This is a genomic window from Siculibacillus lacustris, from assembly GCF_004328075.1.
Taxonomy (GTDB): domain Bacteria; phylum Pseudomonadota; class Alphaproteobacteria; order Rhizobiales; family Ancalomicrobiaceae; genus Siculibacillus; species Siculibacillus lacustris.
Genome location: NZ_SJFN01000029.1, coordinates 1 through 56,468 on the forward strand (window position 1 = coordinate 1; position 56,468 = coordinate 56,468).

50 protein-coding genes and 1 riboswitch (1 of these 51 running past the window's edge) are annotated in these 56,468 nt (G+C 71.0%); of the genes, 23 read left to right on the top strand and 27 right to left on the bottom strand.

The annotated features are described in order from the left end of the window. The 3 genes from EYW49_RS16905 to EYW49_RS16915 all read right to left on the bottom strand — a co-directional run. Positions 1 to 2,067, bottom strand: a 2,067-nt coding sequence (locus tag EYW49_RS16905) for an AAA family ATPase (protein WP_165498307.1), incomplete at its 3' end; no start/stop codon positions are given. A gap of 72 nt (positions 2,068 to 2,139) precedes the next feature. Continuing rightward, complete coding sequence (locus EYW49_RS16910) at positions 2,140 to 2,772, bottom strand: DsbA family protein (protein WP_131310853.1); 633 nt, start codon at positions 2,770 to 2,772, stop codon at positions 2,140 to 2,142. Between the two features lie 188 nt (positions 2,773 to 2,960). Beyond that, a complete protein-coding gene (locus EYW49_RS16915) occupies positions 2,961 to 3,503 on the bottom strand; it encodes a DUF721 domain-containing protein (RefSeq protein WP_165498308.1) in 543 nt (180 codons plus the stop codon). Positions 3,504 to 3,868: 365 nt separating this feature from the next. On the opposite strand from EYW49_RS16915, the gene mutY reads away from it, so the two are divergent. Further along, positions 3,869 to 4,969, top strand: a complete 1,101-nt coding sequence (mutY, locus tag EYW49_RS16920) for an A/G-specific adenine glycosylase (protein ID WP_131310808.1) — start codon at positions 3,869 to 3,871, stop codon at positions 4,967 to 4,969. Positions 4,970 to 5,005: 36 nt separating this feature from the next. On the opposite strand, the gene EYW49_RS16925 is transcribed toward mutY, so the two are convergent. After that, positions 5,006 to 6,160, bottom strand: a complete 1,155-nt coding sequence (locus EYW49_RS16925; RefSeq protein WP_131310809.1) for a site-specific DNA-methyltransferase — start codon at positions 6,158 to 6,160, stop codon at positions 5,006 to 5,008. Between the two features lie 167 nt (positions 6,161 to 6,327). Between EYW49_RS16925 and EYW49_RS16930 the strand changes: the two genes are divergently transcribed. From EYW49_RS16930 to EYW49_RS16940, 3 genes are read left to right on the top strand one after another with little or no spacing between them, the layout of a single operon-like run. Beyond that, the gene (locus tag EYW49_RS16930; RefSeq protein WP_131310810.1) at positions 6,328 to 6,996 is read left to right on the top strand and encodes an HAD family hydrolase; all 669 of its coding nucleotides are present in this window, start codon (positions 6,328 to 6,330) and stop codon (positions 6,994 to 6,996) included. Positions 6,997 to 7,022: 26 nt separating this feature from the next. After that, positions 7,023 to 8,501 (top strand): AMP nucleosidase, encoded by a 1,479-nt coding sequence (locus EYW49_RS16935; RefSeq protein WP_131310811.1) that lies wholly within the window; start codon positions 7,023 to 7,025, stop codon positions 8,499 to 8,501. 44 nt (positions 8,502 to 8,545) lie between these two features. Continuing rightward, complete coding sequence (locus EYW49_RS16940; RefSeq protein WP_131310812.1) at positions 8,546 to 9,292, top strand: pentapeptide repeat-containing protein; 747 nt, start codon at positions 8,546 to 8,548, stop codon at positions 9,290 to 9,292. A 91-nt stretch (positions 9,293 to 9,383) separates the two neighbouring features. Here the strand turns inward: EYW49_RS16940 and EYW49_RS16945 are convergent, their stop codons facing one another. The 6 genes from EYW49_RS16945 to EYW49_RS16970 all read right to left on the bottom strand — a co-directional run bounded on the left by EYW49_RS16945 (position 9,384) and on the right by EYW49_RS16970 (position 16,930). After that, positions 9,384 to 10,700: an MFS transporter gene (locus EYW49_RS16945; RefSeq protein ID WP_131310813.1), complete on the bottom strand. Its 1,317-nt coding sequence runs from the start codon at positions 10,698 to 10,700 to the stop codon at positions 9,384 to 9,386. 314 nt (positions 10,701 to 11,014) lie between these two features. Then, positions 11,015 to 12,583 carry an aminomethyl-transferring glycine dehydrogenase subunit GcvPB gene (gene gcvPB / locus EYW49_RS16950; RefSeq protein WP_131310814.1) on the bottom strand — a complete coding sequence of 523 codons (1,569 nt, stop codon included), beginning with the start codon at positions 12,581 to 12,583 and terminating at the stop codon, positions 11,015 to 11,017. A 16-nt stretch (positions 12,584 to 12,599) separates the two neighbouring features. Beyond that, entirely contained in the window at positions 12,600 to 13,940 is a 1,341-nt protein-coding gene (gene gcvPA, locus EYW49_RS16955; protein ID WP_131310815.1) for an aminomethyl-transferring glycine dehydrogenase subunit GcvPA, read from the bottom strand. A gap of 387 nt (positions 13,941 to 14,327) precedes the next feature. Further along, positions 14,328 to 14,696, bottom strand: coding sequence for a glycine cleavage system protein GcvH (gene gcvH, locus EYW49_RS16960; protein WP_131310816.1), 369 nt, complete (start codon positions 14,694 to 14,696; stop codon positions 14,328 to 14,330). Between the two features lie 47 nt (positions 14,697 to 14,743). Beyond that, positions 14,744 to 15,871, bottom strand: coding sequence for a glycine cleavage system aminomethyltransferase GcvT (gene gcvT / locus EYW49_RS16965; RefSeq protein WP_131310817.1), 1,128 nt, complete (start codon positions 15,869 to 15,871; stop codon positions 14,744 to 14,746). A gap of 53 nt (positions 15,872 to 15,924) precedes the next feature. Continuing rightward, positions 15,925 to 16,038, bottom strand: a riboswitch (glycine riboswitch). Between the two features lie 244 nt (positions 16,039 to 16,282). Then, on the bottom strand, positions 16,283 to 16,930 hold the full coding sequence (locus EYW49_RS16970) for a hypothetical protein (protein ID WP_131310818.1): 648 nt from the start codon (positions 16,928 to 16,930) through the stop codon (positions 16,283 to 16,285). Between the two features lie 214 nt (positions 16,931 to 17,144). On the opposite strand from EYW49_RS16970, the gene ispH reads away from it, so the two are divergent. Genes ispH through EYW49_RS16990 form a run of 4 tightly spaced genes read left to right on the top strand, consistent with a single transcriptional unit; the run spans position 17,145 to position 20,506 of the window. Beyond that, positions 17,145 to 18,110: a 4-hydroxy-3-methylbut-2-enyl diphosphate reductase gene (gene ispH, locus EYW49_RS16975; protein WP_131310819.1), complete on the top strand. Its 966-nt coding sequence runs from the start codon at positions 17,145 to 17,147 to the stop codon at positions 18,108 to 18,110. Positions 18,111 to 18,114: 4 nt separating this feature from the next. After that, positions 18,115 to 19,080: a homoserine kinase gene (locus EYW49_RS16980; protein ID WP_131310820.1), complete on the top strand. Its 966-nt coding sequence runs from the start codon at positions 18,115 to 18,117 to the stop codon at positions 19,078 to 19,080. Next, complete coding sequence (gene rnhA, locus EYW49_RS16985; protein WP_131310821.1) at positions 19,077 to 19,568, top strand: ribonuclease HI; 492 nt, start codon at positions 19,077 to 19,079, stop codon at positions 19,566 to 19,568. Before EYW49_RS16980 ends, rnhA begins: the two co-directional genes overlap by 4 nt. Continuing rightward, entirely contained in the window at positions 19,565 to 20,506 is a 942-nt protein-coding gene (locus EYW49_RS16990) for a diacylglycerol/lipid kinase family protein (RefSeq protein ID WP_131310822.1), read from the top strand. Before rnhA ends, EYW49_RS16990 begins: the two co-directional genes overlap by 4 nt. On the opposite strand, the gene EYW49_RS16995 is transcribed toward EYW49_RS16990, so the two are convergent. Both EYW49_RS16995 and EYW49_RS17000 read right to left on the bottom strand, forming a co-directional pair. After that, positions 20,497 to 20,982, bottom strand: coding sequence for a peroxiredoxin (locus EYW49_RS16995; protein WP_131310823.1), 486 nt, complete (start codon positions 20,980 to 20,982; stop codon positions 20,497 to 20,499). The genes EYW49_RS16990 and EYW49_RS16995 overlap by 10 nt on opposite strands. A gap of 58 nt (positions 20,983 to 21,040) precedes the next feature. After that, positions 21,041 to 21,928, bottom strand: coding sequence for a protein-disulfide reductase DsbD domain-containing protein (locus tag EYW49_RS17000; RefSeq protein ID WP_131310824.1), 888 nt, complete (start codon positions 21,926 to 21,928; stop codon positions 21,041 to 21,043). 214 nt (positions 21,929 to 22,142) lie between these two features. Here EYW49_RS17000 and EYW49_RS17005 point away from each other — a divergent pair, with 214 nt between their 5' ends. From EYW49_RS17005 to EYW49_RS17025, 5 genes are all read left to right on the top strand, one after another. Continuing rightward, complete coding sequence (locus EYW49_RS17005) at positions 22,143 to 22,748, top strand: YqgE/AlgH family protein (protein WP_131310825.1); 606 nt, start codon at positions 22,143 to 22,145, stop codon at positions 22,746 to 22,748. 107 nt (positions 22,749 to 22,855) lie between these two features. After that, positions 22,856 to 24,256, top strand: a complete 1,401-nt coding sequence (thrC, locus tag EYW49_RS17010) for a threonine synthase (RefSeq protein ID WP_131310826.1) — start codon at positions 22,856 to 22,858, stop codon at positions 24,254 to 24,256. Positions 24,257 to 24,297: 41 nt separating this feature from the next. Then, entirely contained in the window at positions 24,298 to 25,566 is a 1,269-nt protein-coding gene (locus EYW49_RS17015) for a M16 family metallopeptidase (RefSeq protein WP_131310827.1), read from the top strand. Between the two features lie 13 nt (positions 25,567 to 25,579). Beyond that, entirely contained in the window at positions 25,580 to 26,200 is a 621-nt protein-coding gene (locus EYW49_RS17020; protein ID WP_131310828.1) for a GNAT family N-acetyltransferase, read from the top strand. 99 nt (positions 26,201 to 26,299) lie between these two features. After that, on the top strand, positions 26,300 to 29,179 hold the full coding sequence (locus EYW49_RS17025) for an EAL domain-containing protein (RefSeq protein WP_407695482.1): 2,880 nt from the start codon (positions 26,300 to 26,302) through the stop codon (positions 29,177 to 29,179). A gap of 234 nt (positions 29,180 to 29,413) precedes the next feature. On the opposite strand, the gene EYW49_RS17030 is transcribed toward EYW49_RS17025, so the two are convergent. The 8 genes from EYW49_RS17030 to coxB form a co-directional block, all read right to left on the bottom strand. Further along, positions 29,414 to 30,157 carry an SURF1 family protein gene (locus tag EYW49_RS17030; protein ID WP_131310829.1) on the bottom strand — a complete coding sequence of 248 codons (744 nt, stop codon included), beginning with the start codon at positions 30,155 to 30,157 and terminating at the stop codon, positions 29,414 to 29,416. After that, a complete protein-coding gene (locus EYW49_RS17035) occupies positions 30,154 to 30,570 on the bottom strand; it encodes a DUF983 domain-containing protein (RefSeq protein ID WP_165498306.1) in 417 nt (138 codons plus the stop codon). Before EYW49_RS17035 ends, EYW49_RS17030 begins: the two co-directional genes overlap by 4 nt. A gap of 76 nt (positions 30,571 to 30,646) precedes the next feature. Further along, a complete protein-coding gene (locus EYW49_RS17040) occupies positions 30,647 to 31,516 on the bottom strand; it encodes a cytochrome c oxidase subunit 3 (RefSeq protein ID WP_131310831.1) in 870 nt (289 codons plus the stop codon). A 23-nt stretch (positions 31,517 to 31,539) separates the two neighbouring features. Beyond that, positions 31,540 to 32,163, bottom strand: a complete 624-nt coding sequence (locus tag EYW49_RS17045) for a cytochrome c oxidase assembly protein (RefSeq protein ID WP_131310832.1) — start codon at positions 32,161 to 32,163, stop codon at positions 31,540 to 31,542. Continuing rightward, positions 32,163 to 32,330: a hypothetical protein gene (locus EYW49_RS23050; RefSeq protein ID WP_165498309.1), complete on the bottom strand. Its 168-nt coding sequence runs from the start codon at positions 32,328 to 32,330 to the stop codon at positions 32,163 to 32,165. Before EYW49_RS23050 ends, EYW49_RS17045 begins: the two co-directional genes overlap by 1 nt. 11 nt (positions 32,331 to 32,341) lie before the next feature. Continuing rightward, a complete protein-coding gene (locus EYW49_RS17050; protein WP_131310833.1) occupies positions 32,342 to 33,259 on the bottom strand; it encodes a heme o synthase in 918 nt (305 codons plus the stop codon). A gap of 247 nt (positions 33,260 to 33,506) precedes the next feature. Next, positions 33,507 to 35,153 carry a cytochrome c oxidase subunit I gene (ctaD, locus tag EYW49_RS17055; RefSeq protein WP_131310834.1) on the bottom strand — a complete coding sequence of 549 codons (1,647 nt, stop codon included), beginning with the start codon at positions 35,151 to 35,153 and terminating at the stop codon, positions 33,507 to 33,509. A 44-nt stretch (positions 35,154 to 35,197) separates the two neighbouring features. Then, on the bottom strand, positions 35,198 to 36,103 hold the full coding sequence (coxB, locus tag EYW49_RS17060; protein WP_228259656.1) for a cytochrome c oxidase subunit II: 906 nt from the start codon (positions 36,101 to 36,103) through the stop codon (positions 35,198 to 35,200). Positions 36,104 to 36,553: 450 nt separating this feature from the next. Here coxB and EYW49_RS17065 point away from each other — a divergent pair, with 450 nt between their 5' ends. The 6 genes from EYW49_RS17065 (at position 36,554) to EYW49_RS17090 (ending at position 46,091) form a co-directional block, all read left to right on the top strand. Then, positions 36,554 to 37,081 carry an invasion associated locus B family protein gene (locus EYW49_RS17065; RefSeq protein ID WP_228259657.1) on the top strand — a complete coding sequence of 176 codons (528 nt, stop codon included), beginning with the start codon at positions 36,554 to 36,556 and terminating at the stop codon, positions 37,079 to 37,081. A 94-nt stretch (positions 37,082 to 37,175) separates the two neighbouring features. Beyond that, the gene (gene tldD, locus EYW49_RS17070; RefSeq protein ID WP_131310835.1) at positions 37,176 to 38,606 is read left to right on the top strand and encodes a metalloprotease TldD; all 1,431 of its coding nucleotides are present in this window, start codon (positions 37,176 to 37,178) and stop codon (positions 38,604 to 38,606) included. Between the two features lie 294 nt (positions 38,607 to 38,900). Next, positions 38,901 to 40,115 carry an efflux RND transporter periplasmic adaptor subunit gene (locus EYW49_RS17075; RefSeq protein ID WP_131310836.1) on the top strand — a complete coding sequence of 405 codons (1,215 nt, stop codon included), beginning with the start codon at positions 38,901 to 38,903 and terminating at the stop codon, positions 40,113 to 40,115. A 5-nt stretch (positions 40,116 to 40,120) separates the two neighbouring features. Continuing rightward, entirely contained in the window at positions 40,121 to 43,249 is a 3,129-nt protein-coding gene (locus EYW49_RS17080) for an efflux RND transporter permease subunit (RefSeq protein WP_131310837.1), read from the top strand. A 277-nt stretch (positions 43,250 to 43,526) separates the two neighbouring features. Further along, on the top strand, positions 43,527 to 45,452 hold the full coding sequence (locus EYW49_RS17085) for a monovalent cation:proton antiporter-2 (CPA2) family protein (RefSeq protein WP_131310838.1): 1,926 nt from the start codon (positions 43,527 to 43,529) through the stop codon (positions 45,450 to 45,452). Between the two features lie 417 nt (positions 45,453 to 45,869). After that, entirely contained in the window at positions 45,870 to 46,091 is a 222-nt protein-coding gene (locus EYW49_RS17090; RefSeq protein ID WP_131310839.1) for a DUF2093 domain-containing protein, read from the top strand. 30 nt (positions 46,092 to 46,121) lie between these two features. Here the strand turns inward: EYW49_RS17090 and lpxK are convergent, their stop codons facing one another. The 6 genes from lpxK to EYW49_RS17120 form a co-directional block, all read right to left on the bottom strand. Beyond that, positions 46,122 to 47,150: a tetraacyldisaccharide 4'-kinase gene (gene lpxK, locus EYW49_RS17095; protein ID WP_131310840.1), complete on the bottom strand. Its 1,029-nt coding sequence runs from the start codon at positions 47,148 to 47,150 to the stop codon at positions 46,122 to 46,124. Beyond that, a complete protein-coding gene (locus tag EYW49_RS23620) occupies positions 47,147 to 48,445 on the bottom strand; it encodes a 3-deoxy-D-manno-octulosonic acid transferase (RefSeq protein WP_131310841.1) in 1,299 nt (432 codons plus the stop codon). Before EYW49_RS23620 ends, lpxK begins: the two co-directional genes overlap by 4 nt. Next, positions 48,438 to 49,142, bottom strand: coding sequence for a lysophospholipid acyltransferase family protein (locus tag EYW49_RS17105; RefSeq protein ID WP_131310842.1), 705 nt, complete (start codon positions 49,140 to 49,142; stop codon positions 48,438 to 48,440). The genes EYW49_RS23620 and EYW49_RS17105 overlap by 8 nt, the downstream gene beginning before the upstream one ends. Positions 49,143 to 49,346: 204 nt before the next feature. Continuing rightward, positions 49,347 to 49,577, bottom strand: a complete 231-nt coding sequence (locus EYW49_RS17110) for a DUF4170 domain-containing protein (RefSeq protein ID WP_131310843.1) — start codon at positions 49,575 to 49,577, stop codon at positions 49,347 to 49,349. A gap of 49 nt (positions 49,578 to 49,626) precedes the next feature. After that, the gene (locus tag EYW49_RS17115; protein WP_131310844.1) at positions 49,627 to 50,448 is read right to left on the bottom strand and encodes a 3'(2'),5'-bisphosphate nucleotidase CysQ; all 822 of its coding nucleotides are present in this window, start codon (positions 50,446 to 50,448) and stop codon (positions 49,627 to 49,629) included. After that, the gene (locus EYW49_RS17120; RefSeq protein WP_131310845.1) at positions 50,435 to 51,778 is read right to left on the bottom strand and encodes a TldD/PmbA family protein; all 1,344 of its coding nucleotides are present in this window, start codon (positions 51,776 to 51,778) and stop codon (positions 50,435 to 50,437) included. The genes EYW49_RS17115 and EYW49_RS17120 overlap by 14 nt, the downstream gene beginning before the upstream one ends. A 266-nt stretch (positions 51,779 to 52,044) precedes the next feature. Between EYW49_RS17120 and EYW49_RS17125 the strand changes: the two genes are divergently transcribed. Continuing rightward, positions 52,045 to 52,659, top strand: coding sequence for a DUF6101 family protein (locus EYW49_RS17125; RefSeq protein WP_131310846.1), 615 nt, complete (start codon positions 52,045 to 52,047; stop codon positions 52,657 to 52,659). Positions 52,660 to 52,741: 82 nt separating this feature from the next. On the opposite strand, the gene ubiA is transcribed toward EYW49_RS17125, so the two are convergent. Next, positions 52,742 to 53,692, bottom strand: a complete 951-nt coding sequence (gene ubiA, locus EYW49_RS17130; protein WP_131310847.1) for a 4-hydroxybenzoate octaprenyltransferase — start codon at positions 53,690 to 53,692, stop codon at positions 52,742 to 52,744. Positions 53,693 to 53,856: 164 nt separating this feature from the next. Between ubiA and purD the strand changes: the two genes are divergently transcribed. From purD to EYW49_RS17145, 3 genes are all read left to right on the top strand, one after another. Further along, a complete protein-coding gene (purD, locus tag EYW49_RS17135; RefSeq protein WP_131310848.1) occupies positions 53,857 to 55,164 on the top strand; it encodes a phosphoribosylamine--glycine ligase in 1,308 nt (435 codons plus the stop codon). Positions 55,165 to 55,215: 51 nt separating this feature from the next. Then, on the top strand, positions 55,216 to 56,139 hold the full coding sequence (locus EYW49_RS17140; protein ID WP_131310849.1) for an alpha/beta fold hydrolase: 924 nt from the start codon (positions 55,216 to 55,218) through the stop codon (positions 56,137 to 56,139). A gap of 65 nt (positions 56,140 to 56,204) precedes the next feature. Next, positions 56,205 to 56,468, top strand: the start of a protein-coding gene (locus EYW49_RS17145; RefSeq protein WP_131310850.1) for a patatin-like phospholipase family protein. The gene runs 639 nt beyond the window's last position; 264 of the gene's 903 nt are visible here — the first part of the coding sequence; its start codon is at positions 56,205 to 56,207; its stop codon lies beyond the right edge, outside the window.

Below are 56,468 nucleotides of genomic sequence, written 5' to 3' on the forward strand. Positions count from 1 at the left end.
GGCCTCGCTCTCGGCGCGGGCGGCGGCGCGGACCGCGTCGCGGGCGCCGCGCAGACCTTCCGCCGCGGCCTCGCGGCGGCGGCGGGCGGCGTCGAGATCGCCGCGGCGGTCGGCGACGGCATGGCGGGCGGTGTCGATCTGGCCTTCGAGCTCGGCGAGGCGGTTGCGGCTCGACAGGCGGCGGGCGGCGGCGGTCGGGGCGTCCGCGGCGGCGGTCAGCCCGTCCCAGCGCCACAGGTCGCCGGCGGTCGAGACCAGCCGCTGGCCGGGGAGCAGACGGCGGCGCAGGCGGGCGCCGTCGGCGCGGGTGACCACGCCGATCTGGGCGAGGCGGCGGGCGAGCAGCGGCGGCGCGGCGACATGGGCAGCGAGCGTCTCGACGCCCTCGGGCAGCGCCGGATCGGCGAGGGCCGGGCCGGGATCTTCCCAATGGACCGGGGCGGCCAAGGCGTCGGAGACGTCGAGGTCATCGCCGAGCGCCGCGCCGAGCGCGGCTTCCCAGCCGGCGTCGACGACGATGCGGTCGAGGATCGGCGGCCACAGCACCCCGGCGGCGACGTCGAGGATCTTGGCCAGCGTCTTGGCCTCGGCCTCGAGCCGCGAGAGGTCGCGCTCGCGCTCGGCCAGGGCGGCGCGCGCCGCATCCTCTTCCGCCCGCGCCGCGGCCTCGACCTCCTCGGCGGTTGCGACCGAAAACTCCGCTTCGGCGGCGATCGCCGCGGCCTCCTCGACCTCGGCACGGAGGTCGTCGGGGGTGGCGCCGGCGGCGATCTCGGCGGCGAGCGCGGCGCGTTCGCGGGCGACGTCGGCGGATTCGCCCGCGAGCCGGGCGCGGCGGGCGTCGGCGTCGGTGCGGTCGCGGTCGAGCGCCCGGCGGCGGGCGGTGACGTCGGCGAGGGCGGCGAGATGGCCGGCGAGTTCGGATTCGGCGGCGGCGAGATCGTCCTGCGCGGCGGCGAGCCGATCCTCGGCCTCGGCGACGGCGGCGCCGACGTCGCGGTCCGCGGCGGTGAGTTCGTCCTCCTCCTCGGCGAGGCGGGCGAGCGCCGCATCCATGTCGGCGCCGAGAGTCTCCTCGCGGGCGAGGTCGGCGGCGATCTGGACGAGGCGGCGGTCGAGTTCTTCGAGGCGGGCTCGGATCCGGCGCTCCTCGGCGTCGACCTCGCCCATCGCCAACCGCAGGCGCTGCAGCGCGGCGGCGGCGGCGGCTTCGGCTTCGCGCAGCGCCGGCAGGGTCTGGGCGGCGGTGGCCTGATCGACGGCGGTGCGGGCCTGCTCGACGGCGCGTTCGCCGGCCTTTCGGTCGGCTTCGGCGCGCTCCCGTTCGGCCTCGTCGACGCGGTCGCGGGCATCGATCCAGCGCAGCAGCGACAGCGTCGCCTCGGCGCGGCGGATCTCGGCGGAGAGGTTGCGATAGCGCGCCGCCTGGCGGGCCTGGCGCTTCAGGGCCTCCAGCTGGATCTCGAATTCGGCCAGCACGTCCTCGACCCGGTCGAGGTTCTGGGCGGCGGCCTTGAGGCGGATCTCGGCCTCGTTGCGCCGCGAATGCAGGCCGGAGATGCCCGAGGCCTCCTCCAGCACGGCGCGCCGGGCGATCGGCTTGGCGGCGATCAGTTCGCCGATCTGGCCCTGGCGGACCATCGCCGGCGAGCGCGAGCCGGTCGAGGCGTCGGCGAACAGCAGTTGCACGTCGCGGGCGCGCACCTCGCGGCCGTTGATGCGATAGGCGGATCCCGATTCGCGCTCGATCCGCCGGGTCACTTCGAGCAGGTCGGCATCGGCGAAGGCGGCGCCGGCGCGCGGGCCGACGTCGGCGAGCGTCAGGGTCACCTCGGCCGAGTTGCGCCCGGGCCGGCGGCCGGAGCCGGAGAAGATGACGTCGTCCATGCCGGAGGCGCGCATGCTCTTGTAGGAGCTCTCGCCCATCACCCAGCGCATCGCCTCGACGAGATTCGACTTGCCGCAGCCGTTGGGGCCGACCACCCCGGTCAGCCCCGGCTCGATGCGGAACTCGGTCGGCTCGACGAAGGTCTTGAACCCGAGCAACCTGAGCTTGGTGAACTTCACCACCGGCAGTCTCCTCGGCTCGGGCCGGGCCGGGCCGAGACGCGGCGCGCGGGTCGCGCGCCGCCGCAGGCCTCACTTCAGGACGGGGGCCAGAGCCTTGTCGAGCTCCTCGACCGTCGAGATGCCGACGATCTTGCGGCCGTTGACGAAGAAGGTCGGGGTGCCGTCGATGCCGAACACGTCGGCGCCGCGGGTGCGGGTCTGGTTGAGGCCGTCGAGGGTCTTCTGATCGCCGAGACAGGCGCGGAAGGTCGAATCGGTGAAGCCGAACTGCTTGGAGAAGCGCGAGAGCGCGTCGACCGGCGCCTTGGGATCGATCCATTCGCGCTGCTTGGCGAAATAGACGTCGAGCACGTCGAAGAACTTGTCCGGCGGCGAGCAGCGCACCAGCATCGACACCGCCGCGGCGATCGGGTCGAGGGGGAACTCGCGGAACACGAAGCGGACCTTGCCGGTGTCGATGTATTTCGACTTCAGGGTCGGGAACACCGTCTCGGCGAAATGGGCGCAATGGCCGCAGGTCATCGAGGCATATTCGACGACGGTGACCGGCGCATCGGCGCTGCCGAGCACCATTTCGGGCAGCGGGCCGGCCTTGAGCAACTCGGCGGTGTCATAGGCCCCTTGCGCGGCGGCGGGCGAGGCGGCGAGGGTCGCGGCGCCGAGTACGGCGGCGGAGGTCCCGAGGAAGTGGCGGCGAGACATCGTCACGAGGCGAGATCCTTGTTGCAGAGGCGCGAGGCGGCGGGACCCGCGCGGATCACCGGTGGGGCCGTCCACCCGGACGTGCCTCATCCATAGCCCGAACGGCGCCGGACGTCGCCCCCTCGGCGACGCCTCGCGGGAACGTTATCGCCGGATTCGGGGGAAAACCGGGCGGCGAGCGGGCGTAGTCATTTGCGTTCCGGGGCGGCGACCACGGCGCGGCCGAGGCGGGCGAGTGCCTCGCGCAGGCCGTCGTCGGCGATCGGCGCGGTGAGGGCGGCGATGCGCGCTTCTTCGGCCGCCGACAGGGCGCGCAGGCGCGGCGGGCGCGGGCGTTCGCGGGTCTCGATCGGGCGCTGGACGATGCGGATGCGGCCGACCGCGGGGAAGCCGAACACCGCGTTGATCCGCTCGAGGATCTGCGGCACCTCGTGCTGGAAGAACAGGGCGCGGCCGCCCTGGCAGCGCACCGTCAGGGTCGCCGGTTCGAAACCGTCCTCGCCGCCGTCCTCGATGCGGCGCGGCCACGACAGACGTTCCGGCCGGGTGCCGGCGGCGTGCGCCGCGCCGACGATCTCCGGCCAGCGGGTGAACAGGTCGACGCCCGCGAAACCGCGTTTGCGCGCCGCGGGCTTCAGCAGTTCGACGAGATATTCGGAGACCGCCGTGGCGCCGCGGCGACCACGCGGGGCGGCACACGGGGTCGCGGACGAAGCAGCGGGCGTCTTCATGTCGTCAGTGTGGGGGTGTTCGTGGGCGGAAACAAGACGATCGGCCGCCGGGTCCGGCGCCGAACGATGCCGATCGCGTGAATCGAGCCGCCAGGGTTCTTCGAAGCCCACACACCCCGGTTCGCCGCATCCCGCACCGACCGTCGTCCCCGGCGAGCCCGCAGGGCGCGGGAAGGGGACCCAGAGGCAACACGGGAAACGCGAAGGCCTTCCAACGTACCCCATGGATCCCCTTCCCCTCCGCCGGCTGACGCCGGTTCCAGCCGGGGATGACGGCCGAGGGCGGGTGAGGCTCCCAGGCGATTGCCGTGTTCTCCCCGCCGGCGGCCCTTCCCCGACGCGGCGCGGCGCGCTAGGTCGGGGGGATGACCTCACCCTCCCCTACCCCGCCGCCCGCCGCTCTTCCCCCCGCCTCGGCCGCCGACCTCATCGCCTGGTACGACCGCCACCACCGCCGCCTGCCGTGGCGGGTCGGGCCGGCCGAACAGGCGGCGGGGCGGCGCGCCGATCCCTATCGGGTATGGCTGTCGGAAGTGATGCTGCAGCAGACCACGGTGGCGGCGGTGAAGGCCTATTTCGAGGCCTTCACGGCGCGCTGGCCGCGGGTCGAGGACCTGGCGGCGGCGCCCGACGAGGAGGTGATGAAGGCCTGGGCGGGGCTCGGCTACTATTCCCGCGCCCGCAACCTCAAGGCCTGCGCCGAACGGATCGTCGCGGTCCACGGCGGCCGCTTCCCCGAGACCGCCGCGGAACTCGCGGATCTGCCGGGCATCGGCCCCTATACCGCGGCGGCGATCGCGGCGATCGCCTTCGACGAGGCGGCGACGGTGGTCGACGGCAACGTCGAACGGGTGGTGGCGCGGCTGTTCGCGATCGAAGAGCCGATGCCGGCGGCCAAGCCGGCGATCCGCAAGGCGGCGGCGACGCTGACGCCGGCGACGCGGCCCGGCGACTTCGCCCAGGCGACGATGGACCTCGGGGCGACGATCTGCACGCCGCGCAAGCCCGCCTGTGCGCTGTGCCCGTGGGCGTCGGCCTGCCGGGCCCGGGCCCAGGGAATTGCAGAGACCCTGCCGCGGCGGGCGGCGAAGGCGGCACGGCCGATCCGCACCGGCACCTGTTTCGTGGCGATCCGCGCCGACGGGTCGATTCTCCTGCGCCGCCGGCCGCCCAAGGGCCTGCTCGGGGGGATGAGCGAGCCGCCGGGCACGGTGTGGCGGGTGGTCGGATCGGGGGCGGCGGAGGACGCGGCGACGCCGCCGCTCGCCGGGCGCTGGCGGCGGCTGATCGGCACCGTCGCCCACACCTTCACCCATTTCCATCTCGAGTTGACGGTGATGCGCGGCGAGATCGCCGCCGGCGTGGCGGCGCCGGAGGGCCACTGGTGGTCGGCCGCGAGTGCGGTCGACGGCGAGGCCCTGCCGAGCCTGTTCCGCAAGGCGATCGCGGCGGCGCGCGGCGACTGACGGTCGCAGGCGTCGGCCTCCGACCGTCGTCGCGGTTCAGGCGCTGGTGCCGAGGGAGGCGCGCATGCGTTGGCGCAACTCGTCGATGACGACGATGCGGCCGTCGCGGGAGGCGTGCCAATAGGTCCAGCCGTTGCAGGCTTCCGCCCCCTGGAGGACGGCGCCGACCCGGTGGATCGAGCCGGTGACGCCGCCCGATTCGAGCGAGCCGTCGATGCGGACCCGGGCCAGGACGGCACCGCGGGCATCGGTGAGGATCTCGCCGGCGGCGATCAGGCCGGCCTCGATCAGGGTGCCGAAGGGGATGCGGGTCTCGGCGCGCTTGCCGCGCATCAGCTCCAGCGCCTCGGCGTCGAGCGGCCGGGCGGCGTCGATGCGGGCGCGGGCGGCCTCGGCGTAGGTCGCGTCGCGCTCGATGCCGACGAAGCGGCGACCGAGCTTCTTGGCGACCGCGCCGGTGGTGCCGGTGCCGAAGAACGGATCGAGGATCACGTCGCCGGGGTTCGACGAGGCGAGCAGCACGCGGTGGAGCAGGCCTTCGGGCTTCTGGGTGGGATGGACCTTGTCGCCCTCGGCGTCCTTCAGCCGCTCGCCGCCCGAGCAGATCGGGATCAGCCAGTCGGAGCGCATCTGAGTGTCTTCGTTGAAGGCCTTCAGGGCATCGTAGTTGAAGGTATAGGTCTTGGCGCCTTCGTCGCGGCCGGCCCAGATCAGCGTCTCGTGGGCGTTCTGGAAGCGGCGGCCCTTGAAGTTGGGCATCGGGTTGGTCTTGCGCCACACCACGTCGTTGAGGATCCAGAAGCCGAGGTCCTGGAGGATGGTGCCGACGCGGAAGATGTTGTGGTAGCTGCCGATCACCCAGATCGTGCCGTTGGGCTTCAGGACCCGGCGCACCGCCATCAGCCAGGCGCGGGTGAAGGCGTCGTAGGCGGCGAAACTGTCGAACTGGTCCCAGGCGTCGTCGACCGCGTCGACCAGGCTCTGGTCGGGACGATGCAGAGCACCGGCCAGTTGGAGGTTGTAGGGCGGATCGGCGAAGACCAGATCGACCGACTTCGGCGGGAGCTTCTCGAGCTCGGCGATACTGTCGCCGATCAACACCGTGTCGAGGTAGGGGCTGAGGGCGTCGGTCGTTGAGACCGCTGCGGAAGTCTGGCCGGACGGGGCCGACCGGATACGCGACTGAGACATGGACGCCACTCGACTGATACGCGGATACTCACCAGCCCACATGGTCAACGATCGCGGTAAAGGCCGGGTAAAGGCCTCTCGTCGCGGAAATCGGTCGGCGGGGTCTTTCCGGCGCCTCGATCCCCCCCTACAAAAGGACGGTCCTTCCAACCGAGCCCGGGGAATCCATGCTCGTCATCTTCGATTGCGACGGCGTCCTCGTCGATTCCGAAATTCTCGCCGCCCGTGCCGAAGCCGAGGCGATCTCGGCGCTCGGCCTGGCGATCTCGACCCAGGAGGTGTGCCGGCGCTTCGCCGGAATGACCACCCGCGAGGTCTGGGAGACCCTGGAGCGGGAACTCGGCCGGCCGCTGCCGCCGGGCTTCCTCGAGGCGCACACGGTCCAGGTGCGCGAATTGTTCGCCCGCGAGTTGCAGCCGATCGCCGGGGTGCGGGCGGCGGTGTCGTCGCTCGAGCATCCCTATTGCGTGGCGTCCTCGACCCAGATGCCGTCGCTGGTCACCAATCTCGGGACCGCCGGTCTGGTCGATCTGTTCGCGCCGTTCATCTTCTCGGCGAGCCAGGTCAAGCGGCCGAAGCCGGCGCCGGACGTGTTCCTGTTCGCCGCCTCGCAGATGGGCGTCGATCCGGCCGACTGTCTGGTGGTCGAGGATTCGCCTACCGGGGTCGCGGCGGCGCGACGGGCCGGGATGCGGGTGGTCGGGTTCACCGGCGGCGCTCACGTCACCGCCGGTCAGGGCGAACGGCTGCGGGCGGCGGGGGCCTCGGCGCTGTTCTCGACGATGCGCGACCTCGCCGATGTGGTCGGCCGGCACGCGCCGGCCAAGGTGGCGTGAGGCGAACGGGCGGAGGCGGGGTGGGCATGTATCCGGTGGCGATCGACACTCCGGAGGCGGTGGCCTTCGAGACCTTCGACGATGCGGGGGCGGCGGTCGCCCGCCTGATCGACCTCTACGACCGCTCGATCGCCTTCCTCAACCAGCGCCTCGGGGCGCTGGTGGCGAGCGCAGCGCCGGAAGGCCGCGTCCGCGCCTTCTATCCCGAGATCCGGATCACCATCGACACCCACGCCCGGCTCGATTCGCGCCTCGCCTTCGGCTACGTCCAGGCGCCGGGCACCTATTCGACGACGGTGACGCGGCCCGATCTGTTCTCCCGCTATCTCGGCGTGCAGATCGAGCAACTGCTGAAGAACCACGGCGTCGGCGTCGAGATCGGCCTGTCGGACCTGCCGATCCCGCTGCATTTCGCCCTGCTCAGCGACACGCCGCTGTCCTTCGAAGTGGCCGAGCGGCTGGGACGGCCGTTGCGCGACATCTTCGACGTGCCGGATCTGCACGTCACCGACGACGCGATCGTCAACGGCACCTTCGCCAATCGCGGCGGGGTCGGGCCGCTCGCCCCCTTCACCGCGCCGCGGGTCGACTATTCGCTGCACCGGCTGGCGCACTACACCGCGACCCGGCCGGAGCATTTCCAGAACTACGTGCTGTTCACCAACTACCAGTTCTACATCGACGAATTCATCGCCTTCGCCCGCGCCGCGATCGAAGATCCGGCGAGCGATTACGAGAGTTTCGTCGAGCCGGGCAACGTGGTGTGGCGGCGCGGGGTCGCCGGTCCGGTCGAGGGCACGGCGCCGGTGCGGCTGCCGCAGATGCCGGCCTATCACCTGACCCGGCGCGGCCATTCCGGCATCACCATGGTCAACATCGGCATCGGCCCGTCCAACGCCAAGACCATCACCGATCACGTCGCGGTGCTGCGTCCCCACGCCTGGGTGATGCTCGGCCACTGCGCCGGGCTGCGCAACACCCAGAAGCTCGGCGACTACGTGCTCGCCCACGGTTACGTCCGCGACGACCACGTGCTCGACGCCGATCTGCCGCTGTGGGCGCCGATCCCGGCGCTGGCCGAGATCCAGGTGGCGCTCGAGCAGGCGGTGGCGGAAGTCACCGGGCTGACCGGCTGGGAACTCAAGACGGTGATGCGCACCGGCACGGTCGCGACCATCGACAACCGCAACTGGGAACTGCGCGACCAGCAGGAGCTGATCGAACGTTTCTCGCAGTCGCGGGCGATCGCGCTCGACATGGAATCGGCGACCATCGCCGCCAACGGTTTCCGCTTCCGGGTGCCCTACGGCACGCTGTTGTGCGTCTCCGACAAGCCGCTGCACGGCGAGTTGAAGCTCCCCGGCATGGCGAGCGAGTTCTATTCGCGCCAGGTCGGCCAGCACCTCAGGATCGGCATCCGGGCGATGGAGAAACTGCGCGCCCAGCCCGCCGAGAAGATCCACTCGAGGAAGCTCCGCAGCTTCGAGGAAGTGGCGTTCCAGTAACCGGCGGCGCGGCGAAGCCTCGCCCTTTGGTAAGGTCCTCGCGGATGCCCGGCGCCGTCCCGTCGCCCTTTTCGATCGCCGTGGCCGGTGAGGCGCGTGTCGACGATCTGAGCTTCCGCCAGGAGGACATTCTCGGCGTCGAGATCCGCGATCGGCGGTTCACCGCCTGCACCTTCCAGGACTGTGACTTCGAAGGCAGCCGTTTCGTCGCCTGCGAATTCCTCGACTGTCGCTTCGCCAGCAGCAAATTTCGCGAGGCGAAGTTCATCGGCTGCAAATTCGGCAGCGGCGGCGATTCGCGGCCGATCAGCTGGCGGTTCTGCGACCTGTCGCAGGCGCTGTTCGAGGACTGCGGCCTGTCGAACAACCTGATCGACAAGGGCAAGGCCTTCGAAACGAGCTTCGTCCGCTGCGCCTGCCTCGGCCTGAAGTTCGATGCCGAGGTCCATCGTCACATCGGCAAGCAACTCTTGGTCGGCAGCGTTCGGTTCCGCGACTGCCGGATGCAGTTCGCGGCCTTCGCCCAGGCGAACTACGAAGCCAGCGTCTTCGAGAGCTGCGATCTGCGCGACGTCGATTTTTCGCGCGGCAACTACACCCGGGTGAGCTTCCGCGGCTCGGTGCTGCACAACGCCGACTTCACCGGTGCGACGCTGGACGAAGCCGATCTCAGCGGCGCCACCTTCGACAGCTTCCCGCTGGCCGAGGTGTTCTCCTTCCACGGCCTGGTGGTCGGCCGCGACCAGCAGGCGGCGATGCTGGCGTCGATCGGGATCCGGGTGGCGGGGTGAGAGGCCACGCCGACGCTCGTCCGCGAGGGTGAAAGACGAGAGCGCCCGCCGATCGCTCGACGGGCGCTCCGATGTCGAAACAGGCGGGTTTTCACTCCGCCGCTTCCGGCACCGCGTCGCCGATCACCGGGTCGTGGCCGCGCTCCAGCATCAAGAGCGCGACGAGGGTCAGCGCCGAGGCCGCGGCGAGGTACCAGCCGACGGCCTGCAGGCCCCAACCGAGCGCCAGGGTGGTGGCGAAGTAGGGGGCGAGCGAGGCGCCGAAGATGCCGGCGAGGTTGAAGGCCAGCGACGCGCCGGTGTAGCGCACCGCCACGGGGAAGGGCTCGGCCAGCGCCGTGCCGAGGGGGCCGTAGGTGAAGCCCATCAGCGAGAAGCCGAGGATCAGGAAGGCCAGCACGCCGAGGGTCGAGCCGGAGCCGAAGATCGGGCCGAGGGCGAAGCCGAAGGCGATCATCGCCACCGTCGTTCCGATCAGCGTCCGGGCATAGCCGAAGCGATCGGCGACCAGCGCCGAGACCGGGATCATCAGGCCGAAGAAGCACACACCGATCAACTGCAGCGGCAGGAAGGTCGACTTGGTGTAGTGCAGCGCCGTGGTGCCCCAGTTCAGGGCGAAAACGGTCATGATGTAGAACAGCACGAAGGTGGCGATCGCCCCGACGGTGCCCCACAGCAGCAGCAGCTTGTGCTCGGCGAAGACCCCGGCGATCGGCACGCGGACGCGCTCGCGCTTGGCCACCGCGGCGAGGAAGTCCGGCGTCTCGGTCAGGCGCAGGCGCACCCACAATCCGACGAAGACCAGAATCGACGAGGCGATGAACGGCAGGCGCCAGCCCCAGGCGAAGAACTCGGCGTCGCTGAGCAACGCCGACAGCGCCAGGAAGCTGCCGTTCGACAGGATGAAGCCGATCGGCGCGCCGAGCTGCGGGAACATGCCGTACCAGGCGCGTTTGCCCGCCGGTGCGTTCTCGGTGGCGAGCAGCACCGCGCCGCCCCATTCGCCGCCGAGCCCGAGGCCCTGACCGAGCCGGCACAGGGCGAGCAGCAAGGGCGCGACCACGCCGACGGTGGCATAGGTCGGCAGCACGCCGATGGCGATGGTCGACAGGCCCATGGTCATCAGCGCCGCGACCAGAGTCGCCTTGCGGCCGATGCGGTCACCGAAATGGCCGAAGATCGCCGCGCCGATCGGCCGGGCGAAGAAGGCGATCGAGAAGGTCGCGAAGGACTGCAACACCGCCGAAGCCGGATCCGAGCCGGGGAAGAACAGCTTGGGGAACACGATCACCGCGGCGGTGGCATAGATGTAGAAGTCGAAGAACTCGATCGTCGTGCCGATCAGGCTGGCGAACAGCACTCGACTGGCGGAGGACGAAACCGGTGGCGTGTTTCCCGATGCGGTCATGAGGGATCCCTCGTATTCGGTCCACGGCGACAAGTCGCGGAAAGTCCGCCTGACTATCCGAAACGATGTTCCTGTACAATTGCGATCCCGGAATAGCCGCTACCCGGCGACCGACGGCGGACTTTCACGCCTCTGCCGTCGTCGATTGCATCTGCCTACGCAAGAGGCGGAAAATCCTTCCCCTCACGACCCGAAACACCCCGCCGATGGGTGAAAAAAATCCCGCCCGAGCGGCCCCGGGCGGGAAGGAAACGTCGCGATTTCACATCGGTGCGCGCGGATCGGTCTGCCGATCGATCGTTCGCCGGGAAACTTCACTCCGCCGCGGCGGGCTTGTCCCAGCGCAGTTTCGGGCTGCGCGCGGCGCGGGTCTCGTCGAGGCGGCGACGCGGGGCGAAGCGCGGGGCGCCGGTGAAGCGTTCGGAATCGCCGCCGGTCGCGGCGAAGACCAGATCGCGCAAGGTCGCGGCGAAGAGATCGAGCGCGGCCTTGGATTCGCTCTCTGTCGGCTCGATCAGCATGGCGCCGTGGACGACCAGCGGGAAATACATGGTCATCGGGTGATAGCCTTCGTCGATCATCGCCTTGGCGAAGTCGAGGGTGGTGACGCCGGTGCCGTCGAGGAAGCGATCGTCGAACAGCACTTCGTGCATCGACGGATGATCCGGGAAGGGCAGCGTCATCACGTCCGACAGACAGGCGCGCAGGTAGTTGGCCGAAAGCACCGCGTCTTCGGAAGCCTGGCGCAGCCCGTCGGCGCCGTGGCTGAGCATGTAGGCATAGGCGCGGGTGAACATGCCCATCTGGCCGTGGAAGGCGGTCAGCCGCCCGTAGGGGGTCTCGCCGTCGGCGGTGTCCTCGGGGTTTTCGACCAGCACCGCTTCGCCGTCGGTGACCCGCACGAAGGGCAGCGGCGCGAAGGCGGCGAGGCGTTCGGAGAGCACCACCGGGCCGGCGCCGGGCCCGCCGCCGCCGTGGGGCGTCGAGAAGGTCTTGTGCAGGTTGATGTGCATGGCGTCGACGCCGAAGTCGCCGGGCCGGACCTTGCCGACGATGGCGTTGAAATTGGCGCCGTCGCAGTAGAAATAGCCGCCGGCCTCGTGGATCGCCGCGGCGATCTCGGCGACCTCGGGTTCGAAGATGCCGCAGGTGTTGGGGTTGGTCAGCATGATCGCCCCGACCCGCTCGTCGATCGCGGCGCGCACGTCGGCGGCCCCGACCGTGCCGTCGGCGCGGGCCGGCACGGCGCGGACCTCGAAGCCGATCGCCGCGGCGGTGGCCGGGTTGGTGCCGTGGGCGCTCTCGGGCACCAGCACCACCGGCTTGTCGAGGCCGCGGGCCTTCAGCGCCGCCTTGATCGCCATCATCCCGGCGAGTTCGCCGTGCGCGCCGGCCTTCGGCGACATCGCCACCGCCGCCATGCCGGTGAGTTCGGTGAGCCAGCGGCCGACCTCGCCGATCAGCTCCAGCGCGCCGGGCACGGTCGAGGTCGGCTGCAGCGGATGGACGTCGGAAAAGCCGGCGAGCCGCGCCATCTTCTCGTTGAGCCGCGGGTTGTGCTTCATGGTGCAGGAGCCGAGCGGATAGAGCCCGGCGTCGATCGAATAGTTGCGCCGCGACAGCCGCACGTAATGGCGCACCGCCTCGGGCTCGGAGAGACCGGGCAGGCCGAGCGGCGCCTTGCGGGCGAGAGAACCGAGCCGCGCTTTGGCCGCGCTCGGCGCCGGCAGATCGACGCCGGAGGTATCGGGCCGGCCGATCTCGAAGATCAGCGCCTCTTCGAGGTCGAGGGCGCGATTGCCGGTGAAGGTGCCGCGCGGGGCGGCGGTCTCGGCGGCGGCAGAGGTCGGACGCGAGGGGCGACCCTGATCGTTCATGGGCATCGGAAGCTCCTCGGGTTCAGATGGCGGCGCGGATCGCGGCGACCAGGGCGGCGCGGTCTTCCGGGGTGACGGTCTCGGTGACGGCGACGAGCAGGAGGTCGTCGAGGCCGGCGCCGGGCAACAGCCGCGACACCGGCACGCCGGCGAGGATGCCTTTTGCCGCCAGCCGCTCGACCAGCGCCGCGGCGTCGCCGGGCAGGCGGATGGTGAACTCGTTGAACAGCGTGTCGTTGAGCACCTCGACGCCGGCGATGCCGCCCAGCGCATCGGCGAGCGCCACCGCCGCCTGATGGTTGAGGGTGGCGAGCCGCGACAGGCCGGCCTCGCCGAGCAGGGTCAGGTGGATCGAGAAGGCCAGCGCGCAGAGCCCGGCGTTGGTGCAGATGTTCGAGGTCGCCTTCTCGCGGCGGATGTGCTGCTCGCGGGTCGACAGGGTCAGCACGAAGCCGCGGCGGCCCTCGGCGTCGACGGTCTCGCCGGCGAGGCGGCCGGGCATCTGGCGAACGAACTTCTTGCGGGTGGCGAACAGGCCGACATAGGGGCCGCCGAAGCCGAGCGGGTTGCCGAGGCTCTGGCCTTCGGCGACGACGATGTCGGCGCCTTGCGCCCCCGGCGGCTCGATCGCCCCGAGCGCCACCACTTCGGTGACCACCGCGACCAGCAGCGCACCGACCGCATGGGCCTTGTCGGCGATCGCCGCGAGGTCGACGAGATGGCCGAAGACGGTCGGGGTCTGGACCACGACGCAGGAGGTCTCGGCGTCGATCGCCGCGAGCAGGTCCTCGGTGGCGGTCGGGTCGGGCGGCAGGGTCACGACGGCGTCGCCGGCCATTTCCGAGAGGGTGCGGACCACCGCGGCATAGTGGGGATGGAGGCCGCCGGCCAGCACCGCCTTGCGGCGGCCGGTCAGGCGATGGGCCATCAGCACGGCTTCGCCGGTGCCGGTCGAGCCGTCGTACATCGAGGCGTTGGCGACCTCCATGCCGAGGAGGTTCGCCACCTGGGTCTGGAATTCGAACAGGACCTGGAGCGTGCCTTGGGTGATCTCGGGCTGGTAGGGCGTGTAGGAGGTCAGGAACTCGGAGCGCTGGATCAGGTGATCGACGCTGGCCGGGACGTGGTGGCGATAGGCGCCGGCGCCGACGAAGAACGGCACCGATCCGGCGACCAGGTTCTTCGCCGCGAGGCGGCCCATCACCCGCTCGACCTCGAGCTCGCCGCGCCCCTTGGGCAGATCGAGGAACCCGGCGAGGAGTTCGTCGGCGGGCACGTCGGCATAGAGCGCATCGATGCCGGATACGCCGATGCGGGCCAGCATGTCGGCGCGATCGGCGTCGGTCAGGGGGTGATAGCGCATCGCTGTCTCCATCGGTCGCGACCGCTGCGGTCGCCGGTGTGGTTCAGGCTCGGCCGAAGGGGCCGGGCGTAGGGGCATACGGGGCGGCGATTCCGTCCGGCGCCCCTGTGTTCGTCCCCTCCCCCCTTGTGGGGGAGGGACAGGGAGAGGGGTACTGGGCGGTTCGATCGAGCAACGACGCGCGGCGAGGCCGTCACCCCCCTCTCTGTCTCTCCCCCTCGAGGGGGGAGAGGACCCTGGGGAGGGGGTCTTCGGACCGCGAGGCCTGTCGAGTCTCCGAGACCCGGCGAATCTCGGCGCCTTCACGAGTCCCCGCGCCCCTGTGTTCGTCCCCTCCCCCCTCGAGGGGGAGGGACAGGGAGGGGGGCTCGGCGCATCCGTCGCCCCTCAGAGCGTCTGGACGAAGGCCTCGTAGGCCGCCTCGTCGAGCAGCTCGGACGTGTCGGTGCCGGGCGCGAGGCGGATCTTGACGAACCAGCCGTCGGTCTCGGGCTGGAGATTGACCAGACCGGGATCGTCGGTCAGCCGGCGGTTGGCCTCGATCACCTCGCCGTCGAGCGGCGCATAGACCTCGCTCGCCGCCTTGACCGATTCGACCACGCCGGCCTCGCCGCCCTTGACCAGTTTCTTGCCGACGTCGGGGAGTTCGACGAACACCACGTCGCCGAGCTGTTCCTGGGCATAGGTGGTGATGCCGAAGGTCGCGACGTCGCCGTCGATGGCGATCCACTCGTGGTCCTTGGTGTAGAGCTTCATGGCTGGGGTCTCCGGGAACGAGAGCCGATGGGGAACGGGTGAGGTGATCAACGGCGGAAACGCGCCGGAACGAAAGGCAATGCGGCGACCCGGGCGGGGAGCGGCTTGCCGCGCACCAGGACCGCGAGTTCGGTGCCGACTGCGGCGAAGGCCGGATCGATCCAGCCCATGGCGACCGGCTTCTCCAGCGTCGGGCCGAAGCCGCCGGAGGTGACGCGGCCGACGATGGTGCCGTCGGTCGCGGCGATCTCGGCGCCTTCGCGGGCCGGCTGGCGGCCGTCGAGGATCAGGCCGACGCGGGTGCGGGCGGGACCCTCGGCGAGTTCGCGGGCGATGCGCGCAAAGCCGGGGAAGCCGCCGCCGAGGCGTCGGCGCTTCTGGATCGACCAGGCGAGGCCGGCTTCGATCGGGCTCGAGGTCACGTCGATGTCGTGGCCGTAGAGGCACAGGCCGCCCTCGAGGCGCAGGCTGTCGCGGGCGCCGAGGCCGATCGGTTTGACCCGCGGGTCGGCGAGCAGGGCCGACCACAGGGCGACGGCGTCGGAATCGGCGACCGAGATCTCGAAGCCGTCCTCGCCGGTGTAGCCCGAGCGCGACAGATCGACGGGGAGGCCGGCGACCTCGAGCGAGCGCACGTCCATGAACACCAGATCGGCCACCGCCGCGCCGAGGGCGACCAGCACAGCTTCCGACTCCGGCCCCTGCAGGGCGAGCAGGGCGCGGTCCTCGATGATCTCCAGGGCGACGTCGGGCGGCAGATGGGCGGCGATGTGGGCGTAGTCGGCAGCCTTGCAGCCGGCGTTGACCACCAGCGCCAGGGTGCCGTCGGCACCGAGCGGGCGGGCGAACATCAGGTCGTCGAGAATGCCACCGTCGGGCGCCAGCAGTTGCGAATAACGCTGGCGGCCGGGGGCGAGGCCGGCGACGTCGGCGGGCACCAGAGCCTCGAGAGCCGCGGCGACGGTCGCATGGTCGGGGCCGACGAGGCGGGCCTGACCCATGTGCGAGACGTCGAACAGGCCGGCGTGGGCGCGGGTCCACTGGTGCTCGGCGAGGATGCCGGTCGGGTACTGCACCGGCATGGCATAGCCGGCGAAGGGCACGAGGCGGCCGCCGAGGGCGAGATGGGCGGCGTGGAGGGGCGTCGGCAAGGGGGTGTCGGTGGGGTCGGTCATCGGGCTCCGGTCCGTTCGAGGCATGCGCGGCGAGCGGATCGAATCGATCCGTGCGCGCCCCCTCTGTCGGACGACCTGAGAGTTTCCCGGGAGGCCCGTTCGGGCGCCGGTTACTCCTTCGGTGAGCCGAAGGCGTTCGCCCTCGGCTGCTTTCCAGAGTGTCGCTCGCCCCCGCGGTCCCGTCGGCCTGAGAGTTTCCGGGGCGGTTTCTCCTTCGGCGCCGGACCGCACGGGATCTCCCGTCTGCGGCCCGAGCTCTCCCGCCGGGGCTGACCGCGCGACGGGCGACTGATCGCCCGCGGCACGAACGGGGCGCGACTCCGACCCGTGGTCCGATCGTTAGAGACAAGCCGGCGAGCCGTCAACCTCCCCCGTGCGACCGCGGTCGGCAGCGCGACGCGGCGCCTCGGCTCAGGGCTTGGAGACCGGCTTCTTCGCCGGCTTGGCCTTGCCCTTGGCCACCTTGGAATCGGGGTGACCGTCGAGACCGACCAGAATCGTCGCGTCGTGGCTGTCGGCGATCGACAAGAGGACGTTGGAATCGACGATCGACCACAGCGCCGAATAGTCCGGCGCCTGGACGTCGGCGTTCGCCGTGGTGAGACCGGAATAGAGCACCTTGTCGCCGAGGGTGACGACGACCCGCACCGGCACGGTGACCGAACCGACCGCGCCCTTGGGGCCGGACAGCACGCGGCCGGCGGCGCCGACCCGCACCCGCAGGCGATCGCCCTCGGCCTCGCAGTCGCGGGCGACGCGCTGGACGTTGGCCTGGAAGCGGATCGCCGCCGGATCGCCGAACTTGCCGGGATCGAACACCGGCATGAATTCGGTGCCCTCGCGGATGCCGATCTCCGGACAGACCGGGGTCGCGGCATAGAGCGCCGGGTCCATCGGCTTGGGCTCGTCACCCAGCACGCCGGTGAGCAGCTTGCCGCCGATGCCTTCGGTGGCGCCGCAGGCCGCCAGCGCCAGGGGCGCGACGAGACCGGCGAGCCGGAGAGTGCGACCGACGACGGCGCGCGCCGTCCGACCGAAGACCGTGATACACGCAGCCATGGGACCCGTTACTCCCTTACGGCGCCGGGGAAGCGTCGGGCTTCTCTATAGCAGCGCCTCGCGGGAGCCGCCAAGGCCCCGCGGGACGATCGCCGGCTCACCTTCCCGGCACGGGCGCGGAAAAGCCGCCGCCGCGGCGCCGGCGTCCTTGACACCGGGGGGGCGGCTTCCTCTATTCCGTGATCGTCGCCGCCCCAGGATCGAACCCCGAGTCATGCCCGACAAGCCCGCCCTCGACATTCTCCTGTGCGCGCCGCGCGGCTTCTGCGCCGGCGTCGACCGGGCGATCCAGATCGTCGAACGATCGCTCGCCCGCTTCGGCGCGCCGGTCTACGTCCGCCACGAGATCGTCCACAACCGCTTCGTGGTCGAGAGCCTGAAGGCCAAGGGCGCGGTGTTCGTCGAAGAGCTCGACGAGATCCCCGACCGCTCGCGGCCGGTGGTGTTCTCGGCCCACGGCGTCGCCAAGTCGGTGCCCGAGGCCGCCGACGCCCTCGGCCTGACCTGGCTCGACGCCACCTGCCCGCTGGTCACCAAGGTCCACCGCGGTGCCGAGAGCCATCACGAACGCGGCCGCCACGTGCTGCTGATCGGCCACGTCGGGCATCCGGAAGTGATCGGCACGATGGGGCAACTGCCCGACGGGGCGGTGACCCTGGTGACCTCGGTCGACGACGCCCGCACGGTGACGCCGCCCGATTCCGGCGGACTCGCCTATACCACCCAGACCACCCTGTCGGTCGACGACACCGCGGCGATCGTCGCGGTGCTGGTACAGCGCTTCCCGGCGATCGTCGGGCCGCATCGTCAGGACATCTGCTACGCCACCACCAACCGCCAGGAGGCGGTCAAGGCGGTGGCGCCGCAGGTCGAGGCGATGATCGTGGTCGGCGCGCCGAACTCGTCCAATTCGCAGCGCCTGCGCGAGGTCGCCGAGCGCGAGGGCTGCAAGGCGGTTCTGCTGCAGCGCGCCTCCGACATCGACTGGGCCGATTTCGCCGGCATCACCCGGCTCGGCATCACCGCCGGGGCCTCGGCGCCGGAAGTGCTGGTCGAAGAGGTCATCGCCGCCTTCGCCACCCGCCACGAGGTGCGGGTGGAGACGGTGCGCACCGCCGACGAGACCGTGGTCTTCGTCCTGCCGCGCGCCCTGCGCGAGCCCGCCGCCGGAGCCGAGTGAATCCATGGCCGTCTATACCGACGTCTCCGACGAGGAGCTCGCCGCCTTCGTCGCCGGCTACGACATCGGCGGGGTGGTGTCCTGCAAGGGCATCGCCGAAGGGGTCGAGAACTCCAACTTCCTGCTCCAGACCGAAGCCGGCCGCTTCATCCTGACCCTCTACGAGAAGCGGGTCGAGGCGCGCGACCTGCCGTTCTTCCTGGGGCTGATGGAACATCTGGCCCGCGCCGGGCTCGGCTGCCCGCTGCCGGTCGCCGATCGCGGCGGCAAGGCGCTCGGAGTCCTCGCGGGCCGGCCGGCGGCGATCGTCACCTTCCTCGATGGCGTCTGGGTGCGGCGGCCGACCGCGCACCACTGCGAGCTCCTCGGCGAGGCGCTGGCGCGGATGCATCTGGCCGGTCTCGACTTCGCGATCCGCCGGCCCAACGCGCTGACGATCGGCGCCTGGCGGCCGTTGTGGGAGCGCTCGCGGGCGCGCGCCGACGAGGTCGCGCCGGGGCTCGCCGCCGACATCGAGGCGGAACTCGCGGTGCTCGAGGCGACCTGGCCGAGCGATCTGCCGGTCGGGGTGATCCATGCGGATCTGTTTCCCGACAACGTGTTCTTCCTCGGCGAGCGCCTGTCGGGGCTGATCGACTTCTATTTCGCCTGCGACGACCTGCTCGCCTACGACGTCGCGGTGTGCCTCAATTCGTGGTGTTTCGAGCCGGATTTGTCGTTCAACATCACCAAGGGGCGGGCGCTGCTGGCCGGCTACCAGCGGGTGCGGCCGCTCGAGCCGCGCGAAGCGGCGGCGCTGCCGTTGCTGTCCCGCGGCTCGGCGTTGCGCTTCCTGCTGACCCGGCTCTACGATTGGCTGAACGTGCCGCCGGGCGCCCGGGTGACGCCGAAGGATCCGCTCGAGTATCATCGCAAGATGCGCTTCCATCGCTCGATCGCCGATCCGGCCGGTTACGGGCTCGAGCGATGAGCGAGACCACGGAACCGACGCCGGTGGTGATCCACACCGACGGGGCCTGTTCGGGCAACCCCGGCCCCGGCGGCTGGGGCGCGGTGCTGCAATGGGGCGAGCACGAGCGGGAACTCAAGGGCGGCGAGGCCGACACCACCAACAACCGCATGGAGATGATGGCGGCGATCGCCGCGCTCGAAGTGCTGACCCGCCCCTGCATCATCACCCTCTATACCGACTCCAACTACCTCAAGGGCGGCGTCACCGGCTGGATCCACGGCTGGAAGAAGAACGGCTGGAAGACCGCCGACAAGAAACCGGTGAAGAACGTCGATCTGTGGCAGCGCCTGGATCTGGCGATCGCCCGTCACACCGTCGCCTGGCACTGGGTCAAGGGCCACGCCGGCCATCCCGAGAACGAACGGGCCGACCAGTTGGCGCGCGAGGGCATGGCGCCGTTCCGCCGGCGGTCCGCCCCCTCCGGCGCCCCGGACCCGGCGGCATGACCGAGGCGGCGGCGCCCGCACGGCGCATCGCGCTCCTGGTCAATCCGGCCGCCGGCCGCCACGACCCGTGGGCGCTGGCCCGGCTCGCCGGCATGCTCGCCCGCGACGGCGCTTCGGTCGAGACGCTGACCAGCCGGGCGCCGGGGGATCTGGCGGCGCGGGTCGCCGATCTCGACGTCGACACGGTGGCGGTGGCCGGTGGCGACGGCACGGTCAACGAGGTGGTCGGCGGGCTCGCGGCGCGGCGCGACCGTCCCTTGCCGCGGCTGGTGGTGGTGCCGCAGGGCACCGCCGACGTGCTCGCCCACGAATATGGCCTGCCGCGCTCGGCCCAGGCGATCGCCGCGGCGGTGGCGGCGGGACGGACGCGGCCGCTGCATCTCGGCACCGTGGCCGGCGGCGACGGCGCGGCGCGGCCGTTCTTCCTGATGGCCTCGGCCGGGTTCGACGCCGAAGTGGTCGCGGCGGTCGAGGCACGGCATTTCAAGCCCCTGAAGAAGCTCGCCTTCGTGCTGTCGGCGCTGCGGCTGGCGATCCACCGGCGCGCGCCTTTCGAGGTGACCCTGTGGGCGCCCGGGGCGACCGAGCCGCGGCACGTCACCTGCGCCACGGCGATCGTCACCAAGGCCCGCCATTACGGCGGACCCTTCGTGCTGACCCGCGAGACGGGCTGCGATCGGGCGGGGCTGCACTTCGTCGGCCTGATCGACGACCGCCCGGCGGCGCTGGCCGCGGCGGTGCTGAAGATCGCCCGCGGCGCGCTCGAAGGCGCGGCCAACGTGGTGTCGGGACCGGTGGCGCGGGTGCGGATCGACGGCGCCGGCGCGGTGCAGATCGACGGCGAACCGGCCGGGCACACCCCGATCGACGTCGCCGTCGAGGAGATGGTGCTCGACCTGGTGATCGCCGCCGATCGCGACGCGACGCCTCAGAGCTGACCGAGCATGCAGGCGGCGCCCGACAGTTCGGCGACGCCGGGGCGCGGTTCGATGTTCAACTCGCGCACCACGCCGTCGTCGACCAGCATCGACCAGCGCTGCGAGCGGATCCCGAGGCCGGCGGCGGTGGCGTCGAGGGTCAGGCCGATCGCCGTGGCGAAGGCGGCGGAACCGTCGGCGAGGAACAGGATCTTGCCGGCCGCACCGCTGGCCTCGGCCCAGGCGGTCATCACGAAGACGTCGTTGACCGCGGTCACCGCGATGGTGTCGACGCCCTTGGCGAGGATGGCGTCGTGCTCGGCGACGTAGCCGGGCAGATGGGTCTTCGAACAGGTCGGGGTGAAGGCGCCGGGCACCGCGAAGAACACCACTTTCTTGCCGGCGAAGATCTCGTCGGTGGTGACGTCCTTGGGACCTTCGGCGGACATCGTCTTGAAGGTCGCGGCGGGCAGGCGGTCACCGACGGCGATGGTCATGGGAGCTCTCCGAGATCGGCCGGTGCGGGGATCGCCACCGGCGGCGTCGCGGCCGAATCTAGGGCGTGACCGCGGCCACGTCGAGGCGGACGACGCGTTCGACGGCGCGATCGCCCCAACGCACGGTGAAGCGCAGCGGCGCGGCATCGGTGGCGCCGCCCGACGGCACGCCGTCGAGGGCGAAACGCCAGAGCTCGCGGCCGGCGCTCTCGGCGACCTTCTCGGGCTGCGGCAGGGCCCAGGTCGGATCGGGACCTTCGACCAGCACGTCGCACTCTCGGTCGGGCCCGGGCGGCATCGCCAACTCGACGGTGATCGTCTCGGGCCGAGCCGTGCGGTCGCGGGTGAGCCGCACCACGTCGGGCAGATCGGCGGGACCGGCGGCCACCGGCACGGTGGCGCGCGCCGCGGCGAGGCGGGCAGCGGCGTCGGGGTCGGCCGTCGCGGTGGCGAGATCGAGGGTCAGGTGGGCCTCGAGCGGCAGACAGACGTCGTGGCAGATGCCGATCAGGATCTTCAGATCGAGGGCGACCGGGCGGGCGGGATCGCGCGGCGTGACCTCGAGCGGCAGGATCACCGGCGCGACGTAGCCGAGGGACTCGGCGCCGGGATCGCCGAAACGGGCGGGGACGGGATAGCGGACCTCGAGGCCGGCAAGGCCGCGCGAGGCGGCGGAATCGATCGTCGGCGGAATGCCGGAATCGCCCGGCGTCCGCCAGAAGGTCTTCCAGCCGGGGGCGAGCGCGATCTCCAGGCCGAGATCGGGGCGGCCGTCGCGGGTGCCGGCCGAGATCAGCCGCAGCACCGCGCCGGGCGCGGGTTGCGGCGGGGCGGCATGGGCGGCCGGACCGGCGGCGACCAGCGCCACGGCGGCGACGGCGAGGCCGAGCGGCCGGCGGGGGCGCGGCGGGGCGGAGGGGCAACGGGTGGAGCGGACGTCGAACATGGCGACACTCTAGACGGCGGGCCCGGCGGCGTCCCATCACGCCTCGACGACAAACGGTCATCTCGGCGTGAGGAGGGGCGGCGCGACGCGCGGATCCCGGGGTCGTCCGACCGATTCGGGCGCACTATGTTCAAACCCGCGGCGCGGCGCTAGGCTGCCGGGCGGCTCGCGGCCCCTCGGGGTCCGCGAGCCGACGACAACGAGGATCGGAGCGATGGGCAAGAGCGCGACGGAGGGGGAACCGCAGTTCCTCGACGGTCAGATCCTGATCGCCATGCCGGGTATGGAGGACAAACGCTTCGAGCGCGCCCTGGTGTATCTCTGCGCCCATTCCGCGGACGGCGCGATGGGGGTGATCCTCAACCAGCCCTCGCCGCAGCCGTCCTTCGCCGACCTGCTGGTCCAGCTCGAGGTGATCCCCGAGGACGAGCGCATCACCCTGCCGCCGCTGGCCCGCGCCATGCGGGTCCAGACCGGCGGACCGGTCGAGACCTCGCGCGGTTTCGTGCTGCATTCCTCGGACTATTTCGCCGAAAACGCGACGCTGCCGATCGACGAACGCTTCTCGCTGACCACCACGCTCGAGGTGCTGAAGGCGATCGCCGACGGGCGCGGACCGCAGCGGGCGATGCTGGCGCTGGGCTATGCCGGCTGGGGCGCCGGACAGTTGGAGAGCGAGATCCAGTGGAACGGTTGGTTGCATTGCCCGGCCGATCCCGAACTGGTGTTCGACACCGATCTCGACCGCAAGTACGACCGCGCCCTGAAGAAGCTCGGCATCGACATCGGCCTGTTGTCGCGCGATGCCGGGCACGGCTGAACCGGCGGCCGGACGAACGATGCTTGCCCGAACCCGTGGCGCGGCCTAGTGTCCGGCGGCCGCATCGGCCGGCGGCGTCCTTCCACTTGCTAACCGAGGACCGAGCCTTGCGTTACGTCTCCACCCGCAGCGAAGCGCCCGTCCTCGGATTCTCGGACGTGTTGCTCGCCGGGCTCGCCCGCGACGGCGGCCTCTACGTTCCGGAGAGCTGGCCGGAGATCTCCGCCGCGGAGATCGCCGATCTCGCCGGACGGCCCTATGCCGAGGTCGCCTTGGCGATCGTCTCGCGCTTCGTCGGCGACGACATCCCGGCCGACGAGCTCGCCGCCATGATCGAGGCGAGCTACGCCGGATTCGGCCATCCGGCGGTGACGCCGCTCGTCCAGATCGGGGCGAATCACTTCCTGCTGGAGCTGTCCCACGGTCCGACGCTGGCGTTCAAGGACGTGGCGATGCAGTTCCTCGGCCGCGTCATGGACCATGTCCTGGCAAAACGCGGTCTCCGCGCGACGATCGTCGGGGCGACCTCCGGCGACACCGGCGGCGCGGCGATCGAGGCCTTCCGCGGCCGCGAGCGGGTCGACGTGTTCATCATGTATCCGCACGGCCGGGTCTCCGACGTGCAGCGCCGGCAGATGACCACCGCGGCCGACGACAACGTCCATGCGATCGCCGTCGAAGGCACCTTCGACGACACCCAGTCGCTGCTCAAGGGCATGTTCAACCACTTCTCGTTCCGCGACCGGATCGGCCTGACCGGGGTCAATTCGATCAACTGGGCGCGGGTGGTGGCGCAGGTGGTCTATTATTTCGTGGCGGCGACGGCGCTCGGCAGCCCCCATCGCAAGGTGTCGTTCACGGTGCCGACCGGCAACTTCGGCGACGTCTTCGCCGGCTGGGTGGCGGCCCGCATGGGCCTGCCGATCGAGCGGCTGGTGATCGCCACCAACGTCAACGACATCCTCCACCGCACGCTGGAGACCGGGGTCTATGCCCAGCGCGAGGTGATCGCCACGACCTCGCCGTCAATGGACATCCAGATCTCGTCGAACTTCGAGCGGCTGCTGTTCGAGGCGACCGGCCGCGACGGCGCGAGCGTGGCGCGGCTGATGGCCGGCCTCGCCCAGGCGCGGGCCTTCACCCTGCCCGACGAAGCCCTCGCGGCGATCCGCGCGCGCTTTTCCTCGGGACGGGCCGACGAGGCGGAGACCGCGGCGACCATCGCCGCGACGCTTTCCGCGACCGGCCGGCTGGTCGATCCGCACACCGCGGTGGCGATCGCCGTGGCCGGGCGCTTCCTCGAGGAGGGTGTGCCGATGATCMCCTTGTCGACCGCCGATCCGGCCAAGTTCCCCGACGCGGTCGAAGCCGCCACGGGGGTGCGCCCCGGCCTGCCGGCGCGGCTCGAAGGGCTGTTCGAGCGCGAGGAGCACTTCACCGTGGTGCCCGCCGACCTCGGCGAAATCGAACGTTTCGTGGAACGACGATCGCGCGCGGTGATCGCGTGACCGGCAAGGCCGCGGCGCGCGGCACCAGCAACGGAGTGGGAATGACCGTCGACGTGACGACCCTGGCGAGCGGCCTGACCATCGCCACCGAGACCATGCCCCACCTCGAAACGGCGTCGGTCGGCGTCTGGGTCGGTGCGGGATCGCGCTCGGAACGGGCGAGCGAACACGGCATCTCCCATCTCCTCGAACACATGGCGTTCAAGGGCACGACGCGGCGTTCGGCCAAGCGCATCGCCGAGGAGATCGAGGCGGTCGGCGGCGAGATCAACGCCGCCACCTCGGTCGAGAACACCTGCTACTACGCCCGCATCCTCGCCGACGACCTGCCGCTGGCCGTCGACATCCTGGCCGACATCCTGACCGCGTCGGTGTTCGACGCCGAGGAGCTCGAGCGCGAACAGCACGTGGTGCTGCAGGAGATCGGCGCCGCCGACGATACGCCGGAAGATCTGGTGTTCGACCTCCTGCAGGAACGCGCCTTCCCCGACCAACCGATCGGCCGACCGATCCTCGGCACCCCCGAGACGGTGGCGTCGTTCCGCCGCGACGCGCTCGCGGCCTATCTCGAGCGCCACTACCGCCATTCCCAGACGGTGATCGCGGCGGCCGGTGCGGTCGACCACGCCGAAGTGGTGCGGCTGGCGGAGGCGCATTTCGGCGGCTTCGCAGCCGGCGAGGCCCCGGCGCTGGAACCGGCGATCTATCGCGGCGGCGACGTCGCCGAGAACCGCGATCTGTCGGAGGCCCAGGTCACCCTGGCCTTCGAGGGCCGCGCCCAGACCGCGCCCGACGCCCATGCCGCTCAGATCCTGGCGACCGTGCTCGGCGGCGGCATGTCGAGCCGGCTGTTCCAGGAGATCCGCGAGAAGCAGGGCCTGTGCTACTCGATCTCGGCCTTCCACTGGGGCTATCGCGAGACCGGGCTGTTCGGCATCCATGCGGCGACCGGCGCCGACGACCTCGCCCGGCTGATGGGCGGCATCGCCGACGAGGTGGCGCGAATCGTCCACGACCTCGACGAGGCCGAGCTCGCCCGCGGCAAGGCGCAGCTGCGCGCCGGCCTGCTGATGAGCCTCGAGAGCCCGTCGGCGCGGGCCAGCCAGATCGCCCGACAATGCCTGATCTGGGGGCGGCCGCTGACCACCCGCGAGGTGATCGCCGACATCGAAGCTGTCGATCTGCAACGGGTGCGGACGCTGGCCGGCGCGATCTTCTGCGGGTCGACGCCGACGCTCGCCCTGATCGGGCCGGTCGACGGCGCGCTCGACGGCGCCGAGATGGCCCGGCGGATTCGGGCCGCGGTGTGAGGGGGATCGGGCGATGAGTTTCCTCCGCGTCGTCTCCCTCGATCCTCTGCCGATCCTGCGCAGCGAACGACTGGTGCTGCGGGTGCCGGCGCTCGCCGATCATCCCGAATGGGCGTCGCTGCGCGAACGCAGCCGCGAGTACCTGGAGCCGTGGGAGCCCCTGTGGCCGGACGACGACCTCTCCCGCCCGGCCTTCCGGCGCCGCATCAAGCGCTACCTGAACGAAATCCATGAGGGCTCGACCTACCCGTTCCTGGTGTTCGACGGGCGCAATCGGCAGATGCTCGGCGGCATCACCCTGGCGCAGGTGCGGCGCGGCGTGACCCAGACCGGGACCATCGGCTACTGGATGGGCATGCCTCACGCCGGGCGCGGCCACATGACCGAAGCGGTGGCGATGGTCGCCGGCTTCGCCTTCGACACCCTCAAGCTGCACCGGTTGGAAGCGGCCTGCCTGCCCAGCAACGCCGCGTCGATCCGCCTCCTCGAAAAGGTCGGTTTCTCCCGCGAAGGTCTCGCTCGCAGCTATCTGTGCATCGCCGGCGCGTGGCGCGATCATCTGCTGTGGGGCCTGGTGGCCGGCGATCCGCTGTCGGATGGGCGTCGGGATCCGCGCGAGGCGCGCGGGCGGTGAGTTGCGGCGGACATTCGCTTGTCGGGCGCCGGGGCAGTCGCTAACACTCGTTTCGCAATCCGAGCGCACCCACGGTGCGCCGAGGGGAAGGACCATCCATTGCGACGTCTGCGCGCGATCATCGTCGGCCTCACGGCGTTCCTGACGCTCTGTTTCGCCGTCGTCGGCGCCGGGGCGGTCGAGCCGATCGCCGTGCCGCTCGACGTGCCGGCGCTCGACCTGACCCATGTCGTCGAGCTGCGCACCGGGGTCGGCGAGCGGCTGCAGGTGTCGACAGCGCCGGGTCCCGACGGCATCGTCCGGCGCATCGAGGTGCGCGCGGTCCAGCCCGGCGACGGCGACTGGGTGGTGTTCGCGCTCAAGAACAACACCGACGAACAGATCGACCGCCTGCTGGTGGCGCCGTTCTTCCGGCTCGCCGATTCGGGCGTGCTGTCGCCCGATCTCGGCGCCTCGCGGATCCAGTCGATCTCGACCAGCCAAGGGCTGGCGCCGGAGCGTCAGGTCAACCAGGAAGCCGACGTGTTCCTAGTGACCCTCGATCCGCGCACCGTGGTCACCGTGGTGCTGGAGCTCAAGTCGCCGCGGCTGCCCAAGCTGGTGCTGTGGGAGCCCGACGCCTACAAAGACAGCGTCAACGCCTATACCCTGTTCCGCGGCATCATCCTCGGCATCTCCGGCCTACTCGCCCTGTTCCTGACCATCCTGTTCGTGGTCAAGGGCTCGGCGATGTTCCCGGCGACGGCGGCGATGGCCTGGGCGGTGCTCGGCTACCTGTGCATCGACTTCGGCTTCTGGGACAAACTGTTCCGCCTGCAGTCGGGGGCCGATCAGGTCTACCGGGCCGGCGCCGAGGTGATGCTGGCGACGACGCTGGTGCTGTTCCTCTACGCCTATCTCAACCTCAACCGATGGCACGTCAGCTACAGCCACATGGTGGCGGCGGCGGTGGTGGTGCTGCTCGGTCTGGTCGGGGTGGCGGTGATCGATCCGACCATCGCCTCGGGCATCGCCCGCATCGTGCTCGGCGTCCTCGCCGTGGTCGGGGCCGGGCTGATCGCCTATCTCGCCGCCCACGGCTACGACCGGGCGATCATGCTGATCCCGACCTGGGTGCTGCTGACCGCCTGGCTCCTCGCCGCCGGGCTGACGGTGTCGGGCGGGCTCGACAACGACGCGGTGCAGCCGGCGCTGGCGGCCGGCCTCGTGCTGATCGTCATGCTGATCGGCTTCACGGTGATGCAGCACGCCTTCGCCGGCGGCGGCATCACCCAAGGTGCGAGCGGCGAGACCGAACGGCGGGCGCTGGCGCTGCTCGGCTCGGGCGACATGATCTGGGACTGGGACGTGTCGCGCGACCACATCTGGGCGAGCCCGGAGGTCGAGGATCTGCTCGGCGTCGAACCGGGCACGCTCGAATCGGCGGCCCGCGACTGGCTGGAGATCCTCCACCCCAAGGACCGCGACCCGTTCCGCTCGACCCTCGACGCGGTGGTCGAACAACGCCGCGGCCGGGTCTCGGTGACCTTCCGCCTGCGTTGCCGCGATGGGCACTTCCGTTGGTTCAAGCTTCGGGCGCGGCCGGTGATCGGCTCGGACGGCGAGGTGATCCGCTGCGTCGGCACGCTGATCGACGTCACCGACACCCACACCGCCGAGGAACGGCTGCTGCACGACGCGGTTCACGATAATCTGACCGGTCTGCCCAACCGCGAATTGTTCTTCGACCGGATCACCTCGGCGATCGTGCGGGCGCGGGCCGAAGGGGTCGGGCGGCCGTCGCTGATCATCATCGACATCGACCGCTTCAAGAACGTCAACGACAGCCTCGGCCTGTCGATCGGCGATTCGATGCTGCTCACCGTGGCGCGACGGCTGGCCCGTCAGGTCAAGCCGCAGGACACGCTGGCGCGCATCGACGGCGACCAGTTCGGGGTGGTGGTGATCTCGGAGAGCGAACCGGAGCGCATCGCCGCCTTCGCCGACGGCATCCGCCGCACCCTCAAGGCGCCGATCACGCTGGGCGAGCGGGAAGTGTTCCTGACCACCTCGATCGGCGTGGCGATCTTCGACGCGGCGACCAAGAAGGAAGACGATCTGGTCAAGGATGCCGAGATCGCGATGTATCACGCCAAACGACTGGGCGGCGACCGCATCGAGGTGTTCCGCGCCAGCCTGCGCCAGCACGCGGTCGACATCCTGGCGATCGAATCCGATCTGCGCCGCGCGCTGGAGCGCGAGGAGATCAAGGTCTTCTACCAGCCGATCATCCGCCTCGCCGACGATTCGATCGCCGGCTTCGAGGCCTTGGCGCGCTGGGAGCATCCCAAGCGCGGGCGTCTCGGGGCCTCGGAATTCATCTCGATCGCCGAACGCTCGGGCCTGATCATCCCGCTCGGTCTGCTGGTCCTGGAGAAGGCGGCGCGGCAGCTGTCGGCGTGGCAGGAGGAATACGGCTCGGACCTCGGAGTGTTCTGCTCGGTCAACGTCTCGTCGCGGCAGTTGCTGCGCCACGATCTGATCAACGACGTCAAGGCGGTGTTGAGCCGGGTCGAAGTGGCGCGCGGCACGCTGAAGATCGAAGTCACCGAGAGCCTGGTGATGGAGAACCCGGAATACGCCGCCAAGGTTCTGGAGCGGATCAAGGAGCTCGGCACCAGCCTGGCGCTCGACGACTTCGGCACCGGCTATTCGTCGCTGTCCTACCTGCAGCGCTTCCCCTTCGATTCGATCAAGATCGACCAGTCCTTCGTGCGCGGCACGGCCAAGGAGCGGCCGGTGCTGCTGCGCTCGATCGTCACGTTGGCCCACGACCTCGGCATGGACGTGATCGCCGAGGGCGCCGAGACGCCGGCCGACGTCGAGCAGTTGAAGGCGCTGGGCTGCGAATATGCCCAGGGCTGGGCGCTGGGCGAGCCGATGCCTGCCGAAGACGCCCGCCGCCTGCTCGGCCGCTCGCTGCGCGCCGCAGCGCAGTAGGCGCGGGGGCGATCCGCTCACCCGCTCACCATCGGCGCGGCTCACCCCCCTCCCTGTCCCTCCCCCACAAGGGGGGAGGGGACGTTGTGGCGAGGGCGATCGGACCCCGGTGCCGATCGTTTCAAAAGGCGTTGCCCCGATCGTTCCCTCCCCCCTTGTGGGGGAGGGACAGGGAGGGGGGTATGCGGCCCTCGATCGGTTCGGAAGACGCGCCGGCGCCCCGAGCGCCTCCCCTCACCGCCCCCGAAGGCGCCCGCGGGCGAACACGCCGAAGACCCCGAGCGCGGCGAGCGCCAGGCCGTACCAGGTGATCGCGTAGCCGAGGTGGTCGTTGGCGAAGGTCACCCGCGTCTCGCCGGCCTGGGGAAGGCCGCCGGGCGGGGTCGACGAGGCGTCGGCATCGATGGTGAAGGGCGCGACCCGCGCGGGATCGAGGCCGAAGTCGGCGGCGAACTTGGCCGGATCGCGGACGAACCACAGATCGTGCGGGCGATCGTCGGCCGGGGTCATCGCGCCGCGCGGCTCGGGGCGGCGCAGGATGCCCTCGATCGCCACCGGCCCGGCGGGCGGCGCGGCGACGCTCAGTCCCGGCGGCAGGGCGGTCGGCACGAAGCCGCGGTTGATCCAGACGATCGAGCCGTCGTCGCGGGCGAGCGGCGCCATCACGAACACGCCGAGGCCGCCGAGCCGGCCGTGCGGTTCGCCGACCACCGCGTGGACGCGGGCCTGGAGGCCGGGCAGCCAGCGGCCTTCGATCCGCACGTGGCGCCAGTCGAGAGCGTCGGGATCGATCACCGCGGCCTCCGGGAGGCTCGGGGCGGGGGTCGCCGGAGCGCGGGTGCGGGCCTCGACGGTGGCGATCAGGTCGCGCTTCCAGGCGAGGCGGCGGACCTGCCAGGTGCCGAGGCCGGCGAGGATCGCCGCCGCCACCAGCGTGGCGATCGCCGGGGCGATCAGGGCGCGGACCGCGCTGGTCATGGGCGCGGATCCCGCGGGCCGGCGATCCGCCCTTCGCGGGCGTCGTGGCGATATTGCAGGCCGATCATCGCCGCCTTGGCGATGCGCAAGGCCGCCAGCGTCAGGATCAGGATGGTCGGCAGCCAGATCACCCCATGGACCCAATAGGGCGGCGACCAGCGGACTTCGACGAACAGCACCGCCGCGACCACCAGGAAGCCGACGATCAGGATCACGAACACCGCCGGGCCGTCGCCGGAATCGGCGAAGCCGGTGTCCAGCCCACAGACCTCGCAGCGCGGCTCGAGGGCGAGATAGCCGCGGAACAGCTTGCCGCGGCCGCAGGCCGGGCAGCGCCCGAGCAGGGCGGCGGCGAGGGGCGCGGCGGTGGCGCGGGCGGGCGGCGGGACGGCGGAGGGATCGATCTGCGACAACGGAGGCTCCCGGAGGACCGGCGGCGACGAGCCCGGCCGGGCGGCCGCGGGAGTCTCCCGCGACCGCCGATCACCGTCAATGGCCGCCGGCGCCGCGGCCGAAGACGTAGATGCACACGAACAGGAACAACCACACCACGTCGACGAAGTGCCAATACCAGCTCGCCGCCTCGAAACCGAAGTGCTGCTTCGGCGTAAAGTGGCCGGCATTGGCGCGGATCAGGCAGATGGCGAGGAAGATCGTGCCGACGATCACATGGAAACCGTGGAAACCGGTGGCCATGAAGAAGGCGGCGCCGTAGATCGATCCGGCGAAGCCGAAGTGGGCGTGGGAATATTCATAGGCCTGGAGGGTGGTGAACATCAGGCCGAGCGCCACGGTGAGGCCGAGGCCCTGGCGCAGCGCCTTGCGGTCGCCCTCGATCAGGGCGTGGTGGGCCCAGGTCACGGTGGTGCCCGACAGGAGCAGGATCAGGGTGTTGAGGAAGGGCAGATGCCAGGGATCGAAGGTCTCGATGCCGTGCGGCGGCCAGACGCCGCCGGTCACCTCGGTGCGCATGTACTGCTTGAGGTCGGCCGGATAGAAGGCGGCGTCGAACCACGCCCAGAACCAGGCGACGAAGAACATCACTTCCGAGGCGATGAACAGGATCATGCCGTAGCGCAGATGGAGCGAGACCACCGGCGTGTGATGACCGGCATGGGCCTCGCCGATCACGTCCGACCACCAGGCGCCCATGGTGTAGAGCACCAGCACCAGACCGGCGAGGAACAGCCAGGGATTGGCGAAGTCGATGCCGGCGAGATCGAGGTGCTCGCCGAGCCGCCAGCGGAACAGGCAGATCGCTCCGAAGGCCAGGACGAAGGCGCCGATCGAGGCGGTGAGCGGCCAGGGGCTCGGATCGACGATGTGGTAGGCGTGGGTCTTGCCGTGGGCCTGGGACATGGGGTCTCCCTCGATCGAGCGGGTCAGAGCGCCGGGCGCGGCGACGGTGGCGGGACGGCGGCTTCGGCGGCCCGCGGGCCGGCGGTCGGCGCCGCGAAGAAAGTGTAGGACAGGGTCAGCGCGGTGAGGCCGCGGGCGTTCTTGTCGCCGTCGATCGCCGGATCGACGAAGAAGGTGACCGGCGCCTCGACCACTTCGTGCGGCTGCAGGACCTGTTCGGTGAAGCAGAAACAGGCGAGCTTGGTGAACCAGTACCCGGCGGCGGCGGGGGCGACGTTGAACACCGCCTGGCCCCGGGTCTCGACGTCGGCGAGGTTCTCGATGCGAAACACCACGGTGGCGACCTCGCCGGTGCGCACGGTGATCGACGGCGTCTCGGGCGCGAAGCGCCAGGGCAGGCCGGCGAAGACGTTGGCGTCGAAGCGCACCTCGAAACGGCGATCGCTCGCGGCCTCCGGCGCGAGGGTGCGGATCGACGGCGTGCCGCCGTAGCCGGTGACCGAACAGAACCAACGGTAGAACGGCACCGAGGCGAAGGCGGCGCCGAGCATCCCGAAGGTCACGCCGAGGCAGACCAGCACCACCGGCCCGTTGCGCGGGCGGGGCGTCGGCGGCCGTGGCGTCGGGCGGGCGGGCGCGTCGACCATCACATCCCCGCGACGCCGAGATGCAGCCCGAGCTTGGCGAGCGTCATCACGTAGAACAGGGCGACCAGACCGACCAGCACCCAGCCGATGGCGCGATTGCGGGCGCGGCGGGCGCGGCTCTCCTCGGCGCTCGGCCGATGGCCTTCGAGGGACAGGGGGGCGGGCATCGCAGTCTCCTTCACAGCATCGCCGCCGCCCGCTCGACGGCGAGCGTGGCGAACAGCGCGAACAGATGGACGATCGAGAAGCCGAACAGGCGGCGGCAGGCCCGCCGTGCGGCGTCACCCTCACGCCGCCGGTAGACCAGCCCGGCGAGTGCGACGAAGGCGAGGCCGCCGAGGCCGGCGACCAGCGCATAGGCCGGGCCGGCGAAGCCGAGGATCCAGGGCGAGAGGCCGACCGGCAGGAGCAGCACGGCGTAGGCGAGGATATGGGCGCGGGTGGCGTCGGGGCCGGCGACCACCGGCAGCATCGGCACGCCGGCGCGGGCATAGTCGTCGCTGCGCACCAGGGCGAGCGACCAGAAGTGCGGCGGCGTCCACACGAAGACGATGGCGAACAGCACGATCGGCGCCCAGGCCAGCGATCCGGTCGCCGCGGCCCAGGCGACAACCGGTGGCAGAGCGCCGGCGGCCCCGCCGATGACGATGTTCTGGACGGTGCGGCGCTTGAGGATCATCGAATAGACGACGACGTAGAAGAAGATGGTGAAGGCCAAGAGCCCGGCCGCCAGCCAGCCGCCGGTGAGGCCGAGCACCAGCACCGAACCGACCGCCAGCGTCAGGCCGAAGCTCAGGGCCTCCTCGGGGGCGATGCGGCCGGCGGGGATCGGGCGGTTGCGGGTGCGGGTCATGATCGCGTCGATGTCGGCGTCCCACCACTGATTGAGCGCACCGGACGCCCCGGCGCCGACGGCGATCGCCAGGATCGACACCGCATCGACGACGATCGAGCCGCGATGGGGGGCGATCCACAGGCCGACGAAGGCGGTGAAGACGACCAGCGACATCACCCGCGGCTTGAGCAGCGCCCAATAGTCGGCCGGGGCGGCGAGCGAGATCCGCAGCGCCGGAGCGGAAAGGCCGATGTCGGTCATGGGGCGTCTCCTCGGGTTGCGGATCGTTCGGTGCGGGATGGGACGAGAGGCCCAGCCCCCTCTCCCTGTCCCTCCCCCTCCAGGGGGGAGGGGACGTTGGGGCCATGGCGCCCGTCAAATCGGCTCTGCACCGCGCCGACCTGTCGTTTTCGAAGACCCTCTCCACCGGGTCCCCTCCCCCCCTGGAGGGGGAGGGACAGGGAGGGGGGGCTCGGACTCGCGGTCGAAACGGCGCGCCCCTCCCCGCTCAATGCCCGTCGTCGTCGCCGATCACCGGCAGGGTCTCGAACTGGTGGTAGGGCGGCGGCGACGACAGGGTCCATTCGAGCGTCGTCGCGCCCTCGCCCCAGGGATTGTCGCCGGCCGGGACCTTGTCCTGGAAGGCCTTCCACACCCCGAAGAAGAAGATCAGCACCGACACGCCGGAGATGTAGGAGCCGATCGACGACACGTAGTTCCAACCGGCGAAGGCGTCGGGATAGTCGGCGTAGCGGCGCGGCATGCCGGCCAGCCCGAGGAAGTGCTGCGGGAAGAAGATCGTGTTGACGCCGATGAAGGCCACCCAGAAGTGGAGCTTGCCGATCGCTTCCGAATACATGTACCCGCTCATCTTCGGGAACCAGTAGTACCAGCCGGCGAAGATCGCGAAGACGGCGCCGAGCGACAGCACGTAGTGGAAATGCGCCACCACATAGTAGGTGTCGTGGAGCACCCGGTCGAAGCCGGCGTTGGACAGCTGCACGCCGGTGACACCACCGACCGTGAACAGGAAGATGAAGCCGATCGCCCACAGCATCGGGGTGCGGAAGGTGATCGAGCCGCCCCACATGGTGGCGATCCAGGAGAAGATCTTCACGCCGGTCGGCACCGCGATGACCATGGTGGCGGCGACGAAATAGGCCTGGGTGTCGACGTCGAGGCCGACCGTGTACATGTGATGGGCCCACACCACGAAGCCGACCACGCCGATCGCCACCATCGCATAGGCCATGCCGAGATAGCCGAAGATCGGCTTGCGCGAGAAGGTCGAGATGATGTGGCTGACGATGCCGAAGCCCGGCAGGATCAGGATGTAGACCTCGGGGTGGCCGAAGAACCAGAACAGATGCTGGAACAGGATCGGGTCGCCGCCGCCCTCGGGCTTGAAGAAGGTGGTGCCGAAGTTGCGGTCGGTCAGCAGCATGGTGATGCCGCCGGCCAGCACCGGCAGGGACAGCAGGAGCAGGAAGGCGGTCACCAGCACCGCCCAGGCGAACAGCGGCATCTTGTGCAGCGTCATGCCGGGGGCGCGCATGTTGAAGATGGTGGTGATGAAGTTGATCGCCCCGAGGATCGACGAGGCGCCGGCGATGTGCAGCGACAGGATCGCGAAGTCCATCGCCGGGCCGGGCTGACCGGTCGAGGACAGGGGCGGATAGATCGTCCAGCCGCCGCCGACGCCGTTGCCGCCGGGCGGGCCCTCGACGAACATCGACAGCACCAGCAGCAGCAGCGCGGGCGGCAGCAGCCAGAACGAGATGTTGTTCATGCGCGGGAAGGCCATGTCCGGCGCGCCGATCATGATCGGCACGAACCAGTTGGCGAAACCGCCGATCAGTGCCGGCATGACCATGAAGAAGATCATCACCAGGCCGTGGGCGGTGGTGTAGACGTTGAACTGGTGCGGATCGGAGAAGATCTGCAGACCCGGGTTCTGCAACTCCATGCGGATGCCGATCGACAGGGCGCCGCCGATCACGCCGGAGAGCATCGCGAAGATCAGATAGAGCGTGCCGATGTCCTTGTGGTTGGTCGAGAACAACCAGCGCTTCACACCGCTCGGCGCGCCATGGGCGGCGTCGTGATGGGCGCCGTCGACCGGATCGATCTCGGCATAGGTGTCGGCGTGAGCCATCGGAAGCTCCTGAGAATGCGCGGGGGAGGCGCGCGGCGTGGGGATCAGCGGGTGGCGAGCCGGGTCGCGTCGGAGGCGACCGCCGCGGCGAGACGGCGATAGGCGTCGTCGAGATCGTGGCGGGCGGCTTCGGCCCAGCCGGCGTATTGCTCGGCGGTCACCACGTGGACGGTGATCGGCATGAAGGCGTGATCGCGGCCGCACAGTTCCGAACACTGACCGTAGTAGACGCCGGGGCGTTCGGCCTTGAACCAGGTCTCGTTGAGACGGCCGGGCTCGGCGTCCATCTTCACCCCGAAGGACGGCATCGCCCAGGAATGGATGACGTCGGCACCGGTCAGCTGCAGGCGCACGACCTTGCCGACCGGCACCACCACCTCGTTGTCGACGGCGAGCAGGCGCGGCTGGCGGATCGGATCCTTGCGCTTGGCGTCCTCGAGCATCACCGAATCGAAGGTCACCGGCTTCTGCTTGTCGGAGATCAGGCCAGTGTATTCGTATCCCCAGTACCACTGGTAACCGGTGACCTTGATGGTCAGGTCGGAGGGCGGGATCACCACCTCTTCATAGAGCAGGCGGAAGGAGGGGATCGCCAGCGCCACCAGGATCAGTATCGGGATCAACGTCCAGGCGACTTCGAGACCGGTGTGGTGGGTGGTGCGCGACGGCACCGGATTGGACTTGGCATTGAAGCGGATCGCCACATAGGCGAGCAGGCCGGCCACGAACAGGGTGATCGGCACGATGATCCAGAAAGTGAAGGCGGCGAAGGAATGGATATGGTCGTGCACGGCGGTGGCCGCCGGCTGCATGCCCATCTGCCAGGGCACCGGCTGGTTGGCGGCGGCCGGCACGGTCGCGGCGAAGACGCCGGCGCCGGCGGCGAGCGCCGCAACGACGCCCACACGCCGCATCGTCGGCAGACAGGCCACCATCGTCTTCGACTGCATCGATCCGCCCCCTCTCGTCGAACGCCGCCGCCTTCCCGGCGCGGCCTTCGGATGTTCCTCGTGACCGTCGGGTTCGACCGGGGTCGCCCCCTCGCCGCCATCGGGCTCGTCGCGCTCGTTGCCCCGGCGCGACGTTTCGTCCCGCCCGGATTTGATCCAGGTCAACGACTACGTAAGAATGCACACAGGTCCAACGCCGACGCAACGGTGTCGGATCCTCGCCCTCCGGAAAATACCGGATGCCGCCGACGACCGAAGCTCGCCGTCGGCCGCCGCCCGAAGGCCGCCACGATCGTCGCCCAAGGAGGGCTGCGCCGCGCGAGCGGCGGCGGGGCTGGCCACGGGGGCCGGCTTGGGGCAATTTCCGATCGTCGCGGCGCCCTCGCGATTCGCGCCCGCACGACGGCGGCGCACGGGATCCGGGGCGGCCCCGGACGGAGGTTTCGAGACATGTCGCATCGCTACACCATGGGACGCCGGGCCGGTCTCGCCGCGGCGGCCGTCGCGTTCGCCGGGCTGATCGCCGCGACGGCGTCTCCGGTTCTGGCGCAAGGGGCGGTGAAGTCGTCGTACGGCGACTGGCAGATCCGCTGCGACACGCCGCCGGGCGCCAAATCCGAGCAGTGCGCGCTGATCCAGAACGTCACCGCCGAGGACCGGCCCAACGTCGGCCTCAGCGTGATCGTGCTGAAGACCGCCGACAAGAAGCAGAAGATCCTGCGCATCCTGGCGCCGCTCGGGGTGCTGCTGCCCTCGGGGCTGGGGCTCAGGGTCGATCAGGCCGACGTCGGCCGCACCCCCTTCGTGCGCTGCCTGCCCAACGGCTGCATCGCCGAAGTGGTGATGGACGACAAGCTGACCGACCAGATCAAGGCCGGGACCACCGCGACCTTCATCGTCTTCCAGACCCCGGAAGAGGGCATCGGCATCCCGATCGCGCTCAAGGGCTTCGGCGAGGGCTTCGACAAGCTGCCGTGAGGGGCGACGTTTTTCGGTGCGACGGCGTGCAATCGGGGACTTCGCGCCCTAGATTGATCGGAGCACGTCCCATCGGAACCGAAGCGAGCCCCCCATGACCGTTCCCGCCACCGATCTCTTCGCGTCCGCCGGCCTCGATCCGGAGGTCGCCCGGAAGATCACGGCGGCGGCCACCGACGGCGCCGACGACGGCGAGCTCTATCTCGAATATCGCCAGTCGGAATCGCTGGTGTTCGACAACGGCCGCCTCAAGGGCGCGAGTTTCGACACCACGCAAGGGTTCGGCCTGCGCGCCGTGACCGGCGAGGTCTCGGGCTTCGCCCATTCCGGCGAGATCTCGGAGAGCGCCCTGAAGCGCGCCGCCGACGCCGTCTCGGCGGTGCGCGGTGGCCGTTCGGGCACCTGGGCGGCGGCGCCCGGCAAGACCAACGCCCGGCTCTACCGCGACGACAACCCGATCGGCGCGCCGACCTTCGAGGAGAAGGCGAAACTCCTCGCCGAGATCGATGCCCATGCCCGGGCGCTCGACCCGCGGGTGCGGCAGGTCTCGGCTTCGCTCGCCGCCACCTGGCAGGTGGTCGAGATCCTGCGCCCCGACGGCCAGCGCTTCACCGACGTGCGGCCGCTGGTGCGGCTCAACGTCTCGGTGATCGTCGGCGAAGGCGCGCGCCAGGAGAGCGGCAGCCACGGCTTCGGCGGGCGCGAGGGCTTCCAGCGCTTCGTCACCCCCGAGCGCTGGCGCCATGCGGTCGACGAGGCGCTGCGTCAGGCACTGGTCAATCTCGCCGCCGAGCCGGCCCCGGCCGGGACCTTCGACGTGGTGCTCGGGCCGGGCTGGCCGGGCGTGCTGCTGCACGAGGCGGTCGGCCACGGGCTCGAAGGCGACTTCAACCGCAAGAAGACCTCGGCCTTCGCCGGATTGATGGGCGAGCGGGTGGCGGCGCCCGGCGTGACCATCGTCGACGACGGGACGCTGCCCGACCTGCGCGGCTCGATCAGTTTCGACGACGAGGGCACGCCGTCGGGCTCGACCACCCTGATCGAGGACGGCATCCTGGTCGGCCTGATGCAGGACCGCCAGAACGCCCGCCTGATGGGCGTGGCCCCCACCGGCAACGGCCGCCGTCAGTCCTATGCCCATCCGCCGCAGCCGCGCATGACCAACACCTTCATGCGCGCCGGATCGATGGATCCGGGCGAGATCCTGGCCTCGGTCGCCGACGGCATCTATGCGGTCAATTTCGGCGGCGGGCAGGTCGACATCACCTCGGGCAAGTTCGTGTTCGAATGCACCGAAGCCTATCGGGTGCTGGGCGGCAAGATCGTCCACCCGGTCAAGGGGGCGATGCTGATCGGCAACGGCGCCGACGCGCTGACCCGGGTCAAGATGATCGGCGACGACCTGATGCTCGATCCCGGGATCGGCACCTGCGGCAAGGGCGGCCAGGGCGTGCCGGTCGGTGTCGGCCAGCCGACGCTCAGGATCGACGCCCTGACGGTCGGCGGCACCGACGCCCGCCGCTGAGGCGGGCCGGACCCGTCCGAGCCGGGACGCGGCGGCGTCACGTCGCCGCGCGCGTAGTCGCACGCGATTGCCAGCCTCGGTGGGAGCATTGCAGCGCACACACCAACGTGATCGCCGCGAGGGCGGACGTGCGTGCAATTCATGGCGGAATCGCCCGATTCCGCGGCTACCGTGACCTGACTGACATGTACATGATCCGTAACGGGACTTAAGGAGGTATGGTGCATTCTCCCGGAGGCTCCGCCTCGGGGGGGCCAGCACCGCCGCCGCTCCCTTGCTTCGGAAGAGATCCGTATGTCGCGTCGATCGCCGTCACTCGTCCGCCTCGGCCACCTCGGCCTCGCCGCCTTCGTCTTCGCCGCGCCGCTGGCGCTCGGGTCGGGGCCGGGCCCGTGGGCGCAGAGCGCCGACCCGGCCAAGCCGGCGGCCGCGTCGCTGGCCAAGGCGGCGCCGAAGCGCCCGCCGGTGCCGGTCAAGGTGTCGACGCTGTCGACCCGGGCGATCCCGACGGTGCTCGACGTGGTCGGTACCGCCCAGGCGATCGCCTCGATCCCGGTCAAGACCCGCATCGACAGCCAGATCGAATGGGTCGGGGCGGAAGAGGGCGACCGGGTCAAGGCCGGTCAGGTGATCTTCCGGCTCGACGCGCGGGCGATCCAGGCGCAGGTCGCCCAGGCCCGCGCGGTGCTGCTGCGCGATCAGGCCCAGGCGACGCTGGTCGCCTCCGACCTCGAGCGCACCGAACAACTGGTCGCGACCAAGACCAAGAGCGCCCGCGATCTCGAATCGGCCAAGACCCTGGTCGCGGCCCAGGACGCGACGATCGCCGCCGACCGCGCCTCATTGGAAAATCTGGTGGTCCAGGCCTCCTATTACGAGATCAAGAGCCCGATCGACGGACGGGTCGGGTCGATCCCGCTGAAGCCGGGGTCGTCGATCCGCGCCGCGGATTCGACCCTGCTCGCGACAATCAATCAGCTCGATCCGATCTACGTCTCCTTCGCGGTGCCGCAGTCGGCGGTGACCGCACTCCGGACCGCGATGAAGGCCGGCGACGTGCCGGTGTCGGTGGTCCAGCCCGGCAGCCGCCGCACCCTCACCGGCAAGGTCGCGTTCATCGAGAACACCCTCGACGTCACCTCGGGCACGCTCGGGGTCAAGGCTGCGGTGGTCAACACCGACGAACAGTTGCTGCCGGGCGAATTCGTCCAGGTCCGCGTGGTGTTGCAGACCGATCCGCAGGCGATCGCCGTGCCTGACTCGGCGGTGCAGCTCGGTCAGGCCGGCCCCTTCGTCTATGTCGTCGGCACCGGCGACACCGCCGAGGTCCGGCGGGTGTCGATCGACCGCACCATCGACGGTTCGAGCGTGATCAGCCGCGGCCTTGCCGCCGGTGATCGGGTGGTCACCGACGGTCAGTTGCGCCTGTTCCCCGGCGCCTCGCTCGAAATCGGCAAGACGGCGGAAGGCCAGCCCGAAACGCCGACGCCGACCAAGTCGGGGTCGTGACCGCCATGTCGATTTCCGCTCCCTTCATCCGCCGCCCGGTCGCCACCATCCTGATGATGGTCGCCTTCGTCGCCGCCGGCCTGTTCGGCTACAAGCAACTGCCGGTCGCCGCGGTGCCGCGCGTCGACTACCCGACCATCTCGGTCAGCGCCTCGCTGCCGGGGGCGGGACCGGAGACCATGGCGAGTTCGGTCGCCTCGGTGCTCGAGCGTCAGTTCTCCGGCATAGCCGGCCTGACCTCGATGTCGTCGGTGTCGACCACCGGCCAGACCAGCATCACCCTGCAGTTCGATCTCGCCCGACCGGTCGACGGCGCCGCCCTCGACGTCCAGGCGGCGATCGGTGCGGCGGCCCGTCAGCTGCCGATCGAGATGCCGTCGCCGCCGAGTTTCCGCAAGGTCAATCCGGCCGACCAGCCGATCCTGTTCGTCGCCGCCAAGTCGGACGTGATGCGGCTGTCGGACGTCGACGACTATGCCGAGACCAACATCGCCCAGCGCCTGTCGACCCTGCCCGGGGTCGCTCAGGTCAGCGTCTACGGCGCCCAGAAATACGCGGTGCGGATCAAGGCCGATCTCGACGCGCTCGCCGCCCGCGGCCTGACCGTCGACGACCTCAAGACGGCGATCGCCGCCGCCAACACCAATTCGCCGGTCGGCGCCCTGACCGGACCGTCGCGCAGCACCACGCTGACAGCGACCGGACCGATCGACCGGGCGAGCGGCTACATGCCGGTGATCGTCACCTGGCAGAACGGCGCGCCCGTGCGGGTCGGCGACGTCGCCAAGGCGATCGACAGCGTCGAGAACGACAAGGTCGCCGCCTGGCTCGACGGCACCCGCAGCATCATGCTGGCGATCCAACGTCAGCCCGACGCCAATACCGTCGAGGTGGTCGACCGGATCCGCGCGGTGCTGCCGTCGATCACCGCCGACATGCCGCCGGCGATGAGCGTGCAGGTGATGAACGACCGCTCGATCTCGATCCGCTCGTCGATCGAGGACGTCGAAGTGACGCTGGCGATCGCCATGATGCTGGTGATCGGGGTGATCTACCTGTTTCTGAAATCCGCGCGGGTGACGATCATCCCGGCGCTGGCCCTGCCGGTGTCGCTGATCGGCACCTTCGCCGGCATGTACCTGTTCGGGTTCTCGATCGACAACATCTCGCTGCTCGCCCTGACCCTGGCGGTGGGCTTCGTGGTCGACGACGCGATCGTCATGCTCGAGAACATCATGCGCCACGTCGAACTCGGTGAACCGCCGATGCGCGCGGCGTTCATCGGCGCCAAGGAGGTCGGCTTCACCATCGTGTCGATGACCATCTCGCTGGTGGCGGTGTTCATTCCCGTGCTGTTCATGGGCGGCGTGGTCGGCCGGATGTTCTTCGAGTTCGGCGTCACCATCACCCTGGCGATCCTGATCTCCGGCGCGGTGTCGCTGACGTTGACGCCGATGCTGGCGGCTCGGGTGATCGACGAGAACCATCTCCACCGCCGCCCGAACTTCGTGGTGCGCGGCTTCGACGCGCTGTTCTCGGCGATCACGCGGTTCTATTCGGTGTCCCTCGACGTGGTGCTGAAGGCCAAATGGCTGATGCTGGTGGTGCTGGCGGCGACGCTGGCCTGGACCGTCCAGCTCTACGGCGTGACCCCCAAGGGCTTCTTCCCCCAGGAAGACACGGCGATGCTCAACGCCTCGACCCAGGGGCCGGACGACGCCGCCTTCACGGCGATGGCGGCGCGTCAGAACGAGGTCGCCGACGTGATCCGCGCCGATCCCGACGTGATCAGCGTGATGTCGACGGTGGGTGCCGGCTCGCAGGGCGCCAACCAGAGTTCGGGGCGGATGTTCATCACCCTGAAGCCGAAGCGCGAGCGCACCGCGACCTCCGACGAGGTGATCCAGCGGCTGCGCAAGGCGACCGCCGCGGTGCCGGGCATCAACACCTATTTCCAGAACGTCCAGAACATCAACATCGGCACGATGTCGTCGCGGGCGCAGTGGCAATACACCATCCAGGCGGCCGACTTCCAGGAACTGAAGGAGATCGCGCCCAAACTCGAGAGCCGGATCCGTCAGGTGCCGGGTATCCTCGACGTCTCCTCCGATCTGCAGATCAAGGGCCGCCAGGCGATCGTCGACATCGATCGCGACCGCGCCTCCAAGCTCGGGCTGACCGTCGATCAGGTGCGCTCGCGGCTCTATTCGGCCTATGGCACGCGGGTGGTCTCGACCATCTTCACCGACACTTCGAGCTATTCGGTGATCCTCGAGGCCGCCGACGTCTATACGACCGGGCCGGACAAGCTGCGCCGGCTGACGATCAAGACGCCGGCCGGGGCGACCGTGCCGCTCGACGCGATCGCCACGGTGCGCGAAGCCCCGGCGCCGACGCTGGTCAACCACAAGGGCCAGCTGCCGTCGGTGACGATCTCGTTCAACCTGCAGCCGGGCACCGCGCTGTCCCAGGCGGTCGCGGCGATCCAGACCATCCAGACCGAGGTCGGCCTGCCGGAGACGGTGGCGACCGGCTTCTCGGGCACCGCCCAGATCTTCCAGGACGCGGTCGCCGGCCAGGGGCTCCTGGTGTTCGCGGCGGTGCTGGTGATCTACATCGTTCTCGGCATCCTCTACGAGAGCTTCATCCACCCGATCACCATCCTGTCGGGCCTGCCGTCGGCGGGCATCGGCGCGCTGCTGACCCTGCAGTTGTTCAAGCTCGACCTGTCGGTGATCGCGATGATCGGCATGATCATGCTGATCGGCATCGTGAAGAAGAACTCGATCATGATCGTCGACTTCGCGGTGGAGCGGCGGGCCTCGGGCCTGTCGGCGGTCGAGGCGGTGCACGAGGCCTGTCTGCTGCGCTTCCGGCCGATCATGATGACCAGCCTCGCGGCGATCCTCGGCACGCTGCCGATCGCGTTGGGCGTCGGCGCCGGCGCCGAGCTGCGCCAGCCGCTCGGTCTGGCGGTGGTCGGCGGCCTGATCGTGTCGCAGGTGCTGACCCTCTACATGACGCCGGTGGTCTATCTGCTGCTCGATCCCTTCACCAACACCCGCCCGGTCGGTGACGAGGACGAGGGCGAAGCCGCCGACGTGATCGCCGGACACCCGCACGCCGCCGAGTGAACGACCCTTCGCGCCTGCGCTCCGGCCCGCGTCGTCCCTGAAGGGTGCGCGGGCCGTCGCATGTCCGCCCTCCGGGCGCCGCCGGCGGGTAACCAAGAAGGCGCCGCCGGGTGGGGATCGCCCGCTTTCGGCCTTCTCCATGCCACATCCGCCGACCAGTCTTCCGGCCGTGGCGTCGCCCCGACGCCGCCTCGTCGTCCTGCCTCGCGCCTCGGCCCCGAGCCACCTCACGGTGAGCCCGGTCGGTGGAGGCGTGCCCACTGCCGGAAGCCCGCCGATGGATGCCACAGTCGCCGCCGTGACCCTGCCCGCCGCCGTGCCCTTCGCGCGGCCGCTGCTGCTGATCGCCGCGGCGATGGTGGCGGTGCCGCTGTTCAAGCGGCTGGGGCTCGGGTCGGTGCTCGGCTATCTGGCGGCGGGGATCGTGATCGGCCCGGCGGTGCTGCGGCTGTTCGTCGACCCGGCCGAGATCATGCAGTTCGCCGAGCTCGGCATCGTCATGTTCCTGTTCCTGATCGGCCTGCAACTGCGGCCGTCGCGACTGTGGTCGATGCGGCGCGACATCTTCGGCCTCGGCACGGCGCAGATCGTGGCGACCGCGGTGGCGGTGACCTGGTTCGCCATGACGCTGTTCGATCTGTCGTGGAAGGGCGCGTTGGTCGCCGGGGTCGGGCTGTCGCTGTCGTCGACCGCCCTGGTGATGCAGATGATCGAGGAGCGCTCGGAGACCCAGACGACCTTCGGCTCCAAGGCCTTCGCGATCCTGTTGATGCAGGATCTGGCGATCGTGCCGCTGCTGGCGCTGCTGCCGCTCCTGTCGCCGCAGCCGGCCTCTGGGGGCGAGCATCCGGCCCGCGCCCTCCTCGAGGTGATCGCCGCGGTCGGCGGGGTGGTGGCGATCGGGCGTTGGGTGCTCAATCCGATGTTCCGCCTGCTCGCCGCTTCGGGGGCGCGCGAGATCATGACCGCGGCGGCGCTGATGGTGGTGATCGGCGCGGCGAGCCTCGTGTCGCTGGCCGGTCTGTCGATGGCCACGGGGGCCTTCCTGGCCGGGGTGATGCTCGCCGAATCGAACTTCCGCAACCAGTTGCAGGTCGACATCGAACCGTTCCGCGGCCTGCTGCTCGGCCTGTTCTTCATGTCGGTGGGCATGACCGTCGACCTCGAGGTGATCGCCGGCTACTGGGACCAGATCCTCGGCGGCGTGGCGGCGTTGATCGTCGTCAAGGTGGTGGTGCTCTATCTGGTGATGCGGCTCGCTCGTTCGGGTCATGCCGACGCGGTGCGGGTGTCGCTGTTCCTGGCCCAGGGCGGCGAGTTCGGCTTCGTGCTCTATTCGGCGGCGGTGTCGGCCAAGGTGATGCCGGCGGTGCTCGGCTCGGGCCTGATCACCGTGGTGACCCTGTCGATGGCGGCGACGCCGCTGGTGGTCGGCCTGCGCCGGCTGCTCTTGCGGCGCCATCCCGCCCCGGAGATCGACGCCGATCTGGTCGAATCCGACGGCCAGGTGGTGCTGATCGGCTTCGGCCGCTTCGGGCAGGTGCTGAGCCAGTTCCTGGTCGCCGACGGCATCGACCTGACGATCATCGACACCGACCCGGCGATGATCCGCTCGGCCGGTCGCTTCGGCTTCAAGATCCATTACGGCGACGGCACCCGCCTCGACGTGCTCCGGGCCGCCGGAGTCGGGCGGGCCAAGCTGGTGGCGATCGCCACCGAGGCGCCGGCGACGACCAACCGCATCGTCGATCTGGTCAAGGCGGAATTCCCACTGACCCGGGTGTTCGCGCGCTCCTACGACCGGGCGCATGCCCTGACGCTGCTCGACCGCAACGTCGACTTCCAGGTCCGCGAGACCTTCGAATCCGCGCTGGTGTTCGGACGCGAGACGCTGAAGGCGCTCGGCCTCGACGACGACCGGGTCGGCGCCATCCTCGACGGCGTGCGGCGGCGCGACGCCGAGCGCATGGTGCTGCAGCATCAGGCGCCGACGCCGGGCGCCCTGCCCGCCCCGGGCCCCCGGACCTCGCCGCCGCCGGACGAGACTTCGGCGGAACCGCTCGCGGCCGACGTGCCGGCGGTGGACGCCGAGCCCGCGGCGACCGCGGCGCCTCCCGCGGCCGCCGCGGCGATCACCCGACGGCCCCCGCCGGTGCGGCGGGCGCGGCGAGTCATTTCGGCAACACCGGCAAACAATCGATGATCGCGGAATCCCGCGGAATCCCCGAGGTCAACCAGTGGATTCCCTCAGGCTGCGGTCGTGCTAGCCTGCGAATCGCAACGCACCCCAGGGGGAAGATTCCATGAAGACCACTCGCATCGTCGTTCTCGCGCTCATCGCCGCCGCCGGCCTGTCGATCGCCGGTTGCGCCAAGGCTCCGGCTCCGGCTCCGGCCTACGTCAAGGGCTGATCCGCAGATCGCCGTGCGCGCGCACGGCGAGAGAGCGTGACGACCGACCTTTCGGGGCGGCGGCGACGGGTTACCGTCTCCGCCGCCTCTGTCGTTTCCGGGGTCTCGCCGAATCGTCGAACGGCGGGCCGGGAGGAAAGATTGGCGTCGAGGCACGGGCGCGCGTACACTCGCCCCTCAGTCTTCCCGCACCGCCATTCGGACGCTCCATGAATCGCTTCGAACTCCCCCGCAACAACGGCCAGGCCGTGGTTCGCTATCTCGACGGAGATTTCCAGATCATCGCCAACGGCACCCATGTCGTGTGCGCCGTGACCGGACGGACGATTCCGATCGACGAATTGAAATATTGGAGCGTCGAGCGCCAGGAGGCCTATGTCGACGCGCAGGCCTCGCTCGACCGCCATCTGCAGGTCACCGGCCAGGGCTGAGGCCCGATCGCCGAACGAGCCGCGGCGCGTTCAGGCGCCCCGGCGCCGGGCAACGGCCGCGACGATCGCCGCGACCAGCGCCGCCGGATCGTCGACCACCAGATCCACCGCGAACACCACCGACGCCGCAGCCAGCCGCGCGCGCGCGTCGCCCTGCGTGCCGCGGGCGCGCGCCGCATCCTTCTCGGTGGTCACCGGCACGAGGTTCCCGACGGCGCAGCGGGCGAGCAGGCGCGCGGCATCGGCCTCGTCGAGCGGGCGATGATCGGCGAAGGCGACGAGATCGACCACCGTCGCGCCGGCCGCCGCGAGACCCGCGGCGAACTTCTCCGGCCGTCCGATCCCGGCATAGGCCAGCACCCGCCGACCGGCGACGTCCTCCGGCGCGCGCGCCACCAGACGCGCGCCGAGCACCGGCACGCCGCGGGCGGCGGCGGCGGCGCGGAGCGGCGCGACCGAGGCGGCCGGCGGCTCGTCGCTCGCCACCAGGAGGATCAGATCGGTGGCGGCCAGTTGCACCCCGAGCGGCGCCCGCAGCGGTCCGGCCGGGATCACCCGGCCGTTGCCGATGCCGACGCCGGCGTCGACCACGACGAGGCGCAGGTCGCGGGCGAGCGCCGGGTTCTGGAAGCCGTCGTCGAGGATCAGCAGGTCGGCGCCGGTGGCGGCGACCGTGGCGAGGCCGGCGATGCGGTCGCGCGACACCACGGTCGGGGCGATCGCCGCTTCGAGCAACGGTTCGTCGCCGACCCGGCTCGCGTCGTCGCACGCCGGATCGACCAACCGGGGGCCCGTGTCCGAGCCGCCCCAGCCGCGCGACAGGATCGCCGGGGTGAAGCCGGCGGCGCGCAGCAGCGGCACCAGGGCGAGGACGGTCGGGGTCTTGCCGGCGCCGCCGGCGGTGTAGTTGCCGACGACGATCACCGGCATCGGCGCCACGGCGCGCGGAGGTGCGGCCATGCGGCGGGCGGCGACCGCCCCCCAGATCGCGGCGATCGGGGCGGCGAGCAGCGCGAGCGGACCGCCGGTGGTCCAGAACCGCGGCGCCCGGGCGATCATTCCCGGTCCTTCGCGAGCGCCGCGGCGAGCGGGGCGGCGAGCGCCGCCATGGTTCGGTCGAGGGCGCCGGTCGCCGCCGCGACCACGGCGCGGGCGCGCTCGACGGTGGCGGCACGGTCGTCGGGGGCGCCGTGGGCCGCGACCACCGCGGCGGCGAGGCCGGCGGCATCGGTGATCGCGGTGGCGCCGCCGGCGGCGTCGAGGTCGCGATAGACGTCGGCGAAGTTGCGGGTGCTGGGGCCGTGGATCACCGCGCAGCCGAGGCGGGCCGGCTCGATCGGGTTCTGCCCGCCCTTGTCGGCGAGCGAGCCGCCGACGAAGGCGATCGGCACGAGGCGGTAGAGCAGCCCCATCTCGCCGATGGTGTCGGCGAGGAAGACGTCCGTTGCGGCGGTCGGGGTCTCGCCCTGCGAGCGCGAGGCGACGGTGAGGCCGCGCCCGGCGAGCTCGCGGCGGATCTCGTCACCACGGACCGGATGGCGCGGGGCGATCACCGTCAGGAGGCCGGGAAGGTGGACCGCGGCGGCGGCGTGGACTTGCGCCGCGATCGCTTCTTCGCCGGGATGGGTGCTGGCGGCGAGCCAGGTCGGCCGCGCACCGATCGCCGCGGCGAGGCGGGCCTGTTCGGCCGGGTCGGCGCCGAGCGGCGGGCCGTCGTATTTGAGGTTGCCGACCACCCGGACGTCGCCGACGCCGAGAGCGGCGAGCCGCGCGCCGTCGCCGGGCGATTGGGCGAGCGCCGCGGCGAGGCGGCCGAACAGCGCGCGGGCGGTGCCGCCGACCAGACCCCAGCGCCGGGCGGAGCGTTCCGACAGGCGGGCGTTGACCAGAACCTGGGGGATCGCGCGATCGGCCAGTTCCAGCACGGTGGTCGGCCACATCTCCGATTCGACGAAGATCGCCAGACCGGGGCGCCAATGGTCGAGGAAGCGGCCGAGATGGGGGGCGACGTCGAAGGGCACGAACTGGTGGAAGGCCCCGGCCGGCAGGCGCTGGGCGGCGATCGCCGCGGAGGTCACGGTGCCGGTGGTGACCAGCACGGCGGTGCCGGCGGCAATCAGGCGCTCGACCAGGGCCAGAACCGAGACGGTCTCGCCGACGCTGGCGGCATGGACCCACACCAGCGGACCTCGGGGGCGCGGCTTGGCCGGCCGGCCGAGGCGTTCGCCGCGGCGGGTCGGATCTTCCTTGCCGGCGCGGGTGCGCCGAGCGAGCAGGAGCGGCAGGGCCGGGGCCAGGACCCGACCGAGGCCGCGATAGGCGGCGAGGACGGCATCGCCGAAGCGATCAGACATCGCGGCCCCCGACCAGTTCATAGGCCCGGGCGGTGATCCGATTGAGGTTCGCCTCGACGGCGCGGCGGGCGGACTCGATCGCCGCCGCATCGGCATCGGCGGCGACCCGGATCGGCTCGGCGAAGACCACGGCGAAGCGGCCGAAGGGCAGATTGAAGGCGGCGGAGTCCCAGGAGCGGGTCATGCGGCGTCGCCATGTGGTCGCGGTGGCGACACAGACGATCGGCGCGCCGGAGCGCCGCGCGATCTGGACGATGCCTTCGCCGGCGACCTTGGCCGGGCCTTTGGGCACGTCGGCGGTCATGCACAGGACGTCGCCGGCCTCCAGGGCGCGCAACGCCGCGACGAAGCCGGCGACGCCGCCACGGCGGCGGACCTCGTCGCCGGAGCGGCCGCCCGAGGCGCGGATCGCGCCGATGCCGAGCTTCTCGCAGACGATGACGTTCATCTCGCCGTCGCGCGACCGCGAGATCATCGCCTTCGCCCGCCAGCTGTCGTCGGGCTTGATGAACGGCGTCATGAAGTGCTCGCCGTGCCACATGGCGACGATCAGCGGCTGCGGTCCGCCGAGATTCGCGAAATAGTCGGGCGGTTCGACGACGAGGCGGGTGCTCCGGCGCACGAAGCGGAAATAGCGGGCGAACAGCGACCCCACCAGATTGCGGAAGCCCTCGCGGCGCAGCAGGCGCTTCAGCATGGCGGGCGGGCTCCGCGGCACGGCAAGGACGCCGCACGCAGGCCGCAAGGGCGCGTCGGGTGGGCGGCCCGGGACCGTCGGTCGCGCCTCGGCATCGGCATCATGGGTCGAATTCGTCCTCGCTGGTCGTGTCGCCGGCGATCCTTAGCGCCGAACGGCGTCGCCGTCACGGCCGCCGTGGCGCCGGGCGCGGCGACCGCCGGCTCAATGCTCGTGATCGGGATCGAGCAGCCGGTGGAGATGGACGATGAAATAGCGCATGTGGGCATTGTCGACGGTGGCCTGGGCCTTGGCCTTCCAGGCGACCCGCGCCGAATCGTAGTCGGGGAACAGGCCGACCAGCTCGACATGGGAGAGGTCGCGGAACTCGGTCCCGTGCAGGTCGACGAGTTCGCCGCCCAGGACGAGATGAGGCAGTTGCTTCTTCTTGCTCATGGTCGTGGCCTTTCCCGTTGATCTTCCGGAACGCGACGCTCGCCCCCGCTCACGCCGCCATGCCCTCGAGCCGGGCGAGCAGGATCCGCGCCGCGTCGTGGAGGCCGGGGACGGCCGCCACCAACGGCGGATGGTGCGGGACCGCCCGGTTGTAGCGCAGAGGTTCACCGCTCGGGACGGTGAACCGACCTCCGGCTTCCTGCACCAAAAGGTCGGCGGCGGCAAGATCCCAATCATGAGCATTGCGCGTGGCATAGGCCACGTCGAGGGCGCCGTCGGCGACCCGGGCGATCCGCACGGCGAGCGACGGCACCACGTCGTGGGCGGCGAATCCGGCGGCGATCAGGGCCGGCGCATCGAGATAGCGGCGCGGGCCGGCGACCCGGGCGCCGGCGAGCTCGCTGCGGTCGATCACCGCCAGACGGCGGCCGTCGCACCAGGCGCCGCGGCCGATCCGCGCCGCCCAGGTGGTGCCGAGCGCCGGGGCGTGGAGCATCGCGACGATCGGGCGGCCGTCCTCGACCACGGCGATCGACACCGCCCAGATATCGGAGCCGCGCAGGAACGCGCGGGTGCCGTCGATCGGATCGACCACGAAGACGCGGCGGCGATCGAGGCGCTCGGGGCCGTCGGCGGTCTCTTCGGACAGCCAGCCGTAGTCGGGTCGGGCGGTCCGCAGAACCTCGACGAGGTGGCGATCGACCGCCAGATCGGCCTCGCTGACCGGCGAGCCGCCGCTCTTGGTCCACACCGTCGGGTCGCGCCGGAAGAAGCCGAGAGCGATCTCGCCGGCCTCCCGGGCGGCGCCGGCGAGGAGCGCGAGATCGGCGTCGGTGTCGGCGTCGGCGATCCCGCGGTCAGCGTCCGGCAATGGTCAGGCCCTCGATCATCACACTGGGCGTATCGATGCCGAAGCGATGTTCGAGATCGTCGGCGGGGACGAGGCGCGCATACATGTCGATCAGATTGCCGGCCACCGTGACCTCGCTGACCGGATGGGTGATCTCGCCCTTCTCGATCCAGAAGCCGGAGGCGCCGCGGGAATAGTCGCCGGTGATGCCGTTGACGCCGGAACCGATCATGTCCGTGACCAGCAGGCCGGCATCGATCGAGCGGATCATCGCGTCGCGGCCGGTCGGGCCGGGCTGCAGGGTGACGTTGGTCGAGCCCGGCGACGGCGAACCGGTACCGCGCGCGGCGCGACCGTTGGTGGCGAGGCCGAGTTCGCGGGCCGAGGCGCCGTCGAGCAGCCAGTGCCGCAGGATGCCGTCCTCGACGAGGTTCAGCACCGGTCCGGCGACGCCTTCGCCGTCGAAGGGCCGCGACGACAGGCCGCGCCGGCGATAGGGGTCGTCGGTGATGGTGACGCCGGGGGCGAAGACCGCGGTCTCGCGGGCCTTGGACAGAAACGAGGTGCGGCGGGCCACCGCGGCGCCGTTGATCGCCGACAGGAGATGGCCGACCAGCCCGGTGGCGGCGCGCGGCTCCCACACCACGGTGGCGACCCGGGTGTCGATCTGGCGCGGGTTGAGGCGGCGCACGGCGCGCTCGCCGGCGCGGCGGCCGATCTCCTCGGGCGTCTCCAGATCTTCGGCGAAGATCTTCGACGAAGCCGCCCAGTCGCGCTCCATGGCGGTGCCGGAGCCGGCGAGGGCGGTGACCGACAGGGCGTGGCGCGAGCCGAGCCAGGCGCCGGCGAAGCCGTGGGAGGTGACCAGCACCAGGCCGCCGAGCGACCACGAGGCGCTGGCGCCGCCGGAATTGGACACGCCGGCGACGGCGCGGGCAGCGTCTTCGGTGGCGAGCGCCCGGGCGGTCAGCTCCGCGGCCGACGGCGTGCCGAGATCGAGCAGGTCGAGGTCGACGAAGTCGCGAGTGAGCAGATCGGGATCGATCAGGTCGGCGAAGGGATCCTCCGGCGCGGCGCGGGCCATGGCCACGGCGCGCGCGGCGAGGCCGGCGGGATCGGCGAAGACGTTGGCCGAGATCGTCGCCTGACGGCGGCCGACGAACACCCGCAGGCCGAAGTCGTCGCCCTCGGAGCGCTCGCTGTCCTCGACCTCGCCGAGGCGGACCCCGACCGACAGCGACACGCCGCGCACCGCCACGGCATCGGCGCGGTCGGCGCCGGCGGCGATCGCCGCGGCGACGAGACGGTGGGCCTTCTCCTTCAGCTCGGACTGATCGAGCACATCGGGCATCACGAATTCTCCGAAGGGCGCGGGCTGCGCCGGCATGTCCTGTCCCGTTTACGTGGCCGGCCGGCCGGCGACAAGGGCGATGACGAAGCGCGGCGCGGCGGGGGGAGAGGCGCGGCGAAGATCGGTGAGGATCTGATAACCCTGCGCGGCGTCAACCAAAATTCAACCAGCTTCGTTAAGTCGGATCCAAGCCCCCCGGGAGCAGTATCGTCCTCACAGAGCGATGTCTTCGCAAGACGAACACACCCCCGCAGGAGGCGATTTCGATGCGTCAGTCCAAGACGACGAGGGTCGACGAATCGCAGACCTTCGCACCGGTGCGGCTCGACCCTTTCTCCCTGCCGCAACGCTTTCGTTACGATACCGGGATCGATCCGCGTGACGGCCGGCCGCTCGGCGCGGCGGTGGTCTTCCTCGAAGCCCACGTCGCCCATGTCTGCCGGTACCTGCCGTCCGGCCTGCCGATCGACCTGCAACTGCCGATGACCGCCTTCGAAGGCGTGGCGGTGCGGATCCTGCCCGATCGGGTCGGCGCCCACGGCGAGACGATCCCCGACGGCCGGGTGGTGATCGAACTGCTGCACCGCGACCCGCAGCTGTCGCTGCCGCTGTCGGTCGCCGACGACCTCGACGACGTCGCCGCCGACTGGAAGGCGTGGTCGCGCGCTCTGGCGCTGCCGATGCTGCTGGTCGAAAGCGACGGCTCGTGGCGGGCGATCGAGACCCGGCTCGGCGCGGTGACGGTCGGCGCGCCGCGGCCGCGGCGTCGGCGCTCGGTGCTGGCCGGAAGGCGGCCGCGCTTCCTCACCCGCCGCAAGGTCGGCGTGCCGCCGCGCGAACCGGTGGTGTTCGACGGTTACGAGATCTTCGGCCGCGACTGAACGCACGGTCGAACCAACGACGTACCCCCTGTCCCTCGACCCCGGCGCGCGACCCCGCTCCGGGGTCGTTTCTTTTGGCGGGTCACAGCCGGCGCAGGCCGTCGGCGACGAGACCGGCGAACAGGATCCAGCCGGCCCAGCGGTTGGCGCGGAACAGCGCGAGGCAGGCGTCGGGGTCGTCGATGTCAAGGCGGATCACCTGCCAGGCGAGGTGAAGCGCGAAGCCGGCGAGCCCGATCCAGGCGAGAAGCCCGACCCCGGCGAGGGCGAAGGCCCCGGCATGGCAGAGGATCGCTGCGCCGTAGAGCCCGACCAGCCAGCGGCGAGTGGCGCCGGCGAAGAAGCGGGCGGTCGAGCGCACGCCGACGATGGCGTCGTCCTCCTTGTCCTGGTGGGCGTAGATGGTGTCGTAGCCGATGGTCCACAGGATGCAGCCGAGGTAGAGCACCACCGGCGCGACGTCGAGGCGCTGCAGCGCCGCCGACCAACCGACCAGCGCCCCCCAGGAGAAGGCGAGGCCGAGGAAGGCCTGAGGCCAGTCGGTGATCCGCTTCATGAAGGGATAGATCGCCACGATCCCCAGCGACGACAGGCACAACACGATGGTGAAGCGGTCGAACTGGACCAGCACCACGAGCCCGACCAGCGCCTGCAGCCCGAGGAACGCCCAGGCGGCGCGGATCGACACCTGACCCGAGGGGATCGGCCGCGAGCGCGTGCGGGCGACGGCGGCGTCGATGTCGCGATCGACGAGGTCGTTCCAGGTGCAGCCGGCGCCGCGCATGGCGATGGCACCGATCATGAACAGAGCGAGGTGGAGCGGTTTCGGCCAGGGGCGGCCGGCGGCATCGGCGGCCAGCGCCGCCGACCACCAGCACGGCCACAACAACAGCCACCAGCCGATCGGCCGTTCCCAGCGGGCCAGCCGGGCATAGGGCCGAACGGCGCGCGGCAGCAGGGTATCGGCCCAATGGCCGCGCTCGGCGTCGGCGACGGTGCCGGCGGACGGCGGTTCGGACGGACGGGCGATCATGGGGCTCTCCGGAGACGGCGTCGTCTCCGAGGTGGGCCGAAACCGCGGCGCCGTCAAGCCGCGCCGACACCGCTCGCGGCCGGCGTCCACGCGGACTCGACGCGTCCCGCCGCGGCTGCTAGATCGCGGGCGACGGCGACGGACCGGCTTCGGAGAGAGATCCCATGAACGTGCTGCTGATCGGTTCGGGCGGACGCGAGGATGCGCTCGCCCAGGCGCTCGCCCGCTCGCCCCGCCTCGACCGGCTGTGGGCGGCCCCCGGCAACCCCGGCATCGCCCGGGTCGCGACCTGCGTCGCCCTCGACGTCGCCGACCACGGGAGCGTGATCGCCTTCTGCCGCGCGGAAGCGATCGACTTCGTGGTGGTCGGGCCGGAAGGGCCGCTGGTCGCCGGCATCGTCGACGCGCTCGCCGCGGTCGGCATCGCCGCCTTCGGGCCGAGCGCCGCCGCCGCGCGGCTCGAAGGCTCCAAGGGCTTCACCAAGGACATCTGCGCGCGCTGGGCGATCCCGACCGCCGCCTACGGCCGGTTTTCGGACCGCGAGGCGGCGCTCGCCCATCTCGACCGGGTCGGCGCGCCGATCGTCGTCAAGGCCGACGGGCTCGCCGCCGGCAAGGGCGTCACCGTCGCCGAGACCCTCGCGGACGCCCGAGCCGCGGTCGTCGACTGTTTCTCCGGGGCCTTCGGGGCGGCCGGCGCGGAAGTGGTGATCGAGGAGATGCTGATCGGCGAAGAGGCGAGCTTCTTCGCGCTGTGCGACGGCGACACGGCGCTGGCCTTCGCCTCGGCCCAGGACCACAAGCGCGCCTTCGACGGCGACCGCGGCCCCAACACCGGCGGCATGGGTGCCTATTCGCCGGCCCCGGTGATGACCGAGGCGATGAGCGAGCGGGTGATGGCCGAGATCATCCGCCCGACCGTGGCGGCGATGAAGGCCGAAGGTTGCCCGTTCAAGGGCGTGTTGTTCGCCGGTCTGATGATCGGTGCCGACGGACCGAAGCTGATCGAATACAACACCCGCTTCGGCGATCCCGAGACCCAGGTGATGCTGGCCCGGCTCGACGGCGATCTCCTCGATCTGCTGATAGCCACCGCCGACGGCACGCTGGCGTCGCGCGCCGTGCGCCTCGCCGACACCGCGGCGCTGACCGTGGTGATGGCGACCCGCGGCTATCCCGGGACTTACGCCAAGGGCTCGGAGATCCGCGGCATCGCCGCGGCCGAGGCCCTGCCGGGGGTCACCGTCCATCACGCCGGCACGGCGCGCGACGGCGATCGCCTCGTCGCCGCCGGCGGGCGGGTGCTCAACGTCACGGCGCGCGGCGCCAGCGTCGGCGAGGCCGCGGCGCGGGCCTATGCCGGGGTCGAGGCGATCGACTGGCCCGACGGCTTCTGCCGCCGCGACATCGGCCGGCGGGCGATCGAGCGCGAATCCGCCGCCCCTCTCGCCGGGCCGGGCTCGGCGGCGTAAGCTCCCCGCAGACGCCGTCCCGGACGAGGCGACGGCGCGAGGGGGGCGACCATGGATCTCGTCGATCTCTATCCCGGCTGGGAGGCCCGCACCGTCGACGTCGGGGCGGTCAAGATCTTCGCGCGGATCGGCGGCCGGCCGGAGGCGCCGCCGCTGGTCTGCCTGCACGGCTTTCCCCAGACCCACGTGATGTGGCACCGCGTCGCGCCGGCGCTGGCCGAGCACTTCCGGGTGATCTTGCCGGATCTGCGCGGCTACGGCTGGTCCGGGGTCGCCGAAATCGACGCCGCACACAAGGCCATGTCGAAGCGGGCGATGGCGGCGGACGTGGTGGCGCTGATGGACGAGCTCGGGCACACGCGCTTCGCGGTGGTCGGCCACGATCGCGGCGCGCGGGTCGCCCATCGCCTCGCTCTCGACCATCCCGATCGGCCGACCCGGCTGGCGCTGCTCGACATCGTCCCGACCGCGACGATGTGGGCGCGGATGGACGCCGCGCTGGCGCTGCGGGTCTATCACTGGATGTTCCTGGCCCAGCCGGCGCCGATGCCGGAGACGCTGCTCACCGCTTCGTCGCGCGCCTGGATCGACCATACGCTCGCCGCCTGGACCGCGGCCAAGAGCCTCGCGCCCTTCAACACCAAGGCGCTCGCCCATTACCGGGCGTTCTTCGCGGTGCCGGAGCGGATCGCCGCGACCTGCGAGGATTATCGCGCCGGCGCGACCATCGACCGCGCCGACGACGAAGCCGACCGGCTCGCCGGGCGACGGGTCGCGGTGCCGACGCGGGTGCTGTGGGGCGCCGCCGGCTTCCCGGCCGACGCCGCGGCCGATCCGCTCACCGTGTGGCGCGACTTCCTGGCGCCCGGGACGCCGCTCGACGGGCAGGCGATCGACGCCGGCCACTTCCTCGCCGAGGAGGCGCCCGCGGCGGTGGCGGCGGCCTTGCTGCCGTTCCTGTTTTCCGGCGGCTGAGCCTTCTCTTCCGCCCGGCCGATCCCCATCTCGGGGAGAGCCACCCGCAGGGGAGTAGTCGGAACATGACGGAACCTCGGATCGGAGTCGTGCTGGGCGGCGGCGGCGCCCGCGGTATCGCCCATATCCCGGTGCTGGAGGCCCTCGACGACCTCGGACTGGTGCCGACGGCGATCGCCGGCACGTCGATCGGCGCGATCATCGGCGCGGCGCGGGCCGGCGGCCTGTCGGCGGCGGAGATCCGCGAACGCACCCTCGAGAGTTTCGGCAATCGCTCGGCGGCGCTGGCCAAGCTGTGGACGCTGCGGCCGCGCAGGCTCGGCGACCTG

Excerpts from the sequence above, each read along its gene's own strand:
- EYW49_RS16910 (WP_131310853.1), bottom strand. The coding sequence starts at position 2,772 with ATGTCTCGCCGCCACTTCCTCGGGACCTCCGCCGCCGTACTCGGCGCC.
- EYW49_RS16915 (WP_165498308.1), bottom strand. The coding sequence starts at position 3,503 with ATGAAGACGCCCGCTGCTTCGTCCGCGACCCCGTGTGCCGCCCCGCGT.
- mutY (WP_131310808.1), top strand. The coding sequence starts at position 3,869 with ATGACCTCACCCTCCCCTACCCCGCCGCCCGCCGCTCTTCCCCCCGCC.
- EYW49_RS16925 (WP_131310809.1), bottom strand. The coding sequence starts at position 6,160 with ATGTCTCAGTCGCGTATCCGGTCGGCCCCGTCCGGCCAGACTTCCGCA.
- EYW49_RS16930 (WP_131310810.1), top strand. The coding sequence starts at position 6,328 with ATGCTCGTCATCTTCGATTGCGACGGCGTCCTCGTCGATTCCGAAATT.
- EYW49_RS16935 (WP_131310811.1), top strand. The coding sequence starts at position 7,023 with ATGTATCCGGTGGCGATCGACACTCCGGAGGCGGTGGCCTTCGAGACC.
- EYW49_RS16940 (WP_131310812.1), top strand. The coding sequence starts at position 8,546 with ATGCCCGGCGCCGTCCCGTCGCCCTTTTCGATCGCCGTGGCCGGTGAG.
- EYW49_RS16945 (WP_131310813.1), bottom strand. The coding sequence starts at position 10,700 with ATGACCGCATCGGGAAACACGCCACCGGTTTCGTCCTCCGCCAGTCGA.
- gcvPB (WP_131310814.1), bottom strand. The coding sequence starts at position 12,583 with ATGCCCATGAACGATCAGGGTCGCCCCTCGCGTCCGACCTCTGCCGCC.
- gcvPA (WP_131310815.1), bottom strand. The coding sequence starts at position 13,940 with ATGCGCTATCACCCCCTGACCGACGCCGATCGCGCCGACATGCTGGCC.
- gcvH (WP_131310816.1), bottom strand. The coding sequence starts at position 14,696 with ATGAAGCTCTACACCAAGGACCACGAGTGGATCGCCATCGACGGCGAC.
- gcvT (WP_131310817.1), bottom strand. The coding sequence starts at position 15,871 with ATGACCGACCCCACCGACACCCCCTTGCCGACGCCCCTCCACGCCGCC.
- EYW49_RS16970 (WP_131310818.1), bottom strand. The coding sequence starts at position 16,930 with ATGGCTGCGTGTATCACGGTCTTCGGTCGGACGGCGCGCGCCGTCGTC.
- ispH (WP_131310819.1), top strand. The coding sequence starts at position 17,145 with ATGCCCGACAAGCCCGCCCTCGACATTCTCCTGTGCGCGCCGCGCGGC.
- EYW49_RS16980 (WP_131310820.1), top strand. The coding sequence starts at position 18,115 with ATGGCCGTCTATACCGACGTCTCCGACGAGGAGCTCGCCGCCTTCGTC.
- rnhA (WP_131310821.1), top strand. The coding sequence starts at position 19,077 with ATGAGCGAGACCACGGAACCGACGCCGGTGGTGATCCACACCGACGGG.
- EYW49_RS16990 (WP_131310822.1), top strand. The coding sequence starts at position 19,565 with ATGACCGAGGCGGCGGCGCCCGCACGGCGCATCGCGCTCCTGGTCAAT.
- EYW49_RS16995 (WP_131310823.1), bottom strand. The coding sequence starts at position 20,982 with ATGACCATCGCCGTCGGTGACCGCCTGCCCGCCGCGACCTTCAAGACG.
- EYW49_RS17000 (WP_131310824.1), bottom strand. The coding sequence starts at position 21,928 with ATGTTCGACGTCCGCTCCACCCGTTGCCCCTCCGCCCCGCCGCGCCCC.
- EYW49_RS17005 (WP_131310825.1), top strand. The coding sequence starts at position 22,143 with ATGGGCAAGAGCGCGACGGAGGGGGAACCGCAGTTCCTCGACGGTCAG.
- EYW49_RS17015 (WP_131310827.1), top strand. The coding sequence starts at position 24,298 with ATGACCGTCGACGTGACGACCCTGGCGAGCGGCCTGACCATCGCCACC.
- EYW49_RS17020 (WP_131310828.1), top strand. The coding sequence starts at position 25,580 with ATGAGTTTCCTCCGCGTCGTCTCCCTCGATCCTCTGCCGATCCTGCGC.
- EYW49_RS17030 (WP_131310829.1), bottom strand. The coding sequence starts at position 30,157 with ATGACCAGCGCGGTCCGCGCCCTGATCGCCCCGGCGATCGCCACGCTG.
- EYW49_RS17040 (WP_131310831.1), bottom strand. The coding sequence starts at position 31,516 with ATGTCCCAGGCCCACGGCAAGACCCACGCCTACCACATCGTCGATCCG.
- EYW49_RS17045 (WP_131310832.1), bottom strand. The coding sequence starts at position 32,163 with ATGGTCGACGCGCCCGCCCGCCCGACGCCACGGCCGCCGACGCCCCGC.
- EYW49_RS23050 (WP_165498309.1), bottom strand. The coding sequence starts at position 32,330 with ATGCCCGCCCCCCTGTCCCTCGAAGGCCATCGGCCGAGCGCCGAGGAG.
- EYW49_RS17050 (WP_131310833.1), bottom strand. The coding sequence starts at position 33,259 with ATGACCGACATCGGCCTTTCCGCTCCGGCGCTGCGGATCTCGCTCGCC.
- ctaD (WP_131310834.1), bottom strand. The coding sequence starts at position 35,153 with ATGGCTCACGCCGACACCTATGCCGAGATCGATCCGGTCGACGGCGCC.
- coxB (WP_228259656.1), bottom strand. The coding sequence starts at position 36,103 with ATGCAGTCGAAGACGATGGTGGCCTGTCTGCCGACGATGCGGCGTGTG.
- EYW49_RS17065 (WP_228259657.1), top strand. The coding sequence starts at position 36,554 with ATGTCGCATCGCTACACCATGGGACGCCGGGCCGGTCTCGCCGCGGCG.
- tldD (WP_131310835.1), top strand. The coding sequence starts at position 37,176 with ATGACCGTTCCCGCCACCGATCTCTTCGCGTCCGCCGGCCTCGATCCG.
- EYW49_RS17075 (WP_131310836.1), top strand. The coding sequence starts at position 38,901 with ATGTCGCGTCGATCGCCGTCACTCGTCCGCCTCGGCCACCTCGGCCTC.
- EYW49_RS17080 (WP_131310837.1), top strand. The coding sequence starts at position 40,121 with ATGTCGATTTCCGCTCCCTTCATCCGCCGCCCGGTCGCCACCATCCTG.
- EYW49_RS17085 (WP_131310838.1), top strand. The coding sequence starts at position 43,527 with ATGGATGCCACAGTCGCCGCCGTGACCCTGCCCGCCGCCGTGCCCTTC.
- EYW49_RS17090 (WP_131310839.1), top strand. The coding sequence starts at position 45,870 with ATGAATCGCTTCGAACTCCCCCGCAACAACGGCCAGGCCGTGGTTCGC.
- lpxK (WP_131310840.1), bottom strand. The coding sequence starts at position 47,150 with ATGATCGCCCGGGCGCCGCGGTTCTGGACCACCGGCGGTCCGCTCGCG.
- EYW49_RS23620 (WP_131310841.1), bottom strand. The coding sequence starts at position 48,445 with ATGTCTGATCGCTTCGGCGATGCCGTCCTCGCCGCCTATCGCGGCCTC.
- EYW49_RS17105 (WP_131310842.1), bottom strand. The coding sequence starts at position 49,142 with ATGCTGAAGCGCCTGCTGCGCCGCGAGGGCTTCCGCAATCTGGTGGGG.
- EYW49_RS17110 (WP_131310843.1), bottom strand. The coding sequence starts at position 49,577 with ATGAGCAAGAAGAAGCAACTGCCTCATCTCGTCCTGGGCGGCGAACTC.
- EYW49_RS17120 (WP_131310845.1), bottom strand. The coding sequence starts at position 51,778 with ATGCCCGATGTGCTCGATCAGTCCGAGCTGAAGGAGAAGGCCCACCGT.
- EYW49_RS17125 (WP_131310846.1), top strand. The coding sequence starts at position 52,045 with ATGCGTCAGTCCAAGACGACGAGGGTCGACGAATCGCAGACCTTCGCA.
- ubiA (WP_131310847.1), bottom strand. The coding sequence starts at position 53,692 with ATGATCGCCCGTCCGTCCGAACCGCCGTCCGCCGGCACCGTCGCCGAC.
- purD (WP_131310848.1), top strand. The coding sequence starts at position 53,857 with ATGAACGTGCTGCTGATCGGTTCGGGCGGACGCGAGGATGCGCTCGCC.
- EYW49_RS17140 (WP_131310849.1), top strand. The coding sequence starts at position 55,216 with ATGGATCTCGTCGATCTCTATCCCGGCTGGGAGGCCCGCACCGTCGAC.